This is a genomic window from Simplicispira psychrophila DSM 11588 (genome assembly GCF_000688255.1).
Lineage (GTDB): Bacteria > Pseudomonadota > Gammaproteobacteria > Burkholderiales > Burkholderiaceae_C > Simplicispira > Simplicispira psychrophila.
The window spans coordinates 1-57,671 of the sequence record NZ_JHYS01000017.1; the positions used below are offsets into that span (position 1 = coordinate 1).

Here is a 57,671-nt window from a genome sequence, read left to right on the forward strand (position 1 = left end):
AAGGCCGATGCTTTTTTTAAGATATCGACGTCGCCGCGCAGTTGCTTGTTCTCGGCTTCAAGCTGGCGGATGCGTTGCTGCTCAGCGCTGAGCGGCTTGCCGATACCGGGGCGACCTGCAGCCTCTTCATCAGCCTGGGCTAGCCATCGCCGAACGGCCGTCTCGCCAAGCTTCATGTCGCGGCAGACATCGCCGACGCTCAAGCCCTGCACACGAATCATCTGCACGACCTGCAGCTTGAACTCCGCGTTGAATGTCCTTCGTTTTCTCTTGCTCATATTCCTCGTCCAGGTGGGTTGCACCTATCGAGGTGTCCAGGGAAATTAGACCAGCACAACGCCCTATGGTTCGGCGGTGTCGGTCAACATTGCCGCCGTCAACGATGCGCCCGTGGTGGTGTCGCCCAGCACGCCAGTGGCCTTGGCGGGCATCAACGAAGACCAAGGCAATGGCACCACCACCGGCACCAACCCCGGCGCCACGGTCACCAGCCTGTTTGGCGCGCGCTTTAGCGACGTGGACGCGGGTGCCAGCATGAGCGGCATCGTGGTGGTGGGCAATGGTTCAGCGCTTGCAACAGGCCAATGGCAGTACAGCACCACAGCCAACGAGTGGCATGACATTGGCACGGTCAGCGCCGCTGATGGCCTTGTTTTGTCTTCGGCTACCCAGCTGCGCTTTGCCCCGGCAGAAAACTGGTTTGGCATGCCCGGCGAATTGGATGTAAAGCTGCTGGACAACACCCAAACCACATTCACCAGCGGCGCCACGCCGCAAAAACTTAATACCAGCACCGGCACCGCCGTGTCCACCGGTATCGTGAAACTGGGCACCACCGTGGCCTCGGTCAACGACCTGCCGACCATCAGCAGCGATGTGACTGCGGCCAGCCTGACCGAAACCGCTGCGCTTGACACCAGCGTGGCCACCGCAACGGGCGCACTCACTGGCACGCTCGCCGTGACCGATGTGGAAGGCGTGGCCTCGGTGGGCATTCGCGGTGGCAGTGGGACAACCACCGTCACCAAAGCCGGCTTCTTTGGCACGCTGACGCTCGACACCGGCACCAAGGAGTGGACTTACACCCCCAGCAATTTCACCGCCATCAACGCGCTGGGCGAGGGCAAAACCGCCACCGACACCTTTGACTTCAGCGTGGCCGACACCAACGGTGCCACCGCCAGCCAAGCGCTCACCATCACCTACACCGGCACCAACGATTTGCCCGTGGTGGCTGCTGCCATTGACGACCAAGTGTTCAACGGCAGCGGCGCGTGGAGCTACCAGATACCCGCCAACACCTTCGCCGATGCCGAGGGTACCGACCTGACGTACACCGTGCAGGTGGTGGACAGCGGCGGCGCTGTGCTGGACACCATCACTGGCGTCACAGCTGGTGATGCGAACAAGCCCTCCAACTGGCTGATTTTTAACGAAGCCTCGCGCACCCTGAGCGGCAAACCCACCACCATCACCACCGCAGGCCTGCCGCTGAACATCAAGGTCACGGCCTCGGATGGCAACGGCGGTACGGTGGCAGACACCTTCACCGTCACGCTCAACGCACCTGCTTCGGCTGCCAACCCCACCCCAGGCAACCTGGCGCCCACCACCACCGACGACCACCTTGTCACCACGGGCAGCGCCGCTGTCACGCTCACCATCAATGACTTTGGCTCCTACAGCGATGCCAATGGTGATGCGCTGGCGTTGGTCTTAATCGTGTCGCCTCCTCCTTCGGGGGTCAACGGCAGTTTGACGTACTCAACCGATGGGAGCAGTTGGAACGCCGTCACGGGAGCCCTGCTAATCACCAAAGAAAATATCGACTTGGGCTATTTGAAGTTCACGCCCGGCACCAGTCCAGCCGCCATCACCTTCAAAGTCAACGACGGCACCACGTACAGCGACGCGCAAACCCTGACGGTGGACGTGGGCACCAAGACAACAGCCGTCAACATGGATGCCTCGACCGTCACCACGGCCAAGGCCAGCGAGTGGACTTCGGTTTACAGCGACAACACAACGGTGCTGGATGGCTACAGCGGTACCGTGCGGGTGGTTGTTGAAGCCACGGGCGGCACCGTCAAACTGGCCAGCGACGCCGGCGTAACAGCCATTACCCAAGGTTACGCTGCCAGCTTGACCGTCGGTGGGACCAGCATCGCGTTTGAAGGCACTTTGGGCCAAGTCAATGCCGCGCTGCAGCAGCTGCAAGCCAACTTGGCCACCAATCCCAACATGACGCTGACCGTCAGCGCTATCAAGGGCGGGTCGGCGTACAACCCACAGAACGGGCACTACTATGAAGTGGTGACTGCAGGCGCTAGTTGGGATGCAGCCAATGCGGCAGCTGCAACGAAAACTTTCAACGGCTTGAAAGGCTACTTGGCCACCATCACCTCGGCAGAGGAAAACGCTTTCATTCTGAGCAAATTGCCCAGCACTTCGTGGATTGGGGCGAATGATGCTGCAACAGAAGGCACTTGGACGTGGATTTCAGGGCCCGAGGCTGGCACCCCTATTTATACGGGCGGCGCTACAGCTCCAGGGCAGTACACCAACTGGAACAGCGACGAACCCAGCAATTCACTGCAAGGTGCGCTTCGCGAAAACTATGCAGCGTTTTTTGCCGCAGGAGCTGAGGCCGGCAAATGGAACGATGTCAAAGAGACAGACGCGTTCGCCTACATCGTCGAATACAGCGACGGCTTTGCTGGCGGCACCGTCTTAGAGCAAGCCTCCCGCACCATCACCCTGAACAAAGCCCCGGCCAGTTCTGCGCCCGTGCTGGCGATTGCGGGCGATGCCAATTACACCGAAAACGCAGCCCACAAAGCCCTGAACCCGGCGCTGGCCTTGACCGATTTGGACAGCACCACGCTGGCCAGCGCCACGGTCACTATCGGTGCAGGAAAAGTCGCTGGTGATGCGCTGGCGCTGACCAATGTGCCTGGCACCATGGGCAATATTGCCGGGGTATATGTCGATGGCGTGCTCACCCTCAGCTCATCCGGCAACTCGGCCACCCTCGCACAGTGGACTGCCGCACTCAAAGCCGTCACCTTTGCCTCCACTAGCGACAACCCCGGTGCCAGCCGCACCCTGAGCTGGCAAGTCAACGACGGCACTAACGCCAGCAACGTTGGCACCACCAGCATCGCAGTGACCGAGGTCAACGATGCGCCGGTGGCCATCAACGTGGCAGATTGGACGGTGGGTGCCGGCCAAGCGGTGAGTTTGGACATTGGCAACGTATTCACCGACCCCGAAGGCCAAACCGTCACCTACAGCGCGGAGTACCAAAAAGCAGACGGCTCATGGGCTGCTGTGCCTGCCAGTGCTGGCTTCTGGCTCACGTTTAACCCCACCACCCACATCTTCAGCGGCAACCCCCCAGCGGGCTTGCCTTTCCTGAACTTGCGGGTCAATGGCACCGATACCTCAAACGCGGTGGGCTCCACCACCTTCAAGCTGAACCTGGCCGATGCCACCAGCGGCGCCGCCGCAGCCAACACGCTGGGCACGGTCAGCATCAGTGGCAGCACCACTTTGGGCGCTACGCTGACCGCCACCGCCCCGACCGATGCGGACGGCTTTGTGCCGGCCAATGTCCAGTACCAATGGCAGATGTTGGTGGGCAGCACTTGGACCGACATTGGCGGTGCGACGGCCAGCACCTTTGTCATCACCCAAGCCCAGTCCAATAAACAGGTGCGGGTGCAGGCGCTGTACAACGACGATGGTGGCTTTGCCGAAGCACCTGAATCCAACGCACTGACGGTGCCAGCCCTTAACGTGGCCGGTGTGGTTGCCGTGTTGGGCAGCACCACGCCCGACGAGGTGCTGGTGGCCTCGCTCAGCGACGCCAACGGCATCGTCGGCGTGACCCCCACTTACCAGTGGTACAGAGGCACTACCGAGGGCGCGCTGACCACAGCCATCACGGGTGCCACCGGCAGCTCGTACACGCTGACCCTGGCCGATGGCGGCAAGTATGTGTCGGTCCAGGTGACCTACACCGACAACGAAACCACGGCTGAGACGGTGATAGGCGGCACCACTGCCCCCATCACGCTGGGTGCCTACCCCCCCGTGGCCGTGAACGATGCCAACACCGCCACAGAAGCCGGCGGCGTGGCCAATGGGCTTGGTGGCGCCACGGGCGGCAGCAACGCCACCGGCAATGTGCTGACCAACGACACCGATGAGAACACCAGTGACACCAAGGCCGTGGCCGGGGTGCGCACGGGCAACAGCGAAGGCTCGGGCGAAGCGGGTGTGCTGGGTGCCGATGAGTTCTACACCCTCAGCGGCATCTACGGCACGCTGAAAGTGAAAGCCGATGGCAGCTACACCTACACCGTCAACCAGACGGCGGCCAATGTGCAGGCGCTCAAGGCGGGCGACACGGCCACTGATGCGTTCAACTACACGGTCAAGGACAGCACCAACAAAACAGACGTTGGCGTGTTGACCATCACCCTGACCGGTGCCGATGACACGCTGGAGGCGAAGAACCTGCCGGCCAGCTTCGCGGTCAACGAAGACCAAAAAATGGCGCTGGTCATCCCCAGCGACTTGAGTTTGGTGGACCCTGATTTCTCGGGCGATGCCACCATCACCTTGGTGGCCAGCGCCGGCACGCTCAGCGGCGCAAGCGGCCAAAGCGTGGTGGTGACCGGCACCGACACCGCCACCCTGACGCTGGTGGGCACCCTGGCCCACATCAGCACTTGGCTGACCACCGCCGGCAACGTGCAATACACCGGGGCACAAGACGCCAACGGCACGGCCGCTGCAACGATTACGTTCAATGGGGGCGGTTCGGCTTTGGGCACGGCCAACGTCAACATCACGGCGGTGAACGATGCCCCGGTGATCAGCAGCAACAGTGGCGGCGAAACGGCTGCCATCAACTACCAAGAAAACGGCACCGCCCCAGTCACCACCGTCACTGCTACGGATGTGGACGCGGGCGATACCCAAACCTTCAGCATCAGCGGCGGTCTTGATGCCAACTTGTTCCGCATCGATGCCAGCACCGGCGCGCTGACCTTTAAAAACAGCCCCAACTTTGAATTGCCCACTGATTCGGACAACAACAACAGCTACTTGGTCACTGTGAAGGTCACCGACGCTGGTGGGTTGAGCGACGAGCAGGCGCTGACCGTCAGCGTGACCGATGACACCGGCCCCAGCGACCCGATTGAAAGCGGCGGCACAGCGCCGGTGACGATTACGGCTCCGGTAGATAACGCACAGCTCAACATCACCGGCAGTGGCGCGACCACGGTGACCAACCCAGCGGGCAATTTGAGCGTGGCCAACAATGGCTCAGGCACCACCACCGTGAGCGGGCTGATTGCCAATGCCAGCCTGAATGCCAGCGGCACCGGCCCGACCCAAATCAGCGATCCAACAGGCAGCCTGACCGTGGCCAACAGCGGCACCGGCACGGTGACGGTGGATGGCCTCAATACCGGTGCGGCGTTGGCGGCCTCGGGCACGGGCCCGACCGCGCTGACCAATCCCGATGGCAACCTGAGCGTGGTCAACAGTGGCACGGGCACTGTGACTGTCAGCGGCCTCAACCCCGATGCCAGCCTGAGCACCAGCGGCACCGGCCCCACCCAGGTCAGCAACCCAGAAGGCAGCCTGACGGTGGCCAATACCGGCGCCGGCACCGTGACAGTGGATAGCCTGAATGTGGATGCCACGCTGACCAGCACCGGCACCGGCCCCACCAGCGTGACTAACCCCGATGGCAACCTGAGCGTGGCCAACAGCGGCACCGGCACCGTCACGGTGAGCGGCCTCAACCCCGGTGCCAACCTGAACACCAGCGGCACCGGCCCCACTCAAGTCAGCGACCCAGAAGGCAGCCTGGCGGTGGTCAATACCGGCACCGGCACGGTGACAGTCGATGGCCTCAATACCGGCGCGGTGCTGACCGCCTCGGGCACTGGCCCGACAGCGCTGACCAACCCCGACGGCAACCTGAGCGTGGCCAACAGCGGCACCGGCACCGTCACGGTAGCGGGTCTCAACCCCGGTGCCGGCCTGAATACCAGCGGCACTGGCCCCACTAAAGTCAGCGACCCAGAAGGCAGCCTGACGGTGGCCAATACCGGCGCGGGCACCGTCACCGTCGATGGCCTCAATACCGGTGCGGTGCTGACGGCTTCGGGCACGGGCCCGACCGCGCTGACCAACCCCGACGGCAACCTGAGCGTGGCCAACAGCGGCACCGTCACCGTCACCGTGAGCGGCCTCAACCCCAATGCCAGCCTGAATGCCAGCGGCACCGGCCCCACCCAGATCAGTGATCCAGAGGGCAATCTGACGGTGGCCAACACGGGTACGGGCACCGTCACCATTGCGGGTCTGAACGACGATGCCGTGCTGAGCAGCAACAGCACCGGCCCCATCAGCGTGCTTAACCCCGATGACGATCTCACTGTGGTCAACAACGGTACTGGCACGGTGTCGGTCGATGGTCTGAATGCGGGTGCCATCCTCAAAACCAGCGGCTCTGGGCCCACCACCGTGACCAACCCCGACGGTAACTTCTCGGTGGCCAACAACGGCACCGGCACCGTCACGGTCATGCAGCTCAAAGCGGACGCCATTTTGAACACCACGGGCACCCAGCCGGTCAATCTGGACCTGAGCCATTTGGTTGCACCCCAAACCATCACCATCGACAACGATGGCACCGGCGTGGTCAACCTGCTGAACGTGCCGGAAGGGGTCATCATCTTGTCCACCGGCAGTGGTACTGGCGCATTCAACTACGCGCCCACGCTGAGTGGGGTGCCGGGGAGCGCGCAAGCGGTCACCGCCGGCACCGCTGCTGATTTGGCAGACTTCACCGTCGCCGACAGGGACGTGAATCACTCGCTGACGGTGACGCTAAAAGCTACCAATGGCAGCATCAGCGGCCTGACCGATGCCGATGCCAATACGGCCGGTATCCAGCTGACCGGCACGGCCAGCGCTATCAATACCGCGTTGGTGGGCGCTAAATTTACCGCTTCAGCCGCAGGCGCTGCCAGCATCGGTATCAGCGTGTCTGACGGCATGCAGTCGGCGACTTCTACCTATCAGCTCACTGTGGCTTCTACGCCAGATACGTCAGGCCCATCAGATCCATCAGGCCCGTCAGATTCCAACCAAGTCGATGGCACCACAGTGACGACCAGTGTTACCACCAACTCGGAAGGTCAAGCAGTGACCACCTTGGTCGTCGCTCCCGTGCCAAGCAACCGCGCCGAAGATGGTGCTACCCCCAATGCTGGATTGGCCGATATCGCACTGGCCAAAGACAGCAGTGGCGCGGCGCTTATCTCGGTGGGTCTGCCTGTGGGCGTGGGTATCGAGTCCGAAGCCATTAGCGCCGACAGCCTCACGCTGCGCCAGATGCTGGTGGGTACTAGCCAAGCGCGCCTAGGCGAAGGGGCGGCACTGAGCCAAATTATTCAAGACGGTATCGATCAGTACCTGCCCACTGTCGTCGACCCGGCGCAGATAGCGCTGCGCACGCTCACGCTCAAAGCAGCCCCAGACGCAGTGGTCGCCGGTACGCTGGCGCAACCCATTGTTATCAGCGGCGCTTTGGGCACCGGCGAGGCCAGTGCTTTGCACCCGCATCGCGGCGAGGCGCTGGTGATTGACGTGCGCCAACTGCCGGCCAATACCGTGCTGCAACTTGACAATGTGGAATTTGCCATCGTCATTGGCCAATGCACTGTGATTGGTGGCTCTGGGCGCAACTTTGTGATTGGTGACTCCAGCGCGCAGACCATCATCTTGGGCGCTGAAGACGATGTGCTGCACGGCGGCGGTGGCAATGACTACATCGGCTCCAAGGGCGGCAGCGACCAGCTGTACGGCGACGCTGGCAACGACACCTTGAGTGGTGGCAACGACAACGACAGCCTGCACGGCGGCGACGGCAACGACACGCTGTACGGCGGCAAGGACGTGGACACAGCGGTATTCACCGGCCAGCGCAGCCAATACGACGTGACACAAAAGTTTGGCGTGTTCACGGTGCGGGCTTTGTCGGGCAGCGAAGGAACAGACACGCTGGTCAACGTTGAGCACATCCAGTTTGCCGACCAAACTATGGAGATTGGCAGCAAGACTGAGTCCCTGTCGTGGCTGGCCACGCTGTACCAGCAAGTGCTGGGACGCCAAGCCGACTTGGGCGGTTTTCAGTGGTGGGCACAGCAAGCCGACAGCGGCGTGGGTGAGGGCCAAGTGCTGATGGGTTTTATTCTCTCGAAGGAGCGCATCGCCAACACTGGCCAAGACTTCAACACGCTCAACACCGCTGACAAGGTCGAGTATTTTTACAACACCATCTTGGCGCGCCCCTCCGAGGCTGCCGGCAAGGCCTGGTGGATTGAGCAAATCGACCAAAATGGCCAAGATTTGGTGCACGTGGCGCAGCAGTTTATGCACTCGGCCGAGCTGACGGGGCAGTACCTGGCACCTAAAGACTGGGATTTCTTTATCTAATTCTGCAACGATCCCCGCAAAACCCCAGCCACCCTTGGTGGCTGGGGTTTTTTATGTTGAATCGGCCTATAAGCCAGTGAATACGTGCGCTAGCAGCTATGATTTTTTTGAAGGTATGCAGCGGCGGGCAAGCGGATGTTATTGGGCAAAATGGCAGTCAGCGTGCTGCGGTATGGCAGGCCGCTACCGAAGTGCTGGCACGCCCAAAAGCAAGCAGGGCCAGCATCAAACCTCACTCTCTGGCAGAGTTGCAGCTGGCTTGGCCCGAACGCGCCGCCCTCTTAAAACCGCACAAGGAGCTTCCCATGGCCGAACTATTCAACCGCTTACCCGGCTTTCAAAAGACCCCCGCCGGCCAAGAGCGGCAAGTGCTGCGCCGGCTGCCGCGTATCTTGGCTATCGGCACTTTGCTGCTGTGCCTACCGTCGCTGGCGGCGCGGCTGTGGTGGGCCGGCGCGCCGGACTATGAAGTGGGCTCGCTGATCACCACCGTGGATATTTACGCCATTGGTGTGCTGATATTGCACTGGACGGCGGTGCTGACGGTGGGCATTGGCGCCGTCATCGTCACCATCATGAAAGGCCCAGCTTACGTGGCCGATGCCTACCCGATGGAAGGCCTGGACCGGCCTGATAGGCCGCTGTAGTGGTTTAGGCCACTTGCGCCATCAGCTTGAAGCGTTTGGCTGTCGCCCGCACTTCTTTCATGCGCCCGTGGCCGGGCAGTATTTTTTCGATGATGGTGACCAGCCCGGCGCGCTCTAACTCATCAAGGTCGCGTTTCACCGCACTGCGGTCGCGCTGCAGTCGTATGGCAATGTCTGTGATGGATCCGGGCGTTTCCTTGACAGCACGAAACAGCGTTAAGCGGGTGGCGGTGATCAGCTTCATCAAGTCGTAAGGGTCTTCAAAGCTGATGATGCGTTCTGGGGCCAAGGTTTTTCCACTGTCGATGGCTTTGGCCAATTGGCGTCCGCGCTTGAAGAAGGCGTCTTCTGTGCCGGTTTGGATAGTGAGCTTGGTCATTTGCAGTCCTTCAATGCGATCCAGTCGCGTTCAAAGCGTTCCTCCACATCGTCAAAACTGACAAACGCGATAGGTTCGACAACGCCAAAGTAGTGCCGATGGTGATAGCCATGGGCGTTGTCATAGCCAACGACACGTCCGTTGTCTGCTGCATGGAGGTTGTGGTTGATGTAGGCAAGGTTGTAGCGCGTCACCTTGCCCTTGCCGTCGGCCCAGACTTCTCGCCTCAGTGTTCCGTTGCCTCGCTTGTCAGCAATTTTGTGCGATTCATCATGGATTTTAGCATCAGCCATGATTTATGTTATCACGGCTGATAGGCCCTGCGCTTGCTGTTATGCGGCGCTGGTGCCAAGCCAGCCAGATCAGCCCCAGCCCGGTCAGGCTGATCGGCACCAGCGAGCCGTAGTTCAGCAGCTCCCAGCCCTTGGTAGTCACCAGCGCGCCGGAGGCAAACGAGGTGATGGCCATGGTGGCGAACACAAAGAAGTTGATGCTGGCTTGGGCGCGGTCTTTTTCTTCGGGGCGATAGGCCTGCATCGCCAGCGTGGTGCTGCCGGTGAACAAGAAATTCCAGCCGACACCCAGCAGCGCCAGTGCAATGGTGAACTGGTGCAGGTCTTGCCCTGACAACGCCACCAGCACGCAGGCCAAATTGAGCAACACGCCGACGCCCATGATGGGCAGCACGCCAAAGCGATGGATGAGGTGACCGGTGAAAAAGCCTGGCGCAAACATACCGATGACGTGCCACTGCAACACCACGGCGGCATCGCTGAACTCAAAACCGCAGACTTGCATCGCCAGCGGCGTGGCGGCCATCAGCAGGTTCATCACGCCATAACCCAGCGCTGCGCCCATGACGGCGACGGCAAATTTGGGCTGGCGCAGCAACTGGCCCAATGAGCGCCCCGGTGCCGCTGCTGCGCTGGCTGCACGTGCGGCGGCTGACGGCAGTGGCTCAAAGCGAATCAGCGCCATCAAGGCCATTGACAACAGCGCCACGCCGACCAGTGCCAGATAAGCGCCAACAAACGGCACGCTGAACAGGTTGCGTGCGTGTTGCGCCAGATTCGGCCCGGCGATGGCGCCCAGCAAACCGCCGGCCAGCACCAGTGACACCGCCCGGTCACGGAACGCCACGGCGGTTAATTCAGCGGCAGCAAAACGGTACAACTGGCCGTTGGCGCTGTAGTAGCCCGCCACCAACGTAGCAGTGCACAGCAGCCAAAAATTGCCCGTGAACGCCGCCTGCGCGCACAGCAGCGCCGAGCCCAGCGCCACCGCCAGCCCAATTTGAAACGACACCTGCCGCCCCCAGCGCCTTTGTGCGCGCGCTACCAGCGGCGTCGCCAGTGCGCCGCCGACCACGTAGCCCATCACCGGCAGTGTCGCTATCCAGCCATAGGGTGCCAATTGCAGGCCGACCAGGCCGTTGATGGCGATAAACACCACGTTGTTGGTCAGAAAAAGGCCTTGGCACAGCGCCAGCAGCCACAGGTTTTTGTTCATAACAAGCAGGAGAAAAGAAAAGTGTGCCGCCGAGCGGGTGAATGGCCCAGTAAAAGCATCAAGCGTTTGCTCGCCACTTGACACACATCATGGCGCGCGGGGTGGTTGTGCGTATGGTCTCGGGGCTGTGTAAAGGTGCGCTGCTCGCGCCCACGTTTAACACCTAAGTGTATGCAAGACATGACCTCTCCCGACCGCGCGGCTGCTCTGGCCGATGCCCCTGCCCAGTCCGTTGAATCCAAACCGTTTGAACTGGTCTGCCCCGCGGGCAGCCTGCCAGCGCTCAAGGCGGCGGTAGACCACGGCGCTGACTGCGTTTACCTCGGCCTGCGCGACGCCACCAACGCGCGCAACTTTGCCGGCCTGAACTTTGACGAGGCGGCGATTGCCAATGGCATCCGCTACGCCCACGACAAAGGTGCCAAGGTGTTCATGGCGCTCAACACCTACCCGCAAGCCAGTAACCCTGAGCTGTGGCGCAGCGCGCTCGACAAGGCCGCCGATTTGGGCGTCGATGCCGTCATCCTGGCCGACCCCGGCCTGATGCAGTACGCGGTGCAAAAGCACCCCAAGCTGCGCCTGCACTTGTCGGTGCAAGGCTCTGCCACCAACTACGACGCCATCAACTTCTACCGCGAGCAGTTCGGCATCGTCCGTGCGGTGCTGCCGCGCGTGCTGTCGCTAGAGCAAGTGCAGCGCGTGATTGAGCGCACACCGGTCGAGATTGAAGTCTTCGGCTTTGGCAGCCTGTGCGTGATGGTCGAAGGCCGCTGCGCGCTGTCGTCGTATGTGACCGGCGAGTCGCCCAACACCCACGGCGTGTGTTCGCCGCCCAAAGCGGTGCGCTGGGTCGAAACCCCGCAGGGCCGCGAGTCGCGCCTGAACGGCGTGCTGATTGACCGCTACGCCCCCGGTGAAAACGCTGGCTACCCGACGCTGTGCAAAGGCCGTTTTGACGTCGGTGACGACGAAAACTACTACGCGATTGAAGAGCCAACCAGCCTGAACACGCTGGAGTTGCTACCGCAGCTGATGAAGATGGGCGTGCGTGCGCTGAAGGTCGAAGGCCGCCAGCGCAGTCCGGCCTATGTGGCGCAGGTCACCAAGGTGCTGCGCGAAGCCATTGACCACAGCATCGCCAACCCGCACCGCTACGCCGCCAAACCGGCGTGGATGGCCAGCCTCGACCAAGTTGCCGAAGGCCAGCAACACACGCTGGGCGCTTACCACCGCCCTTGGAAATGACAATGAAACCTTCCTTGAAACTCGCCCTCGGCCCGCTGCTGTACTACTGGCCGCGCGATACCACCATCGCCTTTTACGAGTCCGTGGCGCAGATGCCGGTGGACATCGTCTATCTGGGCGAAACCGTCTGCTCACGCCGCCACGAAATGCGTTTGGCCGACTGGCTGGAGATTGCCGCCCGCCTGCGCGCTGCGGGCAAAGAAGTGCTGCTATCGACGCAAGTGCTGCTCGAATCGACCGCTGAAGGCGGCACCATGCACAAAATTGCTGGCCAGAACGATTACCCGGTCGAAGCCAACGACATGGGCGCAGTGCAGCGCCTGAGCGGCAAAAAACCGTTTGTCGCCGGCCCGCAGCTCAACCTGTACAACCAGCCGTCGCTGACGTGGATGGCCAGTTTGGGTGCTAGCCGCTGGGTGATGCCGCTGGAAATGAAGCGCGCTGACTTGGCCGTGCTGCAAGCCGGTCGCCCCGCCGGGTTGGAAACCGAAGTGTTTGCCTATGGCCGGATGCCGCTGGCGTACTCGGCGCGCTGCTTTACCGCGCGCCACCGCAATCTGCCCAAAGACGACTGCCAGTTCAGCTGCATTGCCCACCCCGATGGTCTGCTGCTGAACACGCGCGAAAGCGAGCATTTTTTGGTGCTCAACGGCACGCAAACCCAGTCGGCGCGGGTGTACAACCTGATGGAGTCGCTGCCAGAAATGCAGGCGATGGGCGTCGAAGTGCTGCGCATCAGTCCGCAAGCCGAGCACACCGGCGACATCGTCGCGCTGTTCGACGCGGTGCGCCGGGGCGCGTTGGCACCGAGCGCCGCACAAGCGCAGCTAGAACCGTTGATGCCCGAGCAGGGTTGTAACGGTTACTGGCATGGCCAGCCAGGACTAGACTGGGTGCCGGTGGCCGCCGCTGCCGTGGCTTAAATAGCACGCCACGGTTTGTTTATTAAGCCAAATCGACCGCTAGCGCTTACAGGATAAGCGCTAGAAGCTATTAAATCAGGAGTATCGAGGTGCCGCGCCCTGTCGCCGCCTGTGAGGCTCTACCGTCTACAAGGATTCCTCATGCACTCACCCGTCTCCACTGTTTCTTCTCACGCATCTACCGCCTCGGTCCCGCTGTTCCCGACCACGGTGCCCGCACCGGTGGCGGCGCTGCTGTCGCGCCTGCCGGCCTTTCCGGGTTCGGCCCTGCTGACCACGGCGCTGAACGTCAGCATTGCGCGCCAGTTGCCGTCGGACGTTGGCGCGCTGCTGCTGAACAAGCGCCTGCGCATCCGCGTCACCGATGCGCGCGTCACTTTCGACTTCACTTGGACCGGCGGTGCTTTCGCCCCGCGTGCGCGCCATGCCGAAATTGACCTGTGTATATCTGCCTCCGCGCACGATTTTCTGCGTTTGGCGCAGCGCCAAGAAGACCCGGACACGCTGTTCTTCAACCGCCGCCTGTCGATGGAAGGCGACACCGAGCTTGGCTTGGTGGTCAAAAACACGCTGGACGCGCTGGAACTGCCAGTGCTCGATTTGCAGCAGTGGGCACCGCGCCAAGTGCTGGCCCGATTGGCCGCGCTGCGCCCCGGCGGCTTTCCCGGTGCCCGGCCATGAGTACCACGTCCGACCCGCGTCCGCTGGTGTATTCCTGCTCGGGCTGCTCTAGCGCGGCGCAGTTGGCCAACCACGTCGCCGTGCGCCTCGACCGCGACGGCGTGGCCGAAATGTCGTGCATTGCCGGTGTTGGCGGTGACGTGCCCAGCTTGGTCAAAACCGCGCGTTCCGGTCGGCCCATCATTGCGCTGGACGGCTGCCCGCTGGTCTGCGTGCAAAGCAGCTTGGCGCGCCACGGCATCGCGGCGGCGCGGCATTACCAGTTGCAGCAATACGGTGTCAAAAAACGCCAGCACGAAGACTTTGACCCGGCGCAGGCGCAAGCCGTGCTCGACCGCGTGGTGCAAGACCTGCACGACACGCCGCTGGTAGTGCCCCAAGCGTTAGAGCGCGTCGCATGACGGTGCCGCGCCGCATCATCGTCGCCATCTCGGGTGCCAGCGGTGCGGTCTATGGCGCGCGCCTGCTGCAGGTGTTGCAGCCGATGCCCGGCATCGAGTCGCACTTGGTGGTGTCCGATGCTGGTTGGCGCAACCTAGCGCACGAGTTGGATATGCAGCGCGCCGACGTCGAAGCACTGGCGCACCAAGTGCATGACGTGCGCAACGTCGGCGCGGCGATTGCCAGCGGTTCGTTTCAGTGCGCTGGCATGGTGATTGCGCCGTGCTCGATGCGCACGCTGGCGGCGGTGGCGCATGGCCTGTCCGACAACCTGCTCACCCGCGCTGCCGACGTGGTGCTGAAAGAGCGCCGCCGCTTGGTGATGCTGGTGCGTGAGTCGCCACTACACCTGACGCACCTGCGCAACATGGTAGCCGTCACTGAAATGGGTGCCATCGTCTGCCCGCCGCTGCCGGCGTTTTATTTGCGGCCGCAAAGCGTCGGCGACATCGTTGATTACAGCGTGGCGCGCGCGCTCGATTTGCTGGACGTGCCGCACGACTTGGCACCGCGCTGGGAAGGGCTGGCGCTGGCGCCATGACGCGCGCGGCGCTGCTACGGGCGCGCGGGGCTGTCGCTGTCGGCACTGTCCTCCGCCTCACTGCGCGGGTCCATGTGCAGCACCGCTTGCGAGCCACCACCCATCACCACAAAGTCGGCCTTGTGCTCGGTCGGCACCGGCGCAGCGACCTTCAGGCGCTTGAACACATACAGCGCCAGCGATGCCATCACGGCGGTATAGAACAGCATCAGGCTGGACGGCCCGGCCACGTCCATCAGCACGCCGGCCAAAATCGGGCCAATCGCCGCACCGACACCGTGCAGCAACAGCAGTCCGCCGGTAAATTCGACCAGCCGCGACGAGTCAATCACATCGTTGACGTGCGCCACGCACAGGCCGTAAATCGAGAACAACATCCCGCCGCACAGCAGCGCCAGCGGAATCATCGCCGCCACCGAATGTCCGGCCAAAAAGTAGCTGCCACTGGTAGCGCCCGCGCCCAAAATGCACACCCACATCAGCACCACGCGCCGGTCATGGGTGTCCGAGAAATTGCCCACCGGCCACTGGAACAGCGCCCCGCCCAAAATCGTCGCCGCCATAAAGCTGGCGATATCCGCATCCGAGAAGCCCGACGATTTGCCGAACACCGCGCTCATGCCGTAAAACGCCCCGGTCATCAGCCCCGAGGCCACCGCAGCGGCCATGCCCATCGGCGAGGCTTCGTACAAATTGCGCAGGCTGAACTTGGGCGCTTCGACGGGCTCCGGCTCGTCAATCTGGGTCATGGTGATGGGCAGCAGGGCGAACGAGAACATCACCGACACCATGGCAAACGGCACAAAGCCCAGCCGGTCGCCGACCAAAATCAGCCACTGGCCCAGCGCCAGTGCGACAAAGTTAATCGCCATGTACACGGCAAACAGCCGCCCGCGCAGCGCGTTGGGGGCCAGCGCGTTGAGCCAACTCTCGACCACGATATACAGCCCGACCATGCACACGCCCGTAATCAGCCGCAGCAGGCCCCAAAACCACGGGTCAATCCAAAAGGCGTGCAGGATAGGCATGGTCGATGCCAGCGACGCCATGGCGGCAAAGGCGCGGATGTGGCCAAATTTGCGAATCACCACCGGACAGGCAAAGGTGCCGACGACAAAGCCAACAAAATAAGCCGACGTGACCAAGCCCAGCGCGATGCTAGAAAAATCTGCCAACCCCGCCCGCAGCCCCAGTACCGAAAACAGCAGCCCGACCCCCACCACCAGCAAGCCCACGCCCAGCAGCAAAGTGGACAGCCGCCACACCAAGGGGCCGAAAGAGGTGTCGGTATTCAAACGCTCAGTCATTCCACTCACCCAATCCATTCGCGCCCCGAGGCGCTGTCGCAAGACGGTCAAGCCTAACGCTTGCGCACGGAGTCGATGCCATGGCCATTTTGGTAGGTCGGGTTAGCGCAGCGTAACCCGACATTTCTCTGAAAAATATCAAAAATAATAGCTACTAGCGCCTGTCCCATAAGCGTTACAAGCACTTTTTATCTTAAATTCTATTTACCACCATGTCCTACCACGACCTGCGCGACTTCATGGCCCAGCTGGAGCAATCGGGCGAGCTGCGCCGCATCAGCGCCCCGGTGTCGCCGCACCTAGAAATGACCGCGCTGTGCGACCGCGTGCTGCGCGCCGCCGGCCCGGCGCTGCTGTTTGAAAACCCGACCGGCCACACCATGCCGGTGCTGGGCAACCTGTTTGGCACACCCGAGCGCGTGGCGCGCGCCATGGGCGTGGACAGCATTACAGGCCTGAGGCCGTTTGGCGAGCTGCTGGCGACGCTGAAAGAGCCGGAAGCGCCCAAAGGCTTTAAAGAAATGCTCGGCATGAGCAGCCTGCTGAAAACCCTGTGGAACATGGCACCGAAAGAGCGCAGTTCAGCGCCGTGCCAAGACGTGGTGTGGGAGGGGAACGACGTCGATTTGGCCCGCCTGCCCATCCAGCACTGCTGGCCCGATGACGTGGCGCCGCTCATCACTTGGGGGCTGGTCATCACGCGCGGGCCGCACAAAAAACGGCAGAACCTGGGCATCTACCGCCAGCAGGTGCTCAACCGCAACCAAGTCATCATGCGTTGGCTGGCGCACCGGGGCGGGGCGCTGGACTTTGCCGAACACTGCAAACAACACCCCGGCCAGCCCTACCCGGTGGCCGTGGCCATTGGTGCTGACCCGGCGACCATCTTGGGCGCTGTCACACCCGTGCCCGACTCTTTGAGCGAGTACCAATTTGCCGGCCTGCTGCGCGGCGCGCGCACTGAAATCGTCTCGGCGCTGGGCGTGCCGCTGTCGGTGCCAGCCTCGGCAGAAATCGTCCTCGAAGGCCACATCCACCCCGACGCGAACCACCCCAGCGGCTGGCAGCACGCGCTCGAAGGCCCGTATGGCGACCACACCGGCTACTACAACGAACGCGCAGAATTTCCGGTATTCACCGTCGAGCGCATCACGCTGCGCAAGGACGCGATTTACCACTCGACTTACACCGGCAAACCGCCCGACGAGCCGGCGGTGCTGGGCGTGGCGCTGAACGAATTGTTTATCCCGCTGCTACAGCGCCAGTTCCCTGAAATCATCGACTTCTATCTGCCCCCCGAAGGGTGCAGCTACCGCATGGCGCTGGTGCGTATCCAAAAGGCCTACCCCGGCCACGCCCGGCGCGTGATGATGGGCGTGTGGAGCCATCTGCGCCAGTTCATGTACACCAAGTTCATCGTGGTGGTGGACGAAGACGTGGACGTGCGCGACTGGAAAGAAGTCATCTGGGCCATGACCACCCGCATGGACCCAGCGCGCGACACCATGCTGATTGAGCACACACCGATTGATTACCTCGACTTCGCCTCGCCGGTCAGCGGCTTGGGCAGCAAGATGGGGCTAGACGCGACCAACAAATGGCCCGGCGAAACCCAGCGCGAGTGGGGGCGGACGATGGCGATGGATGCCGAGGTGGCGGCGCGCATGAAGGCGCTGGGGGATGCGCTGGGGTTGTGATACAACGAATACTTGTATTTAAAAAGGAGATGCACACCATGGCTACTTCGATTCGCCTCGCGCCTGAAACCGAGCAAAGGCTGGACTACTTGGCCTCCCACACCGGGCGCACCAAGGCGTACTACCTGCGCAAAATCATCGAGCAGGGCATTGGGGAAATGGAGGACTACTACCTCGCTGCCGATGTGCTGGAGCGTGTCCGCAAGGGCCAAGAGAAGGTGCATTCTGCTGCCGACGTGAGGAGCGACCTTGGCTTGGACGATTGAGTACGCCGACACGGCCAAAGGGCAACTGCGCAAGCTCGACAAACAGACTGCGCGGCGCATCTTGGACTTTATGGACGAGCGTATTGCCAGCTTAGAAAACCCGCGCGACACCGGCAAAGCGTTAACCGGCCCGCTGGGTGGTCTCTGGCGCTACCGGGTCGGTGATTGCCGGGTGATTTGCGACATTCAAGATGGCGCTTTGCGCGTCCTTGTGGTGCAGGTAGGAAATCGGCGCGAAATCTACCGTTAACCGAGCGTCTCAAATCACCTAAAAGTGACAAGTGTGGCGAAAAACTATCCCAAAGCCGAGACATAGCGTGCCCAGCAGCTTGCAAAGGAAATTTGAGATGACAGACAAACTGCTGCCATTTGACATGGCCCGCTATCTGGGCAGCGACGAAGCGATTGCGGAGTACCTGACCCAAGTGCTGGCAGATGGTGATGGCGATGAGTTGCGCAGCGCGCTTGGTCACATTGCCAAGGCTCGATGTCACCACTTTGTATTGGACGAGGTGCAGTGGCAAGTGTTTGAGCAGGCGCTGAACCGGCCAGTGCAGACCAAGCCGCGATTGGAGCGACTGTTGAACGATTCCGGGTTGTTGGGTTGAGTACAACCCAACCTACGAATACCGAGAATCAAAATTAATAGCTGCTAGCGCACGTATTTAAAGGGCTAGAGGCCAAAAAACACCGGATAGGAGCGGTGCAGGCCGTGGGGTCGGATCACGATTTTGCGCAGCGAAACTCGTGCTCTGACCTCATGGCCGGGATATTGGGCGCGGCGTTTGTAGGCAGACTGCTGCACCTTGTCTGAGGCACGCCGCTAATCAGGCAAAAACAGCATAAATTTGCACCGTAGGTTGGGTTGTACGCAACCCAACTGGCTGCGGCAATGGTCACTCAGTATGAAAGCGATCGAAAGCGATCGAAAGCGACTGTTGAGCGATGCCGGGTTGTTGGACTTATATCGGTATCAGCAGTAGTCTGTGGGGCTGGCTATAGATGCCAGTGGTGCGCAACATAAATGTTGAGTCAAATCCGATCAATGCGGGCAATTAAAGTTGGTTTTATTAACTAAGATTTAAATATATGAAATATTATTCGGGTAAAGAAATTGGGAAGAAAGTAGTTGAAATAGAACCGAATCACATAATGGTTGCATATTTGGGGGCTGATTGGGAAGAATTTGTACCTAAAATTAAAAAAGTGGATCGTTTGATTGTGCAGCCGAACCCGCCAACCAACCCCAGAGCTATTGAAGATATTGTGGCAATTATTGGGTGGGAAAAAATTCAATTTCTTGATAATTTACATGCAAAAGTTTATCTTAATCTGAATGCAGATAATGAAAGTGGAAAGGCAATTGCGGGCAGCCCGAACTTGACTGCTAATGGATTGGGAGGCAGTGGATTATATGAAGCTGCCGTGCAGTTTGATTTCACTAAAAATCAAGATGGAACGTCGCATGAAGTAGTTGAGTCTTTTAGGGAAGTATGGGAGAAAGCATGTGTTACATACGGTACTGAAGAAAGCAAGAAAGCCAGATTAGAAAAGCTACGAAAAGATTCAATAAAATATTCGGAGATAGCGTTGTTTGGCAAAGAAAATAGCAATCGCAATGTTTCCGAGTATAAAGAATGGGATTCTAGTTTTTGGCCTATGTTTTGGAATGAAATTAGAAATATTGAATATGAAGAAGAAGTTCAAGACTTAAACGATAGAGGTTTGATTGCGGCATCATGTTGCGTATCCAATGAAGATCAAATAGTCCGCGATAATTTGCAAAATAGATGGGTGCTACACTGGGGAATTACTAAAATAAATAGGCCTCGCCAGCGTGCAAAAATTGAATGGATTCGTGTCAATCACATATATAAAAACGGAAGCGCTGAAGCCGAATATCCATATAAAGCAATATTAATTCAAGATAATAATTTAACTGAGGAGCCTCCGTTTTTGCTTGATGCAAAAACGGAGGAGGCAATTAAAAATATTCTTGCAAAAGAAGAATATAAATTATTCTGGGAGGATATTGATGAAACAGGATGGAAAACACAGCAGGTTAATGATTTGATGCCGTCTTGGCTTGCCGACGTGATTCAAGAATACGGCCGTCTTATCAATCAAACAACCCCTTAGGCACCTTATCCGCCTTGTTCTCCACCGGATTAGCGGCCAGCCAATTAGACGGGTATTGGCGCATGAATTCTTTGGCTTTTTCCATACGTACGGTCAACCACGCGCCGTAGGCCCCTTCGTTCAGGATCACCGGCATGCGTTTTTCGCTGCCGGGTTGTTGGTAGCGGCGCAGCAGGGCGTGGTTGTTGGCGTTCATGGTCAGCAGGGTGAAGCTGACGATGGTTTCGCCGTCCGCCCCGGTCCAGCTGGCCCACAGGCCGGCCGCGCCCATGGGCTGGCCGTCGATGCGCGAGATGCGCGTCGGCAGGGCTTTGCCGTCGCGGTAGTCGTCTTCAAAAAACGCCGCCATCGGCACGATGCAGCGCTGGCCATGGATCCAGGCGTCGTAAAAGGCGCGTGTGGTGGAAACGGTTTCGGCTTTGGCGTGGATCAGTTTGGGCGAGCGCAGTTTGGCGTCTGACGCGGATTTGACCCAGTGCGGCACCAAGCCCCATTGCGCGGCGACGACTTCGCGGGCGGGTGGGGTGGGGGCGGCGTCGGGTGTGGGCGCATCGGCTGCGCCCGGCTCTGTGGGCGCGACTGGCGCAGCGACCACGGCGCGGATGAAGTGGCCGATCTTGCGCGGCCACATGTGGCGCTCGTTGGCGTCGCTGGGCAGTTCGACGCCGAAGACCTCGCGGTAGGGGCTGGTGGGGGACAGGGTTTCGTAATGGGTGCTCATGGGCCGATGGTAACTGGGTGCGGGGCCGATTCAGTATCAAATTGGCCTCTAGCCCTTATCCTGTATGCGCTATAAGCTATGAAAAAAAGAGTGAACTCGCCGGGCTGCTGGCGTGCTGACTTTCGAACTGTCACTCAGGAATGGGCTGCGAGGCAGAAAAGCATTGCATCCCTGGCGCTGCGTCGGCGGGCCGGGGGTGGCATGCCGACGCGCACTCGTAGGAGACGATTTGGTTGCGGCCCTGTGCCTTGGCGTGGTAGAGCGCCTGGTCGGCCCGCTCCAGGGTGTTTTCAATCGCTTCCGCTGGTGTGGTGCCGCTGCTTTGTGCGGCCCAGCCGATGGAGACGGTGAGACGAATCAGCTCGCCCGGGGCGGGCACGGTCAGTGCGGCGACGGCGTTGCGTACCCGTTCCAGCAGCTGCGCGGCATCGGCGCTGTCGGTGTCGCGCAACATCAATACAAATTCTTCACCACCCCAGCGGGCCACCACGTCGCTGCTGCGCAAGCTGCCTTGCACGGCGCGGGCGAAGGCGCACAGCACCTGGTCGCCAACGGCATGGCCATGGGTGTCGTTGATGCGCTTAAAGTGATCGATGTCGAGCAGTGCCAGCAACAACGAGGGCGCAGTGCGTTGCAGCGCGGTTTCCATCAGTTGCGCCATGCGCCGGCGGTTGACCAGGCCGGTCAGGTCATCGTGCTCGGCCAAGTGGTGGATGCGTTGCAGGGCGTGGGTCAGATCCTGCTTTTGCCGTGACAGGCGCTGGCGTATGGCGTGCAGGCGCACGGAAACGAAGGCACTCACCGCCAGCAGCAGCAAGACCATGCCGGCATAGGCAAGCTCCAGTTCCGGCACATAGCCCGGCTCTTGGCGCGCCAGCACGTTCATCAGCGCCAAGCCAAACACCAGCAGTGCAAACACGATGTTGACCATCATCTGGCGCGGCGAGGTGCCAAAAACGCCAAACATCAGGATCAGTGACAGCACGATCAGGGCGATCCCGCGTGCCGGGCCGAGTAAAAAATAGGCGAAAGCATTGCACACCAGGGCATAGCGGATCTGCAGCTGTGTCAGCGCCGGATCGTGCAGACGCCGTGTGCAGCCGCTGCGGATCAGCACTAAGGTGGCGATAAAACCTGTGCCCGTGGCCAGCGTCCACCACAGCGTCCAGTCGATGCGCATGAGCCCGGCCTGGGCCAACAGGTTCATGATGGCGGCGCAGCACAGCATCACCAGCGAGGCAAAGCCGGCCATCATCATGCGGATGCGCTGGTGTCGGTCGGTGGTCAAAAAGCAGTCCATCAATGCCTTGCCGGGCTTGTCAGAGTCCATGGTTGTCCTTTCTTGTGCAACAAAGTGTATTGAGATGCTTGCCTGGGGCAAGAGGCGAAACCCGCTGGCGTGCGCTGCAGCAACGGATGGCGGCGCACAAACACCTGAGGGCTGTCTCGTGGGCGACAGTCCCAGCAGAAAAATAGCAATAAGTCACCCATTTTTTAGCCGTATTGCGCCTGCGCCAGTGGCCAGCGCACAATGCCAGCCCTCCCTACCAGCAGCGAAAGCGGGGGTTTCTTGAACGCCAAACTGCAAAAACTGATCGACCAACTGACCGACGCCTTCTGGCTGGTGCCGACCGCCATGGTGCTGGGCGGCATTGCTTTGGCACTGGGCCTGCTGCAGGTCGAGCGTGCCGGCTTGCTGCCTGATCGGGTGCTGAGCGAATGGCTCTACAACGGCGGCGGCACCGGGGCGCGTACGTTGCTCGGTGCCATTGCCGCCTCATCGATCGGCGTGGCCAGCACGGTGTTTTCGATCACCATTGCCGCGCTCTCGCTGGCGGCGGCGCAAATGGGGCCGCGGCTGCTGCGCAACTTCACGCGCGACCGCGGTGTGCAGCTGTCGCTGGGGGCGTTTCTGGGCACGTTCTCGTATGCGCTGATGGTGCTGCGCAGCGTGCGCACGCAAGAAGAAGGCGCTTTTACGCCCCACTTGGCGTTGAGCGTGGGCATTTTGCTGGCCTTTGGCTGCGTGGCGGTGCTGGTCTATTTTGTCGATCACATGGCCAACCGCATTAACGTCGATACCGTGGTCGAGCTGGTCAGCCAGGACGTACACCAGGCGCTGGCCGCGCTCAAGACCGAGCAGCCCCAGCCACCGCTGCCGCCGGCGCGGTTGTGGCAGCACGGCGCACCGGTGCGGGACGGGCGTCGGGGTTACCTGCAGCACCTGGACGAAGACGCGCTGGCCGATTGGGCCGCTGCGCAGGGCACGGTGCTGCGCCTGCTGGTGCGGCGCGGTGACTACGTGTTTCCGGGCACACCGATCGCCGTGCTGTCGGTGCCAGTGGCCGGGGCCGAGGAGGCGATCCGTGCGGCCACGGCGCTGGGCGATACGCGTGGCAGCGCGGGCGATGCGGAATACGCCGTACGCCAGCTGGTCGAAGTGGCGGTGCGCGCGCTCTCGCCCGGCATCAACGACCCGCACACTGCAATGAGCGTGTTGCACCGCTTGGGTGCCGCGCTGTGCGACCTGGCCGGCAGCCAGCTGCCCCATGGTGTGTTGCTGCGCCAAGGGCAGGTGGCGCTGGTGGTGCCCAAGGTGTCGTACGCCAGCCTGTCCGACCTGATGTTCCACATGATTCGCCAGAACGCCCAGGGCACGCCGGCAGTGCTGATCCGCCTGCTGGATGTGCTGATTGCCGTGGCATCGTGTGAGCCGGAGGAGGCGCGCCGCCAGGTGCTGCTGGGCCACGCCGAGCGGGTGTGTATCGATGCCCGCCACACGGTGCACAACCCGCTTGACTTGCACGACATCCTGGAGCGCCAGCGCACGCTGCAGGCGGTGCTGGAGCACGGCGTGCTGGCGGCCATTGGCGCGGTCGATGCTGCGGCCAGCGCCAGCCCTTGACCTCACTCCTTCCAATCATCTGCCCATGCTGGATATTGCCGCTCTCTGCCTCGTCGTCACCGCGCTGTTGACCTACCTGAACCACCGCCTGATACGCCTGCCGATGGCGATTGGCGTGATGGTGATCGCGCTGGGGCTGTCGCTGCTCATCGTGCTGCTGGACGCCTGGGGCGTAAGCCACGCGCTGCGCCGCTACGAGGAGTCGTTTCTGCGTGCCATCGACTTTTCAGATGTGCTGATGCAGGGCATGTTGTCGTTTTTGTTGTTTGCCGGCGCGCTGCACATTGACTTGCAGGCGCTCAAGCGCTGGCGCCGGCAGGTGGCGGCGCTGGCACTGGTTGGCACGTTGCTCTCCACGCTGTTGATTGGCACGGCGATGTGGCTGGTGCTGCCGTGGTTGGGCATGGCGTTGCCGTTTTTGTACTGCATGTTGTTTGGTGCACTGATTTCGCCGACCGACCCGATTGCCGTCATCGGCATCCTGCAGTCGGCCAAAGCACCGAAAGACCTGGAGCTGGTGATTGCTGGCGAGTCGCTGTTCAACGACGGCGTCGGCGTGGTGGTGTTTTCGCTGCTGCTGGGCATTTTGGCCAGCGGCACGCTGCCGACGCTGGCGGACGCCGGCTTGCTGCTGCTGCGCGAGGCCGGTGGCGGCATTGCCTTTGGCCTGCTGCTGGGTTGGGGCACGGTGTGGTTGCTGCACAGCATCGACGAATACAAGATCGAAGTGCTGCTGACGCTGGCCGCCGTGATGGGCGGCTACGCGCTGGCCAGCCACCTGCATATCTCCGGGCCACTGGCCATGGTGGTGGCGGGGCTGATGGTCGGCAACGGCGGCCGGGCGCGCGCCATGTCGGACACCACGCGCCGCTACGTCGATATGTTCTGGGAGCTGATCGACGAAATCTTGAACGCCGTGCTGTTCGTGCTGATTGGCATGGAGGTGCTGCTGATTGCCTTCTCGCGCCCGCTGTTGCTGGCGGGTGCGGTGGCGATTGCGGTCACGCTGCTGGCGCGCACGCTGTCGGTCGGCCTGCCGGTGCAGTGGGGCCAGCGCTTTTTTGGTCTGCCACGCGGCGCCGCGCAGGTGCTGACCTGGGGCGGGCTGCGCGGCGGCATTTCGGTGGCGCTGGCGCTGTCGCTGCCGGCGGGGGACGCACGCAACACGGTGCTGGCGCTGACCTATTGCGTGGTGGTGTTCTCGATCCTGGTGCAGGGTTTGAGCATCGGGCGCGTGGTGCGCGCCAGCAGCCCGCCCGACCCGCGCGCCGCCTGAGACGGGCGCCAGCGCCCGCCCGTGGGCCGCGTGGCGGGGCGCGGCGAAAGCGCTGGTATGCGCGCTAAGACATCGATAAGATAGTAATAAATTACTTACTTTTATCGGGCTTGAAAGCGCTTACACCGTGACCACACTTCCCAAAAACCTGCCCGCCGACGCACGCCGCGCCGCCACCGTTGAAGCTGTCGTGGCACTGGCGGCGACGCAAAACCCGAGCGACATCACCACCACCGCCATCGCCCAGCAGATGCAGTTGACGCAGGGCGCGCTGTTTCGCCACTTTGCCAATAAAGACGCCATCTTGCTGGCAGTCATGGAGTGGGTGGCTGAGCGCTTGCTGGCGCGCATCGACCAAGCTGCTGCCAGTACCGCCTCGCCCCGCGCCGCGTTGCAGGCGGTGTTTCTAGCGCATGTTGGCTTTGTCGCGGCGCACCCTGGCGTGCCGCGCATCATCTTCAGCGAGCTGCAACGCGCTGGCGAAACGCCGCCCAAGCGCGCGGTGCAGACGCTGGTGGGTAGCTACGGCACACGCCTGCACCAACTCATCAGCCAAGGCCAGGCGCAGGGCGAATTGCGCGCTGATTTGGACGTGCAGGCCGCCGCCACCTTGTTCATCGGCACCGTGCAAGGGCTGGTGATGCAGTCGCTGATCACCGGCGACATGGCGCGTATGTGCGTCGATGCGCAGCGGGTGTTTGCCATTTACCAGCGTGGCATTGAAGCCGGGCAAGAAAGCACGCGATGAAAAAACTCCCCCTGCAAGGCCGCACACTGGCACTGTTGGCCGTCGTTCTGCCGTTGTTGGCGCTGTTTGTGTATGTGGTGCTGCGCTCGGGGCCACTGGCACCGGTAGCGGTCACGCTGGCGACGGTCGAGAGCAAAGCGTTGACGCCGGCGCTGTTTGGTGTCGGCACGGTGGGCACGCGCACCAGCACCAAGATTGGCCCGACGGTGGCGGGTCGCCTGCTGCGGCTGGATGTGGACGTGGGCGACCGCGTGCGCGCGGGCCAAGTGCTGGGCGCGATGGACCCGCTCGATTGGGGGGAGCGCCTGAGCGCCCAAAACGCTGCCCTGCAGCGTGTGCAAGCCAGCCTGCGCGAAGCCCAAGTGCGCCAAGCGCACGCACAAGTGCAGGCCACGCGCTATGCGCAGTTGCTGGCAGTGCAAGCCAGCACCCAAGAACTGGCTGCCACCAAACAACAAGAACTGCAAGTCGCCAACGCCGCCGTTGCCGCAGCCCAAGCCGAAGCCGCCCGCGTGCGCGCCGAACGGTCCGGCGTCACCGCCCAGCAGCGCCATTTGCGCCTGATCGCGCCGGCCGATGGCTTGGTGACGCAGCGTTTGGCCGACCCCGGCAGCACCGTCGTCGCCGGGCAAACCGTGGTCGAGATGGTCGATCCGGCCAGCTTGTGGATCAATGTGCGCTTAGACCAAATCAGTGCCCACGGCTTGGCGGCCGGCTTACCGGCGCAAGTGCTGCTGCGTTCGCGCGCTGGACAAACGCTGGCGGGGCGGGTGCTGCGCGTGGAACCCTTGGCCGACAGCGTGACTGAAGAAACGCTGGCCAAAGTCGTTTTTAACCAATTGCCCGAGCCACTGCCGCCGCTGGGCGAGCTGGCCGAAGTGACGATTGACTTGGCAACGCTGCCTGAGCAGCCGGTGCTGCCCAACGCCGCCGTGCAGCGCGTTGGTGGCCAGACCGGTGTCTGGCATTGGACGCAAGGCAAGCTGGAATTTGCTCCCGTCACCTTGGGCGTGGCCGACTTGAACGGCCATGTGCAAGTGCTCAAGGGCTTGAGCGTCGGCGACCAAGTGGTGGTCTATAGCGAAAAGCCACTCACCGCCCGCAGCCGCATCCACGTCGTCGAGCGCTTAACCAAGGTCGCGCCATGATCAGCCTGTCTGGCCGCGACATCCTGCATTCGTGGGGCAAGTTTGTCTTTACCGGCATTGGCTTGGGGCTGCTGATTGGTGTCACGCTGACCATGGCCGGGGTCTATCGCGGCATGGTGGACGACGGCAAGGCGCTGCTGGACAACAGCCGCGCCGATATTTGGGTGGTGCAAAAAGACACGCTCGGGCCGTATGCCGAATCGTCCAGCTTGCAAGACGATGTCTACCGCGGCATTTTGACCATGCCGGGCGTGGCGCAGGCGGCCAATGTCACCTACCTGACCACGCAGGTGCGCAAAGAAAGCCGCCAAGACGTGCGCGTCATGGTGGTCGGCATTGCGCCCAGCGCCACCGGTGTCACGCCCGGCTGGCCCCCGTATTTGATCGCCGGTCGCCAAGTCACACGCGGCCACTACGAAGCGGTGGTGGACGTGGCGGCAGGCTTTGCCTTGGGCGAAAAACTGACCGTGCGGCGCAACCACTACACCGTGGTCGGCCTGACGCGGCGCCTGGTGTCCTCCAGCGGCGACCCGATGGTGTTTATCCCGCTGAAAGACGCGCAAGAGGCGCAGTTTTTGAAGGACAACGACGCCATCTGGCACAGCCGCCAGCGCACCGCCGCTAACCCGGCTTTCAACCGCGCCGGCGTCCCGGGACTGCTGGACGCGGTCATTGCCACGCAAAGCACCAATGCGTTTGTCAACGCGGTGTTGGTGACGGTACAACCGGGCCACGACCCGCACGAAGTCGCTACGGCCATTCAGCGCTGGAAGCGATTGACCGCCTACACCCGCCCGCAGATGGAAGAGATTTTGATCAGCAAGCTGATCGCCACTTCGGCCAAGCAGATTGGGATGTTTTTAGCGATCTTGGCGGTGGTCAGCGCGGCGATTGTGGCCTTCATCATTTACTCGCTGACCATGGACAAAATCCGCGAGATTGCCGTGCTCAAGCTGATTGGCACGCGCAACCGGACTATCGCCGCGATGATCTTGCAGCAGGCGCTGGTACTGGGCGTCATCGGTTTTATCGTCGGCAAAATTTCTGCGACGTTTGCCGCGCCCATCTTTCCCAAATACGTGCTGCTGACACCGATGGACTCGATCGCCGGCTTTTTTGCCGTGCTCGGCATTTGCGTGATGGCCAGCTTGGTCGCCATCCGCATGGCGCTGCAAGTCGATCCAGCGGAGGCCATTGGGTGAATGCCATGACTGCTACTACTGTCTCTCAAACCAAAGGCATCCGCGTCGAAGGCCTGAGCAAAAGCTACGGCAAAGGCGATACGGCAGTCCACGCGCTGAAAGACGTGAATTTGCAAGTCGGGCCGGGCGAAGTGGTCGGCTTGGTCGGGCCGTCGGGCTCAGGCAAAAGCACGCTGCTGAAATGCTTGGGCGCGGTCATCGACCCGACGGCGGGGCGGATGATCCTTGGCGATGAGGTGATTTTTGACAACGGCTGGAAAGTCAAAGACCTGCGCGCGCTGCGGCGCGACAAGATTGGTTTTGTGTTCCAAGCGCCGTACCTGATTCCGTTTTTGGACGCGACCGACAACGTCGCCCTGCTGCCGATGCTGGCCGGTGTGCCCAACGCCGAAGCGCGCGCAAGGGCGCTGGAGCTGATCACCTCACTCGATATGCAGCACCGCGCCCGCGCCATGCCGTCACAGCTGTCGGGCGGCGAGCAGCAGCGCATCTCGATTGCGCGCGGCTTGGTCAATCGCCCGCCGGTCATCTTGGCCGACGAGCCGACCGCGCCACTCGACAGCGCGCGCGCGCTGGCGGTGATTCGCATCCTGAACGAGATGGCGCAGCAGTTTCAAACCGCCGTCATCGTCGTCACCCACGATGAAAAAATCATCCCGACCTTTAAGCGGATTTACCACATCCGCGACGGCATCACGCACGAGGAGGCGGGGGAGGGGCGCAGTTTTGTGTGAAATCGGCCTCTAGTCCTTTAGATACGTGCGCTAGCAGCTATGATTTTTGATGGTGTCGCCACCCGTAGGTCGGGTGAGCCCAAAGGGCGTAACCCGACACTGCTGCTTGATCAGAAAATTCGTCGGGTTATGCTGCGCTAACCCGACCTACTAGGCCGCTGCCCCGCATAATCCACCCCTCTCTGCGGGAGAGCGGGGCCGACACGGCTCCCACCGAAGGCGCAATCTCCCATCATCGCTCAGGTACACCGGACCGCAGAGGTATTCGCCGACTGGAGAGCGGCTCGGGCGCTGGCGGTTTTGCACCGCACGCCCCGAGTCCACCGAAGGGGCAAGCTGCTGTGGCATATCGCCATCCAGCAGCGCAAACTCTCAGGTAACAAGGACAGGGGGAGAGGCGCTCTCGGGCACGCGGTGACGCGTGTTCGGCTTTTCTTTGGGCCTCCCCTGTGTCACCCCTTCTTTGCGTATTTGCCGCTGTCGTGCGGCCGTCCCTGTCCGCCCTGCCGTCGCTGTTTCTGAGGGCGCTGCCATGCTGACCCTTATTTATCTGATTGCCATCACGGCGGAAGCCATGTCGGGCGCTTTGTCGGCTGGCCGACGCAACATGGACATTTTTGGCGTGGCGGTCATCGCCTTTGTCACTGCGCTGGGCGGTGGCACGGTGCGCGACGTTATCTTGGGGCACTTCCCGATCGGCTGGACGCAGCATCCCGAGTACGTCGGCCTGGTGGTGTTTGCCGGGCTGCTGACGATGCTGCTGGCGCCGCAAATGCACAAGCTGCGCCGGGTGTTTTTGCTGCTGGATGCGATGGGGCTGGTCGCCTTCTCGCTGATTGGTTGTGATGTGGCGCTGCGCATGGGCTACGCCCTGCCGGTGGTGGTGATGGCCGGGATGATCACCGGCATCTGCGGCGGCGTGCTGCGCGATGTGCTGTGCAACCAAGTGCCGGTGGTGTTCCAGCGCGAGCTGTACGCTATGGTCTCGCTGGTGGTGTGCTGCCTGTTTCTGGGCCTGCGGGCGCTGGAGGTCAACCAGGCACTGAATACCGTGCTCAGCTTTGCCGTCGGCCTGACGCTGCGCATGTTGGCCATTTGGCGCTGCTGGCGGCTGCCGACTTTTTCGTATCAGCAGCGTTGGGATTAACTGCATCCCCCTTTCCTCAATTTTGCTCATCTATTGATAGCTGATAGCGCAAGTATATAAAGGGTTGGAGGCCGATTTTACTTAAAAATCGCTCTGCCCCAGCGCCTCGGTGCCGCGCCGCGCCAGGTGCTGGTAGACGTGCTCGCACAGCCGGTCCAGCGCGGGGTCGGCCCGCTGGTAATAGGCGCTGTGGCCGCGCAGCTCGCGCTGCACTAGGCCGTGGCGCATCAGCAGCGCCAGGTGGCGCGAGATGTTGGCAGCGCTGCAACTGCAGCGCTGGGCCAGTTCGCTGACGTTGTAGCTGCGCTGATCCAGCCACTGCAATATTTCCAGTCGCCTGGGTTCGCCCAAAGCGCGGAAATACGCCGCCACCTGCTCCAGTGCTGCATCGGACAGCTGGTGCATCGGTATGCAGGTGGCGGGAGCGGAATGAGGGTTCATGCGCGGTATTGGTACAGAGTGATGGGGGTATAAATCAACTAATTGACTATTTAGTTACTTGCGCAAATAATAGTTCAAGCCATTGTTTTTGACCAGCCCGAGGCTGCTGCCCAAACCGAACCCGAAAGAGAAGATCCGCATGTTGAAATTTCACCCCTTGACCCTGGCTGCGGTTTTGTTGCTGCCGCTGGCGGCTGTGGCCGCGCCCGACTCTGCTGCCATGCCGGCGCAGGTCAGCACGGTGCAGGGGCGCAGTGGTTTTGACGGCGTGGTCGAGGCCGTGCGCCAAACCACTCTTGCCGCGCAGGTGCCTGGTGCGGTGGTCGAACTAGTGGTGAAGGTGGGTGAGCGCGTGCAGGCTGGTCAGTTGCTGCTGCGCCTTGACGCGCGCAGCGCCGACCAAAGCGCTGCCGCCAGCGACGCACAGGTGCAGGCGGCGCGCGCTTCGCTGGAGGTGGCGACGCGCGAATACACACGCCAGCAAAAGCTGCGCGACAAGCAATACATCAGCCAGGCCGCGCTGGATCAGGCCGAGGCGCAGTTCAAAGCCACGCGCGCCCAAGTCGCGGCGCAGGTGGCGCAGGCCGGCGCGGCGCGCACGCAGACCGGGTTGCACACGGTGCGCGCGCCGTATGCCGGCGTGGTGTCCGAGGTGCCGGTGCAGTTGGGTGACATGGCCATGCCGGGCCGCGCGCTGGTCACGCTGTACGACCCCAGCACCCTGCGCGTAACAGCGTCGGTGCCGCAGTCGCTGCTGGGTGCCGCACAAGGCGCGCCCAGCGAAGCGGTGCGCGTCGAATTGCCCGGTTTAGCGACCGAAAAACAGTGGCCCACTGCCGCTCGCGTGCAGGTGTTGCCGACGGTCGATGCTGCGACGCACACGGTGCAGGTGCGCGCCGACTTGGCGAAAGGCTTAGAGGGTGTCGCGCCCGGCATGTTTGCCCGGCTGTGGTTGCCCTTAGTCAGCCAGAGCGCCGCTGCCGCCAGCCGGCGCGTAGCGGTGCCGCTCAGCGCCGTCGTGCGCCGCGCCGAGATGACCGGGGTTTATGTGCAAGGCGAGGGCGGCAAGCCGCTGCTGCGCCAAGTGCGTCTGGGCCGGGTCGAGGGCGACCAAGTTGAAGTGCTGACCGGCGTGGCGCCGGGCGAGTCGGTGGTGGTCGATGCGCAAGCCGCTACCCGCGCCAAGGCGCAGTAAAGGTGGATGGCATGAAGCAAGCACCACACGACGCGGGTCTCGGAATTTCCGGCCGTATTGCCGCATTCTTTCAAAGCGCGCAAATCACCCCGCTGCTGGCGCTGCTGGCACTGCTGCTGGGCGCCTTTGCCGTGCTGGTGACGCCGCGTGAAGAAGAGCCGCAGATCAACGTCACCATGGCCAATGTGCTGATCGCCTTTCCGGGTGCCAGCGCCCGCGACGTCGAGCAAATGGTCGCCATTCCCGCCGAACAGGTGCTGTCGCAAATCACCGGCACCGAGCATGTGATGTCGCTGTCGCGCCCCGGCATCGCCGTGCTGACGGTGCAATTCAAAGTCGGTGTGCCGCGCACCGAAGCGCTGGTGCGGCTGTACGACGCGGTGCAGTCGAATGCCGACTGGTTACCGCAAGGCCTGGGCGTGCAGCCGCCGCTGGTCAAGCCCAAGGGCATTGACGATGTGCCAATTGTTTCGCTGACGCTGCACAGCAAAAACCCCGACACCGGCCCGTTCGATCTGGAGCGCGTGGCGCACAGCATCGAAGCCGATTTGAAACGCGTGCCCGGTACCCGCACCGTCCACACTATCGGTGGCCCCGGTCGCGCGGTGATGGTCGAGATGGACACCGCCCGCATGGCCAGTGCCGGCGTGACAGTGGACGATTTGCGCCGCGCGCTGCAGTCGGCCAACAGTGGCCTGCCGGTGGGCGAGTTGCTGGGCGGCAACCGCACGGTGGCGATTGAAGCCGGGCCCTTTTTGGCCAGTGCTGACGAAGTGGCCGCGCTGGTGGTCGGTGTGCGTGCTGGTAAGCCCGTCTTCTTGAACGACGTGGCGCAGGTGCGCGACGGTGCGCCGCCGGCCGTGCACTACGTTTGGCACGGCACGGCGGGCGAGGGCGCGGCGGAATATCCGGCGGTCACCATCGCCATCACCAAAAAGCCGGGCGAAAACGCCATCGACGTCGCCAATGCGGTGATGGCCCGCGTGGCGCAACTGCACAACACCGTCATCCCCGACGCAGTGCAGGTCAGCGAGACGCGCAACTACGGCGCGACCGCCAATGACAAGGCGCAAAAACTGATCCAGAAACTGTTGTTTGCCACCGCGTCGGTGGTAGCGCTGGTGTTCATTGCGCTGGGTCGGCGCGAGGCGGCCATCGTCGGCATCGCCGTGGTGCTGACATTGGCAGCGACGCTGTTTGCCTCGTGGGCCTGGGGCTTTACGCTGAACCGCGTGTCGCTGTTTGCGCTGATCTTTTCCATCGGCATTCTGGTCGATGACGCCATTGTGGTGGTCGAAAACATCCACCGCCACCAGCAGCTGTATCCCGGCAAGCCGCTGGCGCAAATCATTCCCGGTGCGGTGGATGAAGTGGGTGGCCCGACGATTTTGGCGACGCTGACCGTGATTGCTGCGCTGCTGCCGATGGCGTTTGTCTCCGGCCTGATGGGGCCGTACATGGCGCCGATTCCGATCAACGCCAGCATGGGCATGTTGATTTCCTTAGCAATCGCCTTTGTCGTCACACCGTGGCTGGCGCGTGGGTGGATGAAGCCGGTGTCGGTCGCCCAAGCCGCGCACAACGCCGCGCACCCGCACGGCATGGCCGGCAAGATCACGCCGCTGTTCGAGCGCATCTTTCGCCCCCTGCTCGATGAAAAGTGCGGCAGTCGCAACCGGGGTTGGCTGGGCCTCGGTATCGCCGGGCTGATTGCCCTCTCCGTGGCTTTGCCCGTGGCCGGACTGGTGCTGCTGAAGATGCTGCCGTTCGATAACAAGTCTGAGTTTCAGGTGGTGGTGGATATGCCCGCTGGCACGCCGGTCGAGCAGACCGCCGCCGTGCTGCACGCGCTGGGCGCACATTTGGCGGCGGTGCCCGAGGTGACCGATTACCAGGCCTACGCCGGCACGGCCGCGCCGATCAATTTCAACGGTCTGGTGCGCCAGTACGACCTGCGCGCCGGTGGTGAAGTCGGTGACATCCAGGTGAATCTGGTGGACAAGCACCACCGCCACGACCAGAGCCACGCCATCGCCACGCGCGTGCGCCCAGCGCTGCAAGCCATTGGCCAGCGCTTGGGCGCCAACGTCAAAGTGGTCGAAGTACCGCCCGGCCCGCCGGTGCTGGCGCCCATCGTGGCGGAGATTTATGGCCCCGAGGCCGCAGGCCGCCAGCTGGTCGCCAAGGCGGTGCGCGCGGTGTTTGCCCAAACTGCTGGCGTGGTCGATATCGACGACAGCAGCATCGTGGATGCACCGCGCACCGTGTTGCTGGTCGATCGCCGCAAGGCCGCCCTGCTGGGTGTGCCGCAGCAGGCGATTGTCAGCACGCTGCGCGCCGGTCTGGCCGGCGAAGCGGCGACCTATCTGCACGACCAAGGCAAATACCCGGCCGCCGCCGTCCTGCAACTGCCGCCCGGCCAGCACGGCGATATGGCTGCGCTGTTGCAACTGACGGTGCGCAGTGCCAGCGGCGCGCTGGTGCCGATCCGTGAATTGGTGACGGTCAGCGACACGCTGCGCGAGCAGCCGATCCACCACAAGGATTTGCTGGCGGTGAACTACGTCGTCGCTGACATGGCCGGCAAGGTGGACAGTCCGCTGTACGGCATGTTCACCATGCGCAGCGACATCGCCAATTTGGCTATGCCTGACGGTGGTCAGCTGACGGAGTACTTCATTCGCCAGCCGAGCGACGCCTGGCGCGGCTACGCGCTGAAGTGGGACGGCGAGTCGCAGATCACCTATGAAACCTTCCGCGATATGGGTACGGCCTACGCCGTGGGACTGGTGCTGATTTACCTGCTGGTGGTGGCGCACTTTGGCTCGTACCTGACGCCGCTGGTGATCATGGCGCCGATTCCGCTCACCGTCATTGGCGTCATGCCAGGCCATGCGCTGCTGGGTGCGCAGTACACGGCCACCAGCATGATCGGCATGATTGCGCTGGCCGGCATCATCGTGCGCAACTCGATTTTGCTGGTGGATTTCATCAACCTGCAAGTGCGCGCCGGGGTACCTTTGGAGCGCGCCATCGTGCAGTCGGCCATCACACGTGCCCAGCCGATTGTGCTGACCGGACTGGCCGCCATGCTGGGTGCCTTCTTCATCCTCGACGACCCGATTTTTAACGGCCTGGCGATCTCGCTGATCTTCGGTATTGCCGTCTCCACCGTGCTGACGCTGGTGGTGATTCCCACGCTGTATTACGCCGCCTACCGCCATCGTCTGGAGGTGCTGCGCCCGACACCGCAGGGCGAGGTCGCACCAGGAACGCCTGCATAAATTGCCAAATTCATAGCTATCAGCGCACGCCCCGTAAGCGTTTAAAGCACTTTTGACTTGTATTGATCCCTCATTGACTTTCAGGAGCTCCGCATGGAAAACGACACCCCCTACACCGATCTGACACGCAGCATCTCCGCCGAACTGGGCAAGCTGCGCAGCGACATGCCCGACACCTTGCGTGGTTTCAGCGCGCTGGCCAAGGGCGCCACGCAGGACGGCGCGCTCGACCAGAAAACCAAGGAGCTGATCGCCATTGCGCTGTCGGTGGCGGCGCGCTGCGACCCGTGCATCGGCTTTCACGTACAGAGCTATGTGCAGCTGGGTGGCACGCGCGCCGCGCTGGCCGATGCGCTGGGCATGGCGGTGTACATGGGCGGCGGGCCGTCGCTGATGTACGCCGCCAAGACCTCGGCCGCGTTTGACGAATTCACCGCTGCTGCAGCCGCTGCTGCACCGGTCTCTGCGTAATGTGCCCCTGCTGGGCGCGCCACGCAGCCAACGCGGTGCACTGGGTGCAACGCTTATTTTCCCGTAGGGGCTGAACACCATGCGCCACTCGCACCACTCCTTGTTTCCGCATCGCAGCCGCCGTTGGCGCTGGGCGCTGCTAGCCCTGGCCAGCGTCACCAGCGCTGCCAGCGCCGCCGACCTGTTGCAGGCCTGGCAGGCCGCCGAGCAGCACGACCGCAGCTACGCCGTCGCCCGCGCCGCGCACGCTGCCGCCCAGCCGCGCCGCGACCAAGCCACTGCTCTGTGGCGCCCAAACGTGGCGCTGACGGCCGGCGCCGGTGTCGGCACGCACGACAACGATGTGCGCGGCGCGCAGTTTTCTGCCCCCGGCCTGGGCACCTCCAACGGCGTTGATTTCAGCACCTCGGTGCACGGTGGTACCGCTACGCGCTGGGCGCTGCAAGCCAGCCAGCCGCTTTACAACCCGCAGCGGCGCGTGCAGCAGCAGCAGCTGGCGGCATCGGTGGCTCTGGCTGATGTGCAGTGGCAAGCGGCGCAGCAAGGGCTGATGCTGCGCACGGCCCAGCAGTATTTCGACGTGGCCGTGGCGCAAGAGTCGCTGCGCGTGCTTGGCTTGCAATTGGCGGCGGTGCAGCGCACCAGTGAGGAAGTGCAAGAGCGCTTTACGCTGGGCCAGTTGCCCATCACCGATACCCACGAAGCGCGCGCCCGGCTGGCCGGTTTGCGCGCGCAGCAACTGGCCGCGCAAAGCGAGCTGGATGTGAAGCGCCGCCAGCTGTCCGACAGCACGCGTCTGGGAGGCACTGATTTGGTGGTGCATCTGCCGTCCGAGCGCAGCCCCGCAGCGGCCCCGCGGACGTTGGACGAATGGCAAAGCGACGCCGCTGACCACAGCCCGGCGATTCGCCAGCAAAGCTTGGCGCTGGATGTGGCACGGCTAGAGGCTGACAAGCACCGCCGCAGCGCCTCGGCCACGCTCGACTTGGTGGCACAAGTTGGGCAAGAGCGCCTGAGCGGCAGCGGCGACTTTGGCCGTGGCGCGCGTAATAAAAGCACCAGTGCCCAAATCGGCGTGCAGCTGACGGTGCCGCTGTTCACCGGCGGCATGCGCAGCGCCAAGGAAGAAGAAGCGCTGCGCCTGCTCGATGCTGCGCAGGCACAACTGGATGCCACGCGCGAGCAGGTGGCGCAGCAGGTGCACGCCGCCTGGCTCGGCTTGTCGGTCGGCCGCGAGCGCGTGCAGGCGCTGGCCCAGGCGCTGCAGGCCAGCGACGCCCGCGCCGACGCCACGCAGTTGGGTCACGAGGTCGGCGACCGCACCTTGCTGGATTTATTGAATGCCCAAAACGACAGCGCCAGCGCCCGCCTGGCACTGGCCCAGGCGCGCAGCCAGTTGCTGCTGGAGCGCCTGCGGCTGGCGCAACTGGCCGGGCAGCTGGACGACGACACGCTGCGCAGTGTCAACCAAGCGTTGGCTGCCGCGCCCTGAATCACTGTTTGCCATTTCTTCCCCCCACACCAGCCTCAAGAGCTGGCCTTTACCAGGAGACAACCATGGCCCATATCGTGATTCTCGGCGCAGGCACCGGCGGCATGCCGGCGGCCTATGAGCTGCGCGCAAAGATCGACAAGACGCACCGCATCACGGTGGTGAATGCGCTGGATTACTTCCAGTTTGTGCCCTCCAATCCGTGGGTGGCGGTGGGTTGGCGCCAGCGCAGCGAGACCACGCTGGAGATTCGGCCGCACCTGGCCAAGAAGGGCATTGACTTCATCGGCCAGCGCGTCGATCGGATTGATGCCCAGGGCAACGCCATCGAACTGGCCGACGGTCAGCGCGTGGACTACGACTACCTGATCATCACCACCGGCCCCAAGTTAGCCTTTGAGGATGTGCCCGGTTCGGGCCCCATCGCCGGTACCACGCATTCGATCTGCACCATCGACCACGCCGAAAGCACCTGGGCCGACTACCAGGAATTCATGCAGGACCCGGGTCCCGCCATCATTGGCGCCATGCCCGGCGCGTCCTGCTTTGGTCCGGCCTACGAGTTCGCCTTCATCTTCAACAAGGACTTGCAGCGGCGCAAACTGCGCAACAAGGTGCCCATGACCTTTGTCACCAGCGAGCCCTACATCGGCCACATGGGCCTGGGCGGCGTCGGTGACTCCAAAGGCATGTTGGAAAGCGACCTGCGCAACAACCACATCCAATGGATTTGTAACGCCAAGGTCACCAAGGTCGAGCCGGGCAAGATGTTTGTCACCGAACTGGGCGAGGACGGCCAAGTGAAGAAGGAGCACGAGTTGCCGTTCAAATTCAGCATGATGCTGCCGGCCTTCAAGGGCGTAGAGGCAGTGGCGCAGGTCGAAGGCCTGTGCAACCCGCGCGGCTTTGTGCTGATCGATGAATTCCAGCGCAGCCAAAAATTCCGCAACATCTTTTCGGCCGGCGTGTGCGTAGCCATCCCGCCAGTGGAAGTGACGCCGGTGCCCACCGGCGCGCCCAAGACTGGCTACATGATCGAAAGCATGATCACCGCCATCGTGCAGAACATCGCCGCCGAACTGGACGGCCAACCCGCCGAGGCCAAGGGCACCTGGAATGCCATTTGCCTGGCCGACATGGGCGACACCGGCGCCGCCTTTGTCGCGCTGCCGCAAATTCCGCCGCGCAACGTCAACTGGTTCAAGCGGGGCAAATGGGTGCACCTGGCCAAGGTGGCGTTTGAAAAATACTTTATGTACAAGATGAAGCACGGCACCTCGGAGCCCCTGTACGAAAAGCATGTGCTCAAGGCGCTGGGCATCGAGCGGCTGGAGAAATGACACCCATGGCTACCTCGCCGCACATCACCGTTCTGGGCGCAGGTTTTGGCGCGCTGTCCACCGTGCGCGCACTGCGCCAGCGCGACCGCAGCGCCCACATCACACTGGTGGCGCCACGCGCCGAGCTGCACTACCTGCCCGGCAGCATCTGGATTCCCAGCGGCCTGCGCACCCGCGCGGATTTGGTGGTGCCGCTGGCACCGTTTTTCCAGCGCATGAACGTGCAGCATGTGGCGGCTGAAGTGACCGGTCTGGACGAAGGCGGGCGCATGGTGCTGACCAGCGCTGGCCCCATCACCAACGATGCGCTGGTGATTGCCACCGGCGGACGTTTCATCAAAAAAATGCCCGGCATTGAACACGCCATCACGCCCTGTGAAGGCATTGCCGCGGCGGAAAAAATCCGTGACCAGCTGCGCGCCATGCAGGGCGGCACCATCGCCATCGGTTTTGCCGGCCATCCGCAGGAGCCAAACGCCGTGCGCGGCGGGCCGATGTTTGAATTTCTGTTTGGCATCGACACGCAACTGCGCCGCGAAGGGCGGCGCAACCAGTTTGAGCTGGTGTTCTTCAACCCCTCGACCGAGCCCGGCAACCGCCTGGGCCTGAAGACGGTACGGCACTTGCTGGCCGAGATGGCGCGGCGCGATATCACCACCCACTTGGGACATAAAATGGTGCGCTTGGAGGCCAACAAAGTCGTCACCGAAGGCGGTGAATTTGCTGCCGATCTGATCTTGTTCATGCCTGGTATGACCGGCAATACCTGGTTTGACAACACCGCCTTGGCACGCTCGCCCGGTGGCCTGCTCCAGGCCGATGCGCAGTGCCGCGTTTCTGGCCACGAGCGCGTGTATGTCGTCGGCGATTCGGGCAGTTTTCCCGGCCCCGACTGGATGCCCAAGCAGGCCCACATGGCCGACCTGCAGGCCCGCGCTGCGGCGCAGAACCTGCTGGCCAGCTTGGTCGGTGGTGTACAAGAAGCTACTTTCAAAGTCGAGTTGATGTGCATCATCGACGCACTGGACACCGGCACGCTGGTTTGGCGCACGCCCCAGCGCAATGTGCTGCTGCCGCCGCTGCGCATCTTTCACTGGCTCAAGGGGCGTTTTGAAAAACGCTATCTGGACCAGTACCGCTGAGATTTTCCAGCCCCTGGCGTACCGCTGCCCGGACGCCCGGCCAAGGGACTGTGGTTACCAGATACTGTGGAGCTGTTGTTGAGGAAAGGTAAAACCATGCAGATGTCCCGCGTTTTCATTTCCACGGTCTTTCTGGCCTTCGCGGCCGTTGCCTGGGTGCCGGCCAGCGCGCAGCAGAAAATGCGCCCCGGTCTGTGGGAGCACAGCATGTCCATGAAGAGCCAGAGCGGGCAGATGGAAGCTGCCCTGGGCGCTGCGCAAAGAGCCCTGGCCAATATGCCGCCGGCGCAGCGCAAGCAGTTGGAGCAGATGCTGGCCGAGCAGGGCGTGGGCCTGGGCAGCGGTGTGCAGGACCAGACCGTCCAAGTCTGCATCACGCCCGAGCAGGCGGAGCTTGACCACATTCCGCAGCAGGACGGCTGCACACAAAAAGTGCAGCGCGTGGACGCCAACACCATGCAGGTCAGTTTCAGTTGCCAGGGCGGACAGGGCCAGCCAGCGACCAGCGGCGAAGGCACAGTCAGCTTCCAGAGCCCCACGTCCTATGCCGGCGACTTCAAGATTCAGACCAGTATCAATGGCAAATCCGCGCAGATCGATATGGCGCACACAGGCCGCTGGCTGTCGAGCGACTGCGGCACCATCCGGCCGGTGCCGCTGAGGCACTGAGCGCAGCGGCAGTACCGCGCACTGCTGCGCAGAGAACGTCGGCACTGGTATGCAAAGGTTGCATTTAGCCAGTATTTGCAAGGCTGGGATGAGCCTACAGCGGCGTAGTCGCTGTCTGACGGCTGAAGATTTTCTCCTGACCTAGAGCCACAAGAACAGCTGAGACCTCCTTCTGTGTGGTGGAGGACAACGCCGTCAGCACAACGTCAAAGCCGCCAACGCAGCCAGCGGGGCGGTTTCGGCGCGCAGTACGCGGCTGCCCAGTGTCACCGGGGTGAAGCCGTGTTGCAGTGCCAGCGCTTCTTCCGCGTTGCTCAGGCCGCCCTCGGGGCCGGAAAGGAACAGCACCGGGCCACTGCCTGTTGCAGCGGTAGCCGAATGCAGCGATTGGGTGCCGGGGCGCAGTGACAGCAGCAGGCGGGTTGTCACCGCGGTGTTGTCTGCTGGCGCGGCAGCCAAGGCAGCGGGATGTGCTGCCAGCCAGTCCGCTAGTCTAAGCGCCGGGCGGATCAACGGTATGCGGTTGCGTCCGCATTGCTCGCAGGCGGCCACGGCCACGGCTTGCCAATGGGCCCATTTTTTATCTGCACGCTCTCCCTTGAGTTTGAGTACGCTGTGCTCGGCCAGCAGTGGTGTGATGCTGGCGGCGCCCAGTTCGGTGGCTTTTTCCACCAACCAATCCATGCGTTCGTTGGCGGTGATGCCCGCCAGCAGGTGGATGGCGCGCGGTGCCTCGCGCTCGATGGCGTGGTGGGCGGTAGGCTGCACGCGCACGCTGCTGCGGCCCATGTGGGTGATGCTGGCCTCCCACTCACCACCGGCGTGGTCGCCAAACAGCGTGATGCCGTCGCCCGGTTGCAGGCGCAGCACCTGCACATGGCGCGCGGCGCCGACGGGCAGTTCAATCTCGGTGCCAATGGCCAAGTCAGAGAGGCAATGAAAACGGGGCATTTACTTCTTTTTTAATAGCTATCACCGCTTGATACACAAGCGTTTGAGGCCAATTTGGCTTATTTTTAAACTAAACGCGGCCAAAGGCGTAGCCCATGGCTTGTTCGGTGCCTTCGATCTGGTCGATGAGCTTGCACAGCGGGCCGAGTTCGCGGTAGCGGTCGGCGGTGGCGCGGATGTAGTGCAGAAAGCGCGGTGCGTCGGCCAGGTACTTCGGCTTGCCGTCGCGCAGGGTAATGCGGGCAAAGATGCCGGCCACTTTCAGGTGGCGCTGCAGGCCCATCCATTCGACACTGCGATAGAACTCACCAAAGTCGGCGCCCCAGCCGGTGGGGCTATGGGCGCCCAGTAAACCCGCCTTGCGCGCCTTTTCCCAGTAACGGATGGTAATGTCGATGACGAAATTTTCATCCCAACTGATGAAGGCGTCGCGCAGCAGGCTGGCAATGTCGTAGGTGATGGGACCGTACACCGCGTCCTGAAAATCCAGCACGCCCAGCGGCCCGCCGGGGGAAGGCGGCACCATCAGGTTGCGCATCATGAAGTCGCGGTGCACGAACACGCTGGGTACGGCTAGGTTGTGCGCCACGATGCGGTTGAAGGCGTGGTCCAGTACCGCCTGCTGAGTGGCGTTCAGGGTGATGCCACGGTGTTTGGCGACGTACCAGTCGGGGAATAGCGCCAGTTCGCGGCGCAGCAGCGCTTCGTCGTACACCGGCAGCACGCCGGGGCGCGACGCCAGTTGCCACTGCAGCAGCGTATCGGTAGCTTGCTGGTACCAGGCGTAGGCGTCTTGGGGGCGCTCGGGGTCGAGTTTTTCCATCACCGTCTGCGCACCCAGGTCGGACAGCAGCATGAAACCCTGCGCCTGGTCCCAGGCCAGGATGTCCGGCACCTTCAATCCGGCCTGTTGCATCAGGGCCTGCACCTGGACAAAGGAGGCGCAGGGCTCTTTGTCGGGTGGTGCATCCATGACGATGCAGCTTTTGCCGGGCGTGGCGTTGTGGCTGGTATCGATACGCAAATAACGGCGAAAGCTGGCGTCGGCCGAGGCCGGGCGCAGGCTGGCGGGCAGCAATTGGTGTGCGGACATCAGCGGTGCCAGCCAGGCCTCAAAGGCGGCGTGGCGCTGGGCGTCGGGCCAGTCCACGCTGGCGGTGGGAAGTGCTGTGGTGGCCAGCAGGGCGGCGGGGGGGGGGGAGGCAGGGTGGCTCATGGATAATCGGATTTTACAAACCCGGCCTGCCCGGCACGGGTGACGGGCAGGCCTCTGCACCCACTGCCCGCCGACTCCATGGACTGACTCCCTTGCCTGACCTGCACCGCCGCCCCCTGACCGTGAAGCCTGCCGTCCCCCGCAACCGCCAGCGTGCGCGCCAGGCCACCGCCTTGACCTTCCCGCGCACGGCGCTTGCCCAGTGGCTGGCGGGGGTGTTGTGGGGCCTGCCGCTGGTGGCGTTGGCACAAAGCCCGGTCAGCACGGCGCAGACGCCGCCCGCTGCGCTGCGTGCCAGTCCGATGCTGCAAGAAAAAATTCCGCAGGCGGTGCGTGCGCAAATGCCGATCTTTGTCAGCGGCGATCGCATCACCGGCCAGCCCGATATCCAGACGGTGATTGAGGGCCATGCCGAACTGCGCCGTGCCGACACCGTGATCCGCGCCGATCGCATGGAATACAGCGTGCCGGACGATCTGGCCCAGGCGCGCGGGCAAGTGCGTATCAACCGTTCTGGTGATGTGTACGAGGGGGCGGCGCTGGATTTGTATGTGAACGCGTTCAGCGGGTTTTTTACCGACGCGCGCTACCAGTTCCTCAAGACCGAGGCGCATGGCAAGGCCTCGCGCGTGGATTTCATCGACCACGACCGCACCGTGGTGCACAACGCCACCTACACCACCTGCCAGCGCGGCGATGAGGCCAGCTGGACGCCCGCCTGGATGTTGCGCGCCAAAACCATTCACCTGGACCGGGAGGAAGAGGTGGGTACGGCCGAGGGAGCCGTGCTGGAGTTCCAGGGCGTGCCGATCGTGCCGATTCCGTACATCACTTTTCCACTTTCGGACAAGCGCAAGTCCGGTCTGTTGCCGCCGTCGATCGGCATCGACAACGTCAATGGCATCGAGTACGACCAGCCCTATTACTGGGACATTGCGCCCAACCGCGATGCCACTTTCCACGCTGCCCTGATGGCCAAGCGTGGCATCAACGCCGGCGCTGAATTTCGCTATCTGGAGCCCAGCTACAAAGGCCTGCTGCGGGGCGACTTCATGCCCTCTGACCGGCTGCGTGCGCAAGACCGCTGGAGCTATACGCTGCAGCACGCCGGCACTATGGATTCGCCCTTGGGCGGCGTGGGGCTGAACATCAATCTCAACCGCGTCAGCGACAACAATTACTGGCGCGATTTCACGACGCGCTCCACCCACAGCAGCGACCCGATCACGCAGCGCCTGTTGCCGGGCGATGCCTCGCTGACGTGGGCGCGCGGCGATATGTCGCTCAGCCTGCGCACCCTCAAGTGGCAGACACTGCAGGACGTGACCGCACCCATCGTGCCGCCCTACGACCGGCTGCCCCAGTTGCACGCGCGCTATGCGCCCAGCAGCCTGCCCGGAGGCTTTGATGCCAGCATCGATGCCGACACCACGCATTTCCAGGCCGATCCGTTCCTGACTCGCCAGGCCAATGCCACGCGCAGCTACACCCTGGCGCAGGTCAGCCGGCCTTTTCTGGCGCCGGCGGGGTTCGTCACGCCGCGTTTGCAGCTACATGCCACGCAGTACCAATTCGACAGCCCACTGACCAACGGCAGCACGGCGCAAAGCCGGGTGCTGCCCACTTTCAGCCTGGACAGTGGGCTGGTGTTTGAACGCGATGCGCGCTATCTGGGGCGTAATTTTGTGCAGACGCTGGAGCCGCGCGCTTTTTACACCTATACGCCGTACCGCGACCAGCACTTGCTGCCGGTCTACGACACCGCGGCCAACGACTTCAACTTCGCTTCCATCTACACCGAGAACGCCTACGGCGGCCAGGACCGCATCGTTGACAACAACCTGCTGACCTTGGGCGTGACCACGCGTTTGCTCGACCCGGGTACGGGCGCCGAGGCGGTACGCCTGGGTGTGGCGCAGCGTGTGCGGTTTTCCGATCAGCAGGTCACGCTGCCTGGCGAGCTGCCGGCCAACGAACGCCTGTCCGACCTGCTGCTGGGCGCCGGCGTGCAGTGGACGCCGCAGTGGGGCTTTGACTCGGTGGTGCAGTACAACCCCAAGACGCGCAGCTCGATCCGCTCGACCATCAGCGCACGCTATAGCCCGGGCTCGTACCGCACCATCAGCGCCGCCTACCGCCTGCAGCGCGCCACCAGCACGCAATTGGTGGGCAGCGAGCAGATCGACGTCGGCTGGCAATGGCCGATCAATGACCTGTGGGGCGACAAGGGGCGCGATCTGGGCCCCGGGCGCGGCCAGGGCGGCGGACGCTGGTACAGCGTGGGCCGTCTCAACTACAGTCTGCCCGACCGTAAGGTGGTCGATGCGGTGGTCGGCTTCGAATACGACGGCTGCTGCTGGATCGGCCGCGTGGTGCTAGAGCGCTTGCAAAGCAGCATCACCTCAGCCAACACACGCCTGTTATTCCAGTTGGAATTTGTCGGTTTTTCCCGCCTCAGTTTGGGCGCCAACCCGTTGGCTGCCTTGAAACAAAATGTTCCGCGCTACCAATATCTGCGTGAGCAAGTCAGCACGCCCAGCCGCTTCAGCAACTACGACTAAAACTATTAAAACCATGAAATACCGTGCTCTCGCCGTGGCCCTTGCCTGCCTGGCTTCTCTTGCGTCTCAAGGCGCTGCCGCACAAGGTCTGCGCCCATCCGGCGCGGGCAAGACGGCTACTGCGCGCGGACTGGCGCCGTCATCTGCTGCTCCTGCAGCCCTGCCTGCCGGTGCAGCCCCGAGCGGCATTCGCCAGGCTGACTACATCGTTGCTGTTGTTAATTCGGAGCCTGTCACCAACCACGAAGTGAGTGTGCGCCTGGCGCGCATCCAAGCGCAGCTGGCACGCCAGGGAGGCGCCGTGCCCCTGCACGAGGTACTGGTGCGCGATATGCTGGAGCGCACCATTTTGGAGAAAGCGCAGCTCCAGGCCGCGCGCGAGATCGGTATCAAGGTGGACGCCTTGGCAGTCACGCAGGCCGAGGAGTCTGTGGCGCGGCAAAACGGCATCACGCTGGCGGCCATGCAGCAGCGCCTGGCGGTCGATGGCATCAGCCCGGAGCGCTTTCGGGAAGAACTGCGCAACCAATTGATGCTGCAGCGCCTGCGTGAACGCGAAGTGGACGCGCGCGTGCGCGTCAGCGAACTCGATATCGACCAGTACCTGCACGATCAGCAGCCCGCTGCCACAGGCGCCAATACGGGTATCGAATTGGCCCAGGTGCTGATGCCGGTGCCAGAAACTGCCAGCCCAGCGGAAGTCGCCGCGCTCCAGGCACGCGCCCAGATCGTGGCCGACAAGGCCCGTGCCGGCGACGACTTTGCGGCGCTGGCGCGCGACTATTCGGCGGCGCCCGAAAGCGCCCAGGGCGGCAGCATGGGGATGCGCAGCGCGGATCGCTACCCTGAATTGTTCATGCAGGCCACGCAAGCGCTGCCCGTGGGGGCCATTGTCGGACCCCTGCGCTCGGGGGCGGGTTTTCATGTGCTGAAGGTGCTGGCCAAGTCGCAAGGTGGTGCATCGGCCATGGCCATGCAAACCCATGCGCGCCACATCCTGCTGGTGCCTGGGCCGCAGTTGTCGGAGACGGCCGCTGCCCAGCGCTTGGCTGACTACCGCCAGCGCATCCTGGCCGGTCAGGCCGACTTTGCTGAACTGGCGCGGGAGGTGTCCAAGGATGGCAGTGCCAAGCAGGGTGGCGACCTCGGCTGGGCCACGCCCGGGCGTTACGTGCCCGAGTTTGAAGCCGCCCTGCAGGCGCTGCAGCCCGGCGAGATCAGTGCGCCGCTGGTGTCGCGCTTTGGTGTGCACCTGATCCAGCTGCTGGAGCGCCGCCAGGTGCAACTGAGCCAGCGTGAACAGCGCGACATGGTGCGTGACACCGTGCGCGAAAAGAAAATGGAAGCAGCGTATGCCACCTGGGTGCAGGAATTGCGCAGCCGCGCCTATGTTGAATACCGGGATGCCCCACAGTGAAGCACATTGCCCGCAAACGCTTCGGTCAGCACTTCTTGTCCGACCGCACCATCATTGAAGACATCATCCAGGCGATTGCACCGCAGCCGGGCGACCCGATGGTCGAAATCGGTCCGGGCCTGGCGGCACTGACGCAACCGCTGGTCGAGCACCTTGGGCACCTGACGGTGATCGAACTGGACCGCGATCTGGCACTGCGTCTGCGTTTGCACCCCCAGCTGAATGTGATTGAGTCTGATGTATTAAAAGTGGACTTTACGCAGGTGGCACAAGCGCTATCAGCTATCAAAATAAGAGTAGTGGGGAATCTGCCCTACAACATCTCCACCCCCATCCTGTTCCATCTGCTGGAGCATGTGGACGTGATTGCCGACCAGCACTTCATGCTGCAAAAGGAGGTCATTGACCGCATGGTGGCGCGGCCCTCTACCTCCGACTACGGCCGCCTGTCGGTGATGCTGCAGTGGCGCTACGCCATGGAAAACGTGTTGTTCGTACCGCCAGAAAGCTTTGACCCGCCACCGCGCGTGGACAGCGCTGTGGTGCGCATGGTGCCGCGCGCCGAGCCCGTCGCGCTGCAGCCCAAGCTGCTGAAAGAGCTGGTGCAGGTCGCCTTCAGCCAGCGGCGAAAATTGCTGCGCCATACGCTGGGGCGCTGGCTGGAGGCACGCAATTTTTCCGGTGAATTTGATGTGCAGCGCCGCGCCGAAGAGGTGCCAGTGGACGAATACGTGGCCTTGGCGGTGCGCCTGCAGGCATAAAAACGCCCTGTGTCTGTCGAAAGACGCAGGGCGAATAAGGTTCAGCGCAGTGGCGTTGTAACCGTCAGGTGGCGGCGGGTACCGTTTGCAGTACCGCGGCCATGCCCGGTGTTTGCCAAATACTCTGGTCACGCTGCGCCACCAAGGCTTGCACTTGGGCTTGGCTGGCGAGCAAAGTACGTGCGCGGTCGGTGCCGAGCACCATCATTGCAGCGCCCAAACCGTTGACGCTGGCAGCATCGCGCGCCAGCAGGCTGACGCCATGCGGACCGTGCGTCGGCCGGCCGGTGTGCGGATCGAGAATGTGGTGTTGGCGCTCGCCTTGGGCCATGAAAAATCGTTCGTAGTCGCCGGAGGAAGCCACGATGGCCTGTCCTTCCAAGGCCAGTACGCCAAGCATTTTTTCGGGTGCGCGCGGATCGCGCAGGCCGACGCGCCACGGGCGTCCGCGCAGGCGCCCGGCAATCAGCACATCGCCGCCGCCGTTGAGCATGGCGTTATCAATGCCGTGGTGTTGCAGCGCCTGCATGCCAGCTTCCAGAATGGGCAGCTTGGCGACGCCGCCCAGGTCGAGGGCCATGCCGCGCTGGGCCAGGCGGGCGGTGCCGGCACGTTTGTCCAATTCCAGTCCGCGGTAGCCAACCAGGCGGCGCTGGGCCGCAATGTCGCTGGCTGCTGGCAGGGTGCTTTGGCCGATATCAAAGTGCCAGGCCTTGAGCGCACCCACCGTGATGTCAAAGGCGCCCTGGGTTTGTGCCGCCAGGTTTTGCGCTGTGTCCAGCACGGCCATGAGTTCGGCGTTCACCGCCACGGCATGGATGCCGGCGGCGCGGTTGATGGCACTGACCGGGCTGGACGGATCGTAGCGCGTCATCAAAGCCGCAAGGCGATCCATTTCGTGCCAGGCGTGATCGATCGCCGTGTGCAGTTGTTTTGGGTTTTCGCCTTCGGCCACGATGTCAACGCGTGTGCCCATCAGGGCGCGGGACTCGCGTTGAACCAAAGCAGGTGCGCTGGCAAACGCCGAAGGTAGGAATGCGGCGCTGCCCAACAAGGGCAACGCCAAGGCCATGCGCCGCCGTGTCAGGCTGGTGGGCCGGTTCATGTGGTGCATAGCCGCTGCCTTGTCGGTTAGATGGATTGATCGGCCATGAAATCGACAGCGGCCTTGACGTCGTCATCGGTCAGGGTGGTACTGCCGCCACGGGCGGGCATCATGCCTTTGGCACCGGTGAAGCCTTCAGTTGCGTGCTTGTACAGGGTGTCTTTGCCTTGGGCAACGCGGGGGCCCCAGTCGGCCTTGTCGCCGACCTTGGGTGCGCCGGCCACGCCTGAACCGTGGCACAGGGCGCAGGTCTTGTTGTAGACGCTCTTGCCTTTGGCGTTGTCGGCTACGGCCACGGCTGCTGCCGGAGCTTGTGCAGCTGGAGCAGGGGGAGGTGTTTCTGCAGGGGCAGGGGCCGGTGCGACGGGTGCAGGGGCTGGAGCAGGAGTGGGTGTGGCAGTTTTCTCGCCGCAAGCGGCCAGGAACAGGGACAGGACCGCAACGGCAAGCAGGCTGGAGCGTTTTTTCATGGGTGAATTCCGTTTTTAAATGGATAAAAGTAGGTGCTGACGCTGCCCTTGGCTGCGACCTATTTGCCAGGATGGCGCCTTGCGTGCGTCACCTGTCGAAGTCGCTGACGACTGCTGCGACATTCAGACCGTGCCAGAACCTCAGGGCCTGGCATGATCCGCGAGAATGATAAGGAAAATTGAATATCCCCAAAATGTAGCCTTCACTGTAATGGGAGTGACTGAAAAAGTGTGTGTCTATCCGGTAGCACTAGGTGACATAGGTCAATATGATTCATATTTGATGAATCTAAACTCGTTCCGATGAAAATCCCCAGAACTCTCTTACGCCTGCGTGTGTGGGTTTTGGCATGGTTCGTCCTGGCCTTGGGGGTGGCGATGGCGTCGCCCATCGTGCAGCCTCGAACAATAGAAATCGTCTGTGCCGGCGCAGGTGCCACTAAAGTATTGCTGCACACGGACGTCGGAACGTTCGAGCTGGGCTCGCACGGCACGGAGTGCCCGCTGTGCCTCGTCTCTGGCGCGCCGCCTGCACCTCCGTCCTCTCTGCCCCCCCTATTTGCACCGCTGACACACGCCAGTGCGTTGCTTTTTGTTTCCCCGGTCGTGGTTGCCACGGCTGTTTCTCCGCCTGCGCGCGGACCCCCTTCCCCCTGAGCCACTCCTAGCTAATCTAAAGAGGTAAAAATCGTGAACGACAAGAAAGAGAATCTCTCCGAATCCACCGGCATGGGTCGCCGCAGTTTCATCAATACTGCTGCACTGGTGGGTCTGACCGCCGGTGTCGCCGCCTGCAATGACAAGCCCGCAGCTTCGGCCGCGCCTAGCGCCCCTGCAGCTGCACCTGCGCCTGTGGCACATGCCGCCTCTGAGACGAGTAAGTACGAAGTGGCTCCAGGCCAACTCGATGATTACTACTCCTTCTCCTCCGGTGGTCACTCGGGAGAGTGTCGTATTTATGGCCTGCCGTCTGGCCGTCTGTTCAAGCGTATTCCAGTCTTCAACATGGATTGTCTGGTGGGCTGGGGCGTCACCAACGAATCGAAAAAAATCCTGGGCACCAAGGCTGATGGCAGCCTCAAGTACCACACGGGCGACACGCACCACATCCATCCCTCGTATAAAGATGGCACCTACGACGGTCGTTACATGTTCGTCAACGACAAGATCCACGGCCGCTTGGCGCGCATCCGCATGGATACGATGGAAACCGACAAGATCACCGAACTGCCATTGGTGCAGGGTTTCCACGGCACCTTTCCTGACAAGCGCGACCCGGTAGATCAAGCCATCAACTACACGACGCGCGTGTTCTGTGGCGCAGAGTTCGCCATCCCACTGGACAACAATGGCAAGAACATGGATGCCACGGCGGACTACCGTTCCATCTTCACTTGCGTGGATGCAGAAAGCATGGACGTGCGCTGGCAAGTTCTGGTTGACGGCAACTGCGATCTGGTGGCCACCTCGTATGACGGCAAACTTGCCTGCACGAATCAGTACAACACCGAAAACGGCGTGCACTACGAAGACATGATGGCGTCCGAAATGGATTCGTGCCTCTTCTTCAACGTTGCCCGCATCGAAGAAGCTGTCAAGGCTGGAAAATTCAAAACTTACGGCGGCTCCAAGGTGCCCGTGGTCGATGGCACCAAGGCTGGCAATCCCGATGCCAAGACCTCGTTGGTCTGCTACGTGCCCGTATCCAAGAACCCGCACGGCGTGAACGCCAGCCCTGATGGCAAGTACTACGCTTGCTCTGGCAAGCTCTCGCCCACCGCCACACTCATCGAGCACGCCTTGGTGCTCAAGTGGTTCGACGGTGAGTTGAAGGATGCCCGTGAAACCGTGGTAGCCGAGCCCGAAATCGGCTTGGGCCCACTGCACACCGGCTTTGACGGCCGTGGCAATGCCTACACCACGCTGTTTCTGGACAGCCAGATCGTCAAGTGGAACGTGGAAGCCGCTATCAAGTCCTACAAGGGCGACAAGACGGCCAAACCGGTGTTGGATCGCATTGACGTGCAGTACCAGCCGGGCCACGGCTTCACCTCGATGGGTGAAACCAAGGACGCCGATGGCAAGTACTTCCTGTCGGACAACAAGTTCTCCAAGGATCGCTTCCTGCCCGTCGGTCCGCTGCACCCCGAGACGGCGCAGCTGATCGACATCAGCGGCGACAAGATGGTGCTGGTCGCCGACCACGCCGTGTATTCTGAGCCGCACGACTCCATCATCATCCCGCGCAACCTGATCCGCACACGCCAAGTGTACGACATCAACGAGTTCCCGAACGCCGTTAAAGACGCCAAGGAATGCCGTGTGGAGCGCAAGGGCAAGAAGGTCACTGTATATCTGACGTCCCAAGCGCCTACTTTCGGCCTGCGCGAGTGGACTGTGAAGCGCGGCGACGAGGTCACCATCATCCTCACCAACCTGGACAAGGTGGAAGATTTGACCCACGGTTTGGCGATTCCAAAATACGACATCAACTTCATCGTCAATCCACAGGAAACCAAGTCGGTAACCTTCATTGCCGACAAACCTGGTGTGTACTGGGCCTATTGCACCAATTTCTGCCACGCACTGCACCTTGAAATGCGTTCGCGTATGCTGGTTGAGGCCTAAGAAGGCTTGATCGGGGTAGTGCGGTCACCAGGCTGCACTACCCCTTTTTTTCTTGTTTGGATATCCGATGCTTTTGCCGAAATTCCGCTTTCTGTCTCTTCTGTGGGTTGCGCTGATTCTTGCGCTGACGGCTGTCCCTCCAGGCGTACAGGCAGCGGGGACAGGCACTTACGAAGCCGAACTTCCAGCCGATCTGGCGACCGCCAAAGACATGTGCGCGCTGTTGCCGTGCAAGGACGTGTTTCCGGGCGCCACCCATTTTTCTGAACGCAAGGGCCAGCCGCCCTACGTTGAAGCCTATGACACGGCAGGCGAAGGCCGCCAGTTGCTGGGCTATGTGATGCTCTCGACCGATATCACCGACACACCTGCCTACTCGGGCCGGCCTGTGGTCACGCTGATCGGCATGGACAAGACCGGCCATTTCGTCGGCGTCAAGGTCCTCAAACACTCCGAGCCCATCCTGCTGCTGGGCATCCCGGAATCTGCGCTGCTGAAATTCAACGACCAGTATCTCGGCAAATCAGTCGCTGACAAGATTGAAATTGGCCAGTCCCGCCCCGCTGAGGACGTGGTCGGTCTAGACGCCATCTCCGGCGCCACGGTCACGGTGATTGCGCAAAACCAGGTCATGATGGCCTCGGGCTCTGCCGTGGCGCGGCAGGTCGGCATCCTGGCGCCGACGGTGCGCGAACCAGCTCGCTACAAGGTCACGGGCGAACCCCTCACCTGGAACGAACTGGTGAAGCGCGGCGCTGTGCAGCACCTGCGTGTCATGCCCGAACAATTGGGCCAGGATCGCAGTCCCGACCCCTTCATCGAACTGTGGTTCGGTGACTTGAGCCACCCCGACATCGGCAAGAGCATTCTGGGTGCCACCAGCTGGGACAGCCTCAAGCAGCAGCTCAAAGAGAACGAACACGCCATCTTCATCATCCGAACCGCCGGGCGCGAGTCGTTCAAGGGTTCGGGCTTCGTGCGTGGTGGCTTGTACGACCGTGTGCAGGTCAGGCAGGGCGCCGATTCCTTTACCTTCCGTGACCTGGATTACTTGAACCTCTACGGCGTGCAAGCCGCAGGCGCGCCCCGCTACAACGAATCGGCCATCTTCATCATTCGCTCCAAGGCGTTCTCCGATGCCTATCCCTGGAAGTTGAGCCTGCTGGGCAACCGCGTTGATCGCGCCACCGGCGCCCGCAGCTTCACCAGCTTCGATACCCCTTATTGGTTGCCAGGCTCCATGCTCGAAGGTGGCCGCCCCAAGGTGGTTGAGCCTGACGCGCCCTGGGTGCGCATCTGGAAGTCGCGCGCGGTCGAGATCGTGCTATTTGTCATCCTGCTGGTGGCGGTCGGGGTGGTCTACGCTTACCGCGAAAAACTCACACGCCTGTCCACACACAAGAACAAGTGGCCGGTCAACGCTTTCAAATATACCGCCTGGGCTCTCAGTATCGTGTTCGTCGGCTTTGGTGCCATGGCACAGCCGTCCATCACCCAGGTGCTGACGTGGTTCCACTCGCTGTTGTTCCAATGGACCTGGTCGCTGTTCCTGACGGATCCGTTCATTTTCCTGTTCTGGATCTTCATCATCATCACGGTGTTTCTGTTCGGGCGCGGGCTGTTTTGCGGCTGGATGTGTCCGTTCGGTTCGCTCTCCGAAGCCATTTACAAGGTCGCGCGCAAAGTCGGTTTCAAGCGTTTCCAGACCCAGGTACCGCAGCGCTGGCATGACCGACTCAAGTGGCTCAAGTACATCATTTTCTTTGGTCTCATCACGGTGTCCATGTTCTCCATGGGCCTGGCCGAGAAGCTCTCCGAGGTCGAGCCGTTCAAGACCACCTTCCTGGTTGGCGTCTTTAACCGCCCCTGGCCGTATGGTTTGTTTGTGGCCGCCATCCTGGGCCTGTCGATCTTCATCGAGCGGCCGTACTGCAAATACATCTGCCCGCTGGGCGCGTCGCTGGCCATGCCCAGTACCTTCCGCTGGTTTGGCTTGAAGCGCAAGCAAGATTGCAACAGTTGCAAGGCCTGCGCTGTGGGCTGCGGCGCACAAGCCATTGATGCCGATGGCCGCATCGACCACCGGGAATGCCTGCACTGTCTGGATTGCATGATCCTGTACACCGACACCAAGGGCTGCCCGCCGCTGGCCAAGGAGCGCAAACGGCGTGAAAAAGACGGTCTCGAGATGACGCCGATTGGTGACAACGGCTATTTCATCCCGATTTACCCGGCGACCAGCTTCACGGAGCAGATCAGCGCCAAGGCGGCCCAAGGTCCTGATCCACGGATGCCGACCCCACCGATGCTGCCCGCGCACAAGAACGGCGCACGCGGTGTGCAGTGGCTGTGGCTGGAAGTACGTGACCACCTGTGGCCCTGGAGCAGCGAAGGCTGGCATTCCCAGCGTGCGCTGCAGATTGCGGGTCTCTCGCTCGCCGTGGCGGCCACAGTGGCCTGGGTCATGACGGCCATGGGCACGTTGTCTTCGGGCGCCATCATTGGCTGGTGGTTTGGCTGGAGCGTGTACGAAGTGCTGATCCGCCTTTCGGGCAAGCGCTACGTCAAGGACGGCCTGTGGTGGCGCGATCACTACCGCGTCGCTGGGGTAGTGGACATGGTGAGCTATGTCGGCTTCAAGAATCTGATGATTGGAGCGATCCTTTTCCTGATTTTCAAATCGATGGGATGGCTGGCGTTATGAAGGTTGTTTTTCGCTCAGCATGTCTTGTACTGCTGAGTTGGGCCGCGCCGCAATGGGCGTGCGCGGCCACCGTGGTGGTGCAACCAGGGCAGGATCTGCAAGCCGCCATTGCGGCGGCGGCGCCGGGTGATGTGGTCGAAGTGCAACGCGGCATGTACCATGCCAATCTGCTGATCGACAAAGCGCTGACGCTGCGCGGCATCGATCGCCCCACCATCAGCGGCGGGCAAAGTGGCGACACCATCCGTGTCACGGCCCCCGATGTGGTGATCGAAGGTCTGATCGTGCGCGACTCAGGCAGCAACCTGAAAGACCAGAATGCCGGTATCTACCTCTACCCTGGCGCGCACCGCGCTGTGGTGCGTTACTGCGACCTGACCTACAACCTGTTTGGTCTGTGGATTGAGAAAGTCAACGATGTGCGCATCGAGGGCAATCTGATCACCGGCAAGCGCGAATTCGATTCGGCCCAGCGCGGCAATGGCATCCAGCTCTACAACACCAAGGGCGCGCAGATCCTGAACAACAACATCAGCTTCGTGCGCGACGCGCTGTATGTCGATGTGTCGCACCATGCCACTTTTCGTGGCAACAAGCTGCACCACAGCCGCTACGGTACGCACTACATGACGTCGTACTACAACGTCTGGGAAGACAACGAAACCTATTACAACCGCGGTGGCTTGGCGCTGATGGAAGTGCGCGAGCAGACCGTGCGCAACAACCGCGCCTGGGGCAATTCCGACCACGGCATCATGCTGCGTTCGGTGCAGGACTCGGTGGTCGAAGGCAACGTGGTGGCCGGCAACAAGCGGGGCTTCTTTATCTACGACGTCGAATACGTTTCGTTGAAAAACAATCTGGTGGTTGACAATGTGGTTGGCGTCCACCTGTCGGCCGGCTCCACACACAACGTGGTCGAGGGCAATGATTTCATTGGTAATCGAGAGCAAGTGCGCTACGTGGGCGCGCGCGATGAGACTTGGGGGGCCGAGAGCGGGAACCACTGGAGCAACTATCTGGGTTGGGACCGCGATGGCAATGGCATTGGCGACGTGCGCTACGAAGCCAATGATATGGTGGACCGCCTCAACTGGCGCTATCCCAGCATGAAACTCCTGTTGGCCAGCCCCGCAGTGCAGGCGCTGCGCCTGGTGGGCCAGCAATTTCCTATTTTGCGTGTGCCTTCGGTCATTGACCCCAAGCCGCACATGCAGCCGACACACAAAAATTGGAGCGAATGGCGTGGTAAGCACTTCCCCGGTCAATAACGACATGGCGGTCTCGCTGCGTGGCGTGACCAAGCATTACGGTGCGCTGCACGCGGTGGCCGGCGTTGATCTGGACATTGCACGAGGCGAAATTTTTGGCCTCATCGGCCACAACGGCGCCGGAAAAAGCACCTTGTTCAAGATGATGCTGGGCTTGGTGCCCGCGACGGCCGGCGACATTCTGGTCGGCGGTGCCTCGGTGCGCGGGCGCGGGTTTCGTGCCGCGCGCCGCCATCTCGGTTATCTGCCTGAGAACGTCGTGCTCTACGACAATCTCAGCGGCCTGGAGACACTGCATTTTTTTGCCCGCCTCAAAGGTGCACCCCTGGATCAGTGCCAAGGCGTGCTCGATCGGGTCGGGCTGGCGCACGCCGGCAAACGGCCGGTGCGTGAATACTCCAAAGGTATGCGCCAGCGGCTGGGTTTTGCCCAGGCCTTGCTGGGTTCGCCCCAGGTGCTGTTCCTCGACGAGCCCACCAGTGGCCTCGACCCCCAGGCGATTCGCGATTTTTATGCCATGTTGCGCGACTTGCAAGGCGAGGGCGTGACCATCATCATCACCTCGCACATCCTGGCCGAACTGCAAGAGCGCGTCGGCCGTCTGGCCATTCTGGCAGCGGGCAAAGTGCAAGCCCTGGGCAGCGTGCAGGAGCTGCGCGAGCAAACACATATGCCGCTGGTATTCGATCTGCGTGTGGACGATGCCGACGTGCCCGCCGTGGCGCAGGCGCTGGTACAGGCCATTGGCACCATCCCCGAGCCCCTGCCCCTGGGTTTGCGCCTGGCCTGTCCGCGTGAACAGAAAATGGCGGTGCTGGCGGCGCTGGCGCCGTTGGGTGCGCGCATCCTCGACATCAATATGCAGGAGCCGTCACTTGAGGATGTGTTCTTCGGGTTTTCGGATTAAAAGACCACACCATGGAATTCACGCAAATTTTCACCATTGCCGCCAAGGAGTTTCGCGACCGGATGCGCAACCGCTGGGTGCTGGCCGTGACGCTGGTGTTCACTGTGTTCTCGCTTGTCATCGCCTACTTTGGCGGCGCGCAACAAGGTGCTGTAGGTTTTCGCTCGATCGAGTTCACCATCGCCAGCCTGGTCAGTCTGGTGATCTACCTGATTCCGCTGATCGCTCTGCTGCTTGGCTTTGACGCCATCGTCGGCGAGCGCGAGCGTGGCTCGCTGGATCTGTTGCTGTCGCTACCGATCACGCGGCTCGAATTGCTGCTGGGCAAATATCTCGGCTTGGCCGCCGCGCTGACGCTGTCCACGCTGGTCGGCTTTAGCCTGGTGGCGGTGCTGTTGTACCAGCAGATCAGCTGGGCCGGGCTGTACCACTACATCGGTTTCATGGTCAGCTCGGTGCTGTTGGGACTGGCGTTTTTGAGTATGGCCGTGCTGATGTCGGTCATCGCCCGCGACCGCACACGCGCCTCGGGTCTGGCCATTGCCATGTGGTTTTTCTTTGTGCTGGTGTTTGACCTGTTGCTGCTGGGCATATTGGTCGGTACCGGCGGCAGCTTTGGCGGCGATGCCTTTGCCTGGCTGCTGCTGCTGAACCCGGCGGATGTGTTTCGCATCCTGAACGTGTTTTCGCTCGAAGATGTGCGCATTTTGTATGGTTTGACCAGCATCCTGCCAGCTTCGCTGGGCAGTCCCCTGGTGATGGGCGGCGTGATGGCTGCCTGGATTGTGCTGCCGTTGGCGCTGGCACGTTGGAGATTCAAATGACAAACAAACCTTGCTCCTGTCAGCGTCGCCCTGGCGCTGAGGATATGGCTGAAAACGCTGTTTGCAGCCCGCGCCGCGATCTGCTGCGCCTGACCGCCTTGATGGCCCTGGGCGGCATCAGTGCGCTCGGTGGCGTGGTGGGTTGCGGCGAACAGGGCAGCACCGCGCAAACGCTGGCGCCGGTCGAAATCGACCGCTCCACCAGTTGTGAACTCGATGGCATGTTGCTTTCCGACTACCCCGGCCCGAAGGCGCAGGTGTATTACGCTGGCCAGACGCAACCGGTTTTTTTCTGCGACACCGTCGAACTGTTCAGCACCCTGCTGGTGGGCGAGCAAGTGCGCGCCGTCAAAGCCGTCTATGTGCAAGACATGGGCCAAGCCAACTGGGAGCAGCCCGTGGGCCACTGGATCGATGCCAAGACCGGCATCTATGTGCTGGGCAGCAAGCGCCACGGCTCCATGGGTACGACCATTGGTAGCTTTGCGCAAGAAGCTGATGCACGCAAATTTGCTGCTGAATATGGTGGCAAGGTGCTGCGCTTTGGCGAGATCACCGCTGCCATGGTCGATCTGAGTGGCGGCGCCCTGCACGATACCCGGATGTAAACGGGCCATGCGCTTGCCTTGGCATTTTCGGC

General features: G+C 62.2%; 48 protein-coding genes and 2 riboswitches (1 of these 50 running past the window's edge). Of the genes, 36 read left to right on the forward strand and 12 right to left on the reverse strand.

Features of this window, described 5'->3' with window-relative positions:
* Positions 1-278 (reverse strand): IS3 family transposase (locus tag Q390_RS0114470; protein ID WP_027994889.1); only part of this gene is annotated, 278 nt, incomplete at its 3' end.
* A 76-nt stretch (positions 279-354) separates the two neighbouring features.
* On the opposite strand from Q390_RS0114470, the gene Q390_RS20560 reads away from it, so the two are divergent.
* Entirely contained in the window at positions 355-8,526 is an 8,172-nt protein-coding gene (locus Q390_RS20560; RefSeq protein WP_027996707.1) for a VCBS domain-containing protein, read from the forward strand.
* 305 nt (positions 8,527-8,831) lie between these two features.
* Complete coding sequence (locus Q390_RS0114480; protein WP_027996708.1) at positions 8,832-9,173, forward strand: hypothetical protein; 342 nt, start codon at positions 8,832-8,834, stop codon at positions 9,171-9,173.
* Between the two features lie 4 nt (positions 9,174-9,177).
* On the opposite strand, the gene Q390_RS0114485 is transcribed toward Q390_RS0114480, so the two are convergent.
* Genes Q390_RS0114485 through Q390_RS0114495 form a run of 3 tightly spaced genes read right to left on the reverse strand, consistent with a single transcriptional unit; the run spans position 9,178 to position 11,061 of the window.
* Positions 9,178-9,552, reverse strand: coding sequence for an HVO_A0114 family putative DNA-binding protein (locus tag Q390_RS0114485; protein WP_027996709.1), 375 nt, complete (start codon positions 9,550-9,552; stop codon positions 9,178-9,180).
* Entirely contained in the window at positions 9,549-9,845 is a 297-nt protein-coding gene (locus Q390_RS0114490; RefSeq protein WP_027996710.1) for a toxin-antitoxin system TumE family protein, read from the reverse strand. Before Q390_RS0114490 ends, Q390_RS0114485 begins: the two co-directional genes overlap by 4 nt.
* Entirely contained in the window at positions 9,838-11,061 is a 1,224-nt protein-coding gene (locus Q390_RS0114495) for an MFS transporter (protein WP_027996711.1), read from the reverse strand. Before Q390_RS0114495 ends, Q390_RS0114490 begins: the two co-directional genes overlap by 8 nt.
* 180 nt (positions 11,062-11,241) lie before the next feature.
* On the opposite strand from Q390_RS0114495, the gene ubiU reads away from it, so the two are divergent.
* From ubiU to Q390_RS0114520, 5 genes are all read left to right on the forward strand, one after another.
* Positions 11,242-12,306 carry a ubiquinone anaerobic biosynthesis protein UbiU gene (gene ubiU / locus Q390_RS0114500; protein ID WP_027996712.1) on the forward strand — a complete coding sequence of 355 codons (1,065 nt, stop codon included), beginning with the start codon at positions 11,242-11,244 and terminating at the stop codon, positions 12,304-12,306.
* Between the two features lie 14 nt (positions 12,307-12,320).
* Positions 12,321-13,229: a ubiquinone anaerobic biosynthesis protein UbiV gene (ubiV, locus tag Q390_RS0114505; protein WP_027996713.1), complete on the forward strand. Its 909-nt coding sequence runs from the start codon at positions 12,321-12,323 to the stop codon at positions 13,227-13,229.
* A gap of 141 nt (positions 13,230-13,370) precedes the next feature.
* Positions 13,371-13,910 (forward strand): ubiquinone anaerobic biosynthesis accessory factor UbiT, encoded by a 540-nt coding sequence (ubiT, locus tag Q390_RS18645; RefSeq protein ID WP_051603272.1) that lies wholly within the window; start codon positions 13,371-13,373, stop codon positions 13,908-13,910.
* A complete protein-coding gene (locus tag Q390_RS0114515; protein ID WP_027996714.1) occupies positions 13,907-14,311 on the forward strand; it encodes a putative zinc-binding protein in 405 nt (134 codons plus the stop codon). The genes ubiT and Q390_RS0114515 overlap by 4 nt, the downstream gene beginning before the upstream one ends.
* Positions 14,308-14,892 carry a UbiX family flavin prenyltransferase gene (locus tag Q390_RS0114520; RefSeq protein WP_027996715.1) on the forward strand — a complete coding sequence of 195 codons (585 nt, stop codon included), beginning with the start codon at positions 14,308-14,310 and terminating at the stop codon, positions 14,890-14,892. The genes Q390_RS0114515 and Q390_RS0114520 overlap by 4 nt, the downstream gene beginning before the upstream one ends.
* 14 nt (positions 14,893-14,906) lie before the next feature.
* Here Q390_RS0114520 and Q390_RS0114525 read toward each other — a convergent pair whose 3' ends face one another.
* Positions 14,907-16,199: an MFS transporter gene (locus Q390_RS0114525; RefSeq protein ID WP_156949916.1), complete on the reverse strand. Its 1,293-nt coding sequence runs from the start codon at positions 16,197-16,199 to the stop codon at positions 14,907-14,909.
* A 212-nt stretch (positions 16,200-16,411) separates the two neighbouring features.
* On the opposite strand from Q390_RS0114525, the gene ubiD reads away from it, so the two are divergent.
* The 5 genes from ubiD (at position 16,412) to Q390_RS19990 (ending at position 20,301) form a co-directional block, all read left to right on the forward strand.
* Complete coding sequence (ubiD, locus tag Q390_RS0114530) at positions 16,412-17,896, forward strand: 4-hydroxy-3-polyprenylbenzoate decarboxylase (RefSeq protein WP_027996717.1); 1,485 nt, start codon at positions 16,412-16,414, stop codon at positions 17,894-17,896.
* Positions 17,897-17,934: 38 nt separating this feature from the next.
* Positions 17,935-18,162, forward strand: coding sequence for a type II toxin-antitoxin system RelB family antitoxin (relB, locus tag Q390_RS0114535; RefSeq protein ID WP_027996718.1), 228 nt, complete (start codon positions 17,935-17,937; stop codon positions 18,160-18,162).
* Complete coding sequence (locus Q390_RS0114540; RefSeq protein WP_027996719.1) at positions 18,146-18,412, forward strand: type II toxin-antitoxin system RelE family toxin; 267 nt, start codon at positions 18,146-18,148, stop codon at positions 18,410-18,412. The genes relB and Q390_RS0114540 overlap by 17 nt, the downstream gene beginning before the upstream one ends.
* A gap of 97 nt (positions 18,413-18,509) precedes the next feature.
* Entirely contained in the window at positions 18,510-18,770 is a 261-nt protein-coding gene (locus Q390_RS19985) for a type II toxin -antitoxin system TacA 1-like antitoxin (RefSeq protein WP_051603273.1), read from the forward strand.
* Positions 18,771-19,251: 481 nt separating this feature from the next.
* Positions 19,252-20,301 (forward strand): phospholipase D family protein, encoded by a 1,050-nt coding sequence (locus Q390_RS19990; protein WP_156949917.1) that lies wholly within the window; start codon positions 19,252-19,254, stop codon positions 20,299-20,301.
* Here Q390_RS19990 and Q390_RS0114555 read toward each other — a convergent pair.
* Together Q390_RS0114555 and Q390_RS18655 are read right to left on the reverse strand one after the other, a co-directional pair.
* A complete protein-coding gene (locus Q390_RS0114555; protein WP_027996720.1) occupies positions 20,282-21,022 on the reverse strand; it encodes an SOS response-associated peptidase in 741 nt (246 codons plus the stop codon). The two genes, Q390_RS19990 and Q390_RS0114555, sit on opposite strands and share 20 nt — an antisense overlap.
* A gap of 130 nt (positions 21,023-21,152) precedes the next feature.
* On the reverse strand, positions 21,153-22,352 hold the full coding sequence (locus Q390_RS18655) for a GGDEF domain-containing protein (protein ID WP_084153939.1): 1,200 nt from the start codon (positions 22,350-22,352) through the stop codon (positions 21,153-21,155).
* A 240-nt stretch (positions 22,353-22,592) separates the two neighbouring features.
* On the opposite strand from Q390_RS18655, the gene Q390_RS18660 reads away from it, so the two are divergent.
* The 7 genes from Q390_RS18660 (at position 22,593) to Q390_RS0114595 (ending at position 30,182) form a co-directional block, all read left to right on the forward strand.
* A complete protein-coding gene (locus Q390_RS18660; protein ID WP_037473155.1) occupies positions 22,593-23,927 on the forward strand; it encodes a DUF2254 domain-containing protein in 1,335 nt (444 codons plus the stop codon).
* 25 nt (positions 23,928-23,952) lie between these two features.
* Positions 23,953-25,203, forward strand: a complete 1,251-nt coding sequence (locus Q390_RS0114570) for a cation:proton antiporter (protein ID WP_027996721.1) — start codon at positions 23,953-23,955, stop codon at positions 25,201-25,203.
* Positions 25,204-25,330: 127 nt separating this feature from the next.
* Positions 25,331-25,951 (forward strand): TetR/AcrR family transcriptional regulator, encoded by a 621-nt coding sequence (locus tag Q390_RS0114575; RefSeq protein ID WP_027996722.1) that lies wholly within the window; start codon positions 25,331-25,333, stop codon positions 25,949-25,951.
* Positions 25,948-27,099 (forward strand): efflux RND transporter periplasmic adaptor subunit, encoded by a 1,152-nt coding sequence (locus Q390_RS0114580; RefSeq protein ID WP_027996723.1) that lies wholly within the window; start codon positions 25,948-25,950, stop codon positions 27,097-27,099. The genes Q390_RS0114575 and Q390_RS0114580 overlap by 4 nt, the downstream gene beginning before the upstream one ends.
* Positions 27,096-28,301, forward strand: a complete 1,206-nt coding sequence (locus tag Q390_RS0114585; protein WP_027996724.1) for an ABC transporter permease — start codon at positions 27,096-27,098, stop codon at positions 28,299-28,301. Before Q390_RS0114580 ends, Q390_RS0114585 begins: the two co-directional genes overlap by 4 nt.
* A gap of 5 nt (positions 28,302-28,306) precedes the next feature.
* Positions 28,307-29,035, forward strand: a complete 729-nt coding sequence (locus Q390_RS0114590) for an ABC transporter ATP-binding protein (RefSeq protein WP_027996725.1) — start codon at positions 28,307-28,309, stop codon at positions 29,033-29,035.
* A gap of 175 nt (positions 29,036-29,210) precedes the next feature.
* A riboswitch (glycine riboswitch) is annotated at positions 29,211-29,301 on the forward strand.
* Between the two features lie 6 nt (positions 29,302-29,307).
* A riboswitch (glycine riboswitch) is annotated at positions 29,308-29,424 on the forward strand.
* 143 nt (positions 29,425-29,567) lie between these two features.
* Complete coding sequence (locus tag Q390_RS0114595; RefSeq protein WP_027996726.1) at positions 29,568-30,182, forward strand: trimeric intracellular cation channel family protein; 615 nt, start codon at positions 29,568-29,570, stop codon at positions 30,180-30,182.
* 81 nt (positions 30,183-30,263) lie between these two features.
* Here Q390_RS0114595 and Q390_RS0114600 read toward each other — a convergent pair whose 3' ends face one another.
* A complete protein-coding gene (locus Q390_RS0114600) occupies positions 30,264-30,623 on the reverse strand; it encodes an ArsR/SmtB family transcription factor (protein ID WP_245606935.1) in 360 nt (119 codons plus the stop codon).
* A gap of 139 nt (positions 30,624-30,762) precedes the next feature.
* Between Q390_RS0114600 and Q390_RS0114605 the strand changes: the two genes are divergently transcribed.
* The 7 genes from Q390_RS0114605 to Q390_RS0114635 all read left to right on the forward strand — a co-directional run bounded on the left by Q390_RS0114605 (position 30,763) and on the right by Q390_RS0114635 (position 40,216).
* Positions 30,763-31,818, forward strand: coding sequence for an efflux RND transporter periplasmic adaptor subunit (locus tag Q390_RS0114605; RefSeq protein ID WP_037473159.1), 1,056 nt, complete (start codon positions 30,763-30,765; stop codon positions 31,816-31,818).
* A gap of 11 nt (positions 31,819-31,829) precedes the next feature.
* Entirely contained in the window at positions 31,830-35,102 is a 3,273-nt protein-coding gene (locus tag Q390_RS18665) for an efflux RND transporter permease subunit (protein WP_037473161.1), read from the forward strand.
* Between the two features lie 93 nt (positions 35,103-35,195).
* Positions 35,196-35,573: a carboxymuconolactone decarboxylase family protein gene (locus tag Q390_RS0114615; protein WP_027996729.1), complete on the forward strand. Its 378-nt coding sequence runs from the start codon at positions 35,196-35,198 to the stop codon at positions 35,571-35,573.
* Positions 35,574-35,652: 79 nt separating this feature from the next.
* Entirely contained in the window at positions 35,653-37,065 is a 1,413-nt protein-coding gene (locus tag Q390_RS0114620) for a TolC family outer membrane protein (protein WP_051603274.1), read from the forward strand.
* Positions 37,066-37,130: 65 nt separating this feature from the next.
* Positions 37,131-38,405: an NAD(P)/FAD-dependent oxidoreductase gene (locus Q390_RS0114625; protein WP_027996731.1), complete on the forward strand. Its 1,275-nt coding sequence runs from the start codon at positions 37,131-37,133 to the stop codon at positions 38,403-38,405.
* 5 nt (positions 38,406-38,410) lie between these two features.
* Positions 38,411-39,547 (forward strand): NAD(P)/FAD-dependent oxidoreductase, encoded by a 1,137-nt coding sequence (locus Q390_RS0114630; protein ID WP_027996732.1) that lies wholly within the window; start codon positions 38,411-38,413, stop codon positions 39,545-39,547.
* Between the two features lie 96 nt (positions 39,548-39,643).
* Positions 39,644-40,216 carry a DUF3617 domain-containing protein gene (locus Q390_RS0114635; RefSeq protein ID WP_027996733.1) on the forward strand — a complete coding sequence of 191 codons (573 nt, stop codon included), beginning with the start codon at positions 39,644-39,646 and terminating at the stop codon, positions 40,214-40,216.
* 195 nt (positions 40,217-40,411) lie between these two features.
* On the opposite strand, the gene Q390_RS0114640 is transcribed toward Q390_RS0114635, so the two are convergent.
* Both Q390_RS0114640 and Q390_RS0114645 read right to left on the reverse strand, forming a co-directional pair.
* Positions 40,412-41,167, reverse strand: coding sequence for a 16S rRNA (uracil(1498)-N(3))-methyltransferase (locus tag Q390_RS0114640; RefSeq protein ID WP_027996734.1), 756 nt, complete (start codon positions 41,165-41,167; stop codon positions 40,412-40,414).
* 70 nt (positions 41,168-41,237) lie between these two features.
* Entirely contained in the window at positions 41,238-42,383 is a 1,146-nt protein-coding gene (locus Q390_RS0114645; RefSeq protein ID WP_037473146.1) for an aminoglycoside phosphotransferase family protein, read from the reverse strand.
* Positions 42,384-42,466: 83 nt separating this feature from the next.
* Between Q390_RS0114645 and Q390_RS0114650 the strand changes: the two genes are divergently transcribed.
* From Q390_RS0114650 to rsmA, 3 genes are read left to right on the forward strand one after another with little or no spacing between them, the layout of a single operon-like run.
* Entirely contained in the window at positions 42,467-44,944 is a 2,478-nt protein-coding gene (locus tag Q390_RS0114650) for an LPS-assembly protein LptD (protein ID WP_037473164.1), read from the forward strand.
* Between the two features lie 13 nt (positions 44,945-44,957).
* Positions 44,958-46,361, forward strand: coding sequence for a peptidylprolyl isomerase (locus tag Q390_RS0114655; RefSeq protein ID WP_027996737.1), 1,404 nt, complete (start codon positions 44,958-44,960; stop codon positions 46,359-46,361).
* On the forward strand, positions 46,358-47,122 hold the full coding sequence (rsmA, locus tag Q390_RS0114660) for a 16S rRNA (adenine(1518)-N(6)/adenine(1519)-N(6))-dimethyltransferase RsmA (protein WP_027996738.1): 765 nt from the start codon (positions 46,358-46,360) through the stop codon (positions 47,120-47,122). The genes Q390_RS0114655 and rsmA overlap by 4 nt, the downstream gene beginning before the upstream one ends.
* A gap of 64 nt (positions 47,123-47,186) precedes the next feature.
* On the opposite strand, the gene Q390_RS0114665 is transcribed toward rsmA, so the two are convergent.
* Positions 47,187-48,236, reverse strand: a complete 1,050-nt coding sequence (locus Q390_RS0114665; RefSeq protein ID WP_027996739.1) for an FAD:protein FMN transferase — start codon at positions 48,234-48,236, stop codon at positions 47,187-47,189.
* A gap of 17 nt (positions 48,237-48,253) precedes the next feature.
* On the reverse strand, positions 48,254-48,697 hold the full coding sequence (locus Q390_RS0114670; RefSeq protein ID WP_027996740.1) for a c-type cytochrome: 444 nt from the start codon (positions 48,695-48,697) through the stop codon (positions 48,254-48,256).
* Positions 48,698-49,426: 729 nt separating this feature from the next.
* Between Q390_RS0114670 and nosZ the strand changes: the two genes are divergently transcribed.
* The 7 genes from nosZ to Q390_RS0114705 all read left to right on the forward strand — a co-directional run.
* Entirely contained in the window at positions 49,427-51,325 is a 1,899-nt protein-coding gene (nosZ, locus tag Q390_RS0114675) for a TAT-dependent nitrous-oxide reductase (protein WP_051603276.1), read from the forward strand.
* A 67-nt stretch (positions 51,326-51,392) separates the two neighbouring features.
* A complete protein-coding gene (locus Q390_RS0114680; RefSeq protein ID WP_027996742.1) occupies positions 51,393-54,029 on the forward strand; it encodes a NosR/NirI family protein in 2,637 nt (878 codons plus the stop codon).
* On the forward strand, positions 54,026-55,300 hold the full coding sequence (locus Q390_RS0114685; protein WP_027996743.1) for a nitrous oxide reductase family maturation protein NosD: 1,275 nt from the start codon (positions 54,026-54,028) through the stop codon (positions 55,298-55,300). The genes Q390_RS0114680 and Q390_RS0114685 overlap by 4 nt, the downstream gene beginning before the upstream one ends.
* Before the next feature lie 4 nt (positions 55,301-55,304).
* Entirely contained in the window at positions 55,305-56,207 is a 903-nt protein-coding gene (locus Q390_RS0114690) for an ABC transporter ATP-binding protein (RefSeq protein WP_211250479.1), read from the forward strand.
* A gap of 11 nt (positions 56,208-56,218) precedes the next feature.
* The gene (locus tag Q390_RS0114695) at positions 56,219-57,031 is read left to right on the forward strand and encodes an ABC transporter permease (RefSeq protein WP_027996745.1); all 813 of its coding nucleotides are present in this window, start codon (positions 56,219-56,221) and stop codon (positions 57,029-57,031) included.
* A gap of 44 nt (positions 57,032-57,075) precedes the next feature.
* Positions 57,076-57,639 carry a nitrous oxide reductase accessory protein NosL gene (locus Q390_RS0114700; RefSeq protein WP_027996746.1) on the forward strand — a complete coding sequence of 188 codons (564 nt, stop codon included), beginning with the start codon at positions 57,076-57,078 and terminating at the stop codon, positions 57,637-57,639.
* 7 nt (positions 57,640-57,646) lie between these two features.
* Positions 57,647-57,671, forward strand: the beginning of a protein-coding gene (locus Q390_RS0114705; protein WP_084153942.1) for a nitrous oxide reductase accessory protein NosL. 593 nt of this gene lie beyond the right edge of the window; 25 of the gene's 618 nt are visible here — the first part of the coding sequence; its start codon is at positions 57,647-57,649; the stop codon falls past the right edge of the window.

Bases quoted from the DNA above. Each gene is read 5' to 3' on its own strand.
- Q390_RS0114480 (WP_027996708.1), top strand. From the start codon at position 8,832: ATGGCCGAACTATTCAACCGCTTACCCGGCTTTCAAAAGACCCCCGCC.
- Q390_RS0114485 (WP_027996709.1), bottom strand. From the start codon at position 9,552: ATGACCAAGCTCACTATCCAAACCGGCACAGAAGACGCCTTCTTCAAG.
- Q390_RS0114490 (WP_027996710.1), bottom strand. From the start codon at position 9,845: ATGGCTGATGCTAAAATCCATGATGAATCGCACAAAATTGCTGACAAG.
- Q390_RS0114495 (WP_027996711.1), bottom strand. From the start codon at position 11,061: ATGAACAAAAACCTGTGGCTGCTGGCGCTGTGCCAAGGCCTTTTTCTG.
- ubiU (WP_027996712.1), top strand. From the start codon at position 11,242: ATGACCTCTCCCGACCGCGCGGCTGCTCTGGCCGATGCCCCTGCCCAG.
- ubiT (WP_051603272.1), top strand. From the start codon at position 13,371: ATGCACTCACCCGTCTCCACTGTTTCTTCTCACGCATCTACCGCCTCG.
- Q390_RS0114515 (WP_027996714.1), top strand. From the start codon at position 13,907: ATGAGTACCACGTCCGACCCGCGTCCGCTGGTGTATTCCTGCTCGGGC.
- Q390_RS0114520 (WP_027996715.1), top strand. From the start codon at position 14,308: ATGACGGTGCCGCGCCGCATCATCGTCGCCATCTCGGGTGCCAGCGGT.
- Q390_RS0114525 (WP_156949916.1), bottom strand. From the start codon at position 16,199: ATGACTGAGCGTTTGAATACCGACACCTCTTTCGGCCCCTTGGTGTGG.
- ubiD (WP_027996717.1), top strand. From the start codon at position 16,412: ATGTCCTACCACGACCTGCGCGACTTCATGGCCCAGCTGGAGCAATCG.
- relB (WP_027996718.1), top strand. From the start codon at position 17,935: ATGGCTACTTCGATTCGCCTCGCGCCTGAAACCGAGCAAAGGCTGGAC.
- Q390_RS19985 (WP_051603273.1), top strand. From the start codon at position 18,510: ATGACAGACAAACTGCTGCCATTTGACATGGCCCGCTATCTGGGCAGC.
- Q390_RS19990 (WP_156949917.1), top strand. From the start codon at position 19,252: ATGAAATATTATTCGGGTAAAGAAATTGGGAAGAAAGTAGTTGAAATA.
- Q390_RS0114555 (WP_027996720.1), bottom strand. From the start codon at position 21,022: ATGAGCACCCATTACGAAACCCTGTCCCCCACCAGCCCCTACCGCGAG.
- Q390_RS18655 (WP_084153939.1), bottom strand. From the start codon at position 22,352: ATGGACTCTGACAAGCCCGGCAAGGCATTGATGGACTGCTTTTTGACC.
- Q390_RS0114570 (WP_027996721.1), top strand. From the start codon at position 23,953: ATGCTGGATATTGCCGCTCTCTGCCTCGTCGTCACCGCGCTGTTGACC.
- Q390_RS0114580 (WP_027996723.1), top strand. From the start codon at position 25,948: ATGAAAAAACTCCCCCTGCAAGGCCGCACACTGGCACTGTTGGCCGTC.
- Q390_RS0114585 (WP_027996724.1), top strand. From the start codon at position 27,096: ATGATCAGCCTGTCTGGCCGCGACATCCTGCATTCGTGGGGCAAGTTT.
- Q390_RS0114590 (WP_027996725.1), top strand. From the start codon at position 28,307: ATGACTGCTACTACTGTCTCTCAAACCAAAGGCATCCGCGTCGAAGGC.
- Q390_RS0114595 (WP_027996726.1), top strand. From the start codon at position 29,568: ATGCTGACCCTTATTTATCTGATTGCCATCACGGCGGAAGCCATGTCG.
- Q390_RS0114600 (WP_245606935.1), bottom strand. From the start codon at position 30,623: ATGAACCCTCATTCCGCTCCCGCCACCTGCATACCGATGCACCAGCTG.
- Q390_RS0114605 (WP_037473159.1), top strand. From the start codon at position 30,763: ATGTTGAAATTTCACCCCTTGACCCTGGCTGCGGTTTTGTTGCTGCCG.
- Q390_RS18665 (WP_037473161.1), top strand. From the start codon at position 31,830: ATGAAGCAAGCACCACACGACGCGGGTCTCGGAATTTCCGGCCGTATT.
- Q390_RS0114615 (WP_027996729.1), top strand. From the start codon at position 35,196: ATGGAAAACGACACCCCCTACACCGATCTGACACGCAGCATCTCCGCC.
- Q390_RS0114620 (WP_051603274.1), top strand. From the start codon at position 35,653: ATGCGCCACTCGCACCACTCCTTGTTTCCGCATCGCAGCCGCCGTTGG.
- Q390_RS0114625 (WP_027996731.1), top strand. From the start codon at position 37,131: ATGGCCCATATCGTGATTCTCGGCGCAGGCACCGGCGGCATGCCGGCG.
- Q390_RS0114630 (WP_027996732.1), top strand. From the start codon at position 38,411: ATGGCTACCTCGCCGCACATCACCGTTCTGGGCGCAGGTTTTGGCGCG.
- Q390_RS0114635 (WP_027996733.1), top strand. From the start codon at position 39,644: ATGCAGATGTCCCGCGTTTTCATTTCCACGGTCTTTCTGGCCTTCGCG.
- Q390_RS0114640 (WP_027996734.1), bottom strand. From the start codon at position 41,167: ATGCCCCGTTTTCATTGCCTCTCTGACTTGGCCATTGGCACCGAGATT.
- Q390_RS0114645 (WP_037473146.1), bottom strand. From the start codon at position 42,383: ATGAGCCACCCTGCCTCCCCCCCCCCCGCCGCCCTGCTGGCCACCACA.
- Q390_RS0114655 (WP_027996737.1), top strand. From the start codon at position 44,958: ATGAAATACCGTGCTCTCGCCGTGGCCCTTGCCTGCCTGGCTTCTCTT.
- Q390_RS0114665 (WP_027996739.1), bottom strand. From the start codon at position 48,236: ATGCACCACATGAACCGGCCCACCAGCCTGACACGGCGGCGCATGGCC.
- Q390_RS0114670 (WP_027996740.1), bottom strand. From the start codon at position 48,697: ATGAAAAAACGCTCCAGCCTGCTTGCCGTTGCGGTCCTGTCCCTGTTC.
- nosZ (WP_051603276.1), top strand. From the start codon at position 49,427: ATGGGTCGCCGCAGTTTCATCAATACTGCTGCACTGGTGGGTCTGACC.
- Q390_RS0114680 (WP_027996742.1), top strand. From the start codon at position 51,393: ATGCTTTTGCCGAAATTCCGCTTTCTGTCTCTTCTGTGGGTTGCGCTG.
- Q390_RS0114685 (WP_027996743.1), top strand. From the start codon at position 54,026: ATGAAGGTTGTTTTTCGCTCAGCATGTCTTGTACTGCTGAGTTGGGCC.
- Q390_RS0114690 (WP_211250479.1), top strand. From the start codon at position 55,305: ATGGCGGTCTCGCTGCGTGGCGTGACCAAGCATTACGGTGCGCTGCAC.
- Q390_RS0114695 (WP_027996745.1), top strand. From the start codon at position 56,219: ATGGAATTCACGCAAATTTTCACCATTGCCGCCAAGGAGTTTCGCGAC.
- Q390_RS0114700 (WP_027996746.1), top strand. From the start codon at position 57,076: ATGGCTGAAAACGCTGTTTGCAGCCCGCGCCGCGATCTGCTGCGCCTG.